This is a genomic window from Clostridioides sp. ZZV14-6153 (genome assembly GCF_020657855.1).
Lineage (GTDB): Bacteria > Bacillota > Clostridia > Peptostreptococcales > Peptostreptococcaceae > Clostridioides.
The window spans coordinates 57,672-115,342 of the sequence record NZ_JAGWCZ010000007.1 but is presented as its reverse complement, the minus strand read 5'-3'; the positions used below and the strand labels follow the sequence as shown (position 1 = coordinate 115,342).

Sequence of the window (57,671 nt, the reverse complement as noted above, 5' to 3'; positions counted from 1 at the left end):
TTCATCAACTGTATATTCTTTTCCAGATTTGGTATCCCATGTATCTCTATTATGACAGTATTTGCATCTAAGAGGACATCCTTGAAAGAATAGTATGTATCTTATTCCTGGGCCATCTACAGTACCAAATGTTTCTATAGAGTGTACTTTTCCTTTAATCATAGAGTTCACCTCACAATATATTTTGATAACTTTATTAATAGTTATAATATTTCTCTAAAAAAGGCCATCTTATACCAGAAATAATCCGAATATAAGATAGCCATTTATTTTTATTTTCTACACAGTAGTAATCTTAGCTAAAGTATAAAAATTTAAAGACTAAGCCATTTTACCGTGGAATGTTCTGTTTATAACATCTAATTGTTGTTCTTTAGTTAATTTTATGAAGTTAACTGCATATCCAGAAACTCTTATAGTTAATTGTGGATATTCTTCTGGATGTTCCATAGCATCTTCTAAAGTAGCTCTATCAAATACATTAACATTTAAGTGATGAGCATTTTGAGCGAAGTAACCATCCATCATTGCAGAAAGATTATTTATTCTTTCAGCCATATCTTTTCCTAAAGCACCAGGTACTATAGAGAAAGTATTAGATATACCATCTTGAGCATGCTCATATGGTAATTTAGCAACTGAAGATAATGAAGCTAAAGCACCATTAGTATCTCTACCATGCATTGGGTTTGCACCAGGAGCAAATGGAGCACCAGCTCTTCTACCATCTGGTGTATTACCAGTTTTCTTACCATAAACAACATTTGAAGTTATTGTAAGTATAGATTGAGTAGGATAAGAATTTCTATAAGTTTTATTTTTTCTTATCTTATTCATGAAGCTTTCAACTAGCTCTACAGATATACTATCAACTCTATCATCGTTGTTTCCGTATTTTGGATAATCTCCTTCTATTTCGAAATCAACAGCTATTCCTTGTTCATTTCTGATAGTCTTAACTTTAGCATGTTTTATAGCAGATAATGAATCCGCACAAACTGATAATCCAGCCATACCACAAGCCATAGTTCTAAATATATCTCTATCATGTAATGCCATTTCTAATGCTTCATAAGAGTATTTATCATGCATATAGTGTATTACATTTAAAGTATTTACATATAAGTTTGCTAACCAATCAGTAAATGGTTCAAATTTACTCATAACTTCATCAAAGTCTAAATACTCAGAAGTTATAGGCTCAAATCTTGGCCCAACTTGAGCACCAGATTTTTCATCAATACCACCATTTATAGCATATAATAAAGTTTTTGCTAAGTTAACTCTAGCTCCGAAGAACTGCATTTGTTTACCTATTTTCATTGCAGATACACAACAAGCTATACCGTAATCATCTCCCCAGTATGGTCTCATTAAATCATCATTTTCATATTGAACTGAACTTGTATCTATAGATACTTTAGAACAGAAATCTTTGAATCCTTGAGGTAATTTAGTTGACCATAAAACTGTTAAGTTTGGTTCTGGTGATGGTCCTAATGTATATAGAGTATTTAACATTCTAAATGAGTTTTTAGTAACTAATGTTCTACCATCTACTCCCATACCTCCTATACACTCAGTTACCCAAGTTGGGTCTCCAGAGAATAAGTTGTTGTAATCAGGAGTTCTTAAGAATTTAACCATTCTTAATTTCATAACAAAATGGTCCATATATTCTTGTAATTCTTCCTCTGTTACTGTTCCAGCTTTTAAATCTCTTTCAAAGTATATATCTAGGAAAGTAGATGTTCTACCTAAAGACATTGCAGCACCATTTTGGTCTTTAACAGCAGCTAAATAACCAAAGTATAACCATTGTACAGCTTCTTTTGAGTTAGTTGCTGGTTTTGATATATCAAATCCATAAGATTCAGCCATCTTTTTAAGTTCGTTTAAAGCTGATATTTGTTCAGTTATTTCTTCTCTTAGTCTTATAACTTCTTCATCCATACAAGAAACTTCTAATGATTTCTTTTGTTCGATTTTATCTTCTATTAAGGCATCAACACCATATAAAGCAACTCTTCTATAGTCACCTATTATTCTACCTCTACCATAAGCATCTGGAAGACCTGTTATTATACCAGATTTTCTAGCAGCTCTCATTTCTGGAGTATATGCGTCAAAAACTCCTTGGTTATGTGTTTTTCTATATTTAGTGAATATTTCTTTTATTTCAGGGTCTAATTCATATCCAAAAGCATCACATGAATTTTCAACCATTTTTATACCACCATATGGCATAACCGCTCTTTTTAAAGGGGCATCCGTTTGTAATCCAACTATTGTTTCTAATACTTTATCTAAATATCCTGGAGCATATGCAGCTATTCCAGAAATAGTTTTTGTATCTACATCTAAAGTACCACCATTTTCTCTTTCTTTTTTAAATAAGACCATTGCTTTGTCCCATAATTTTTTAGTGTTTTCAGTAGCACCAGCTAAGAAAGAGTCATTTCCTTCATATGGAGAATAGTTTAATTGTATAAACTCTCTGACATTTACTTCTTTAGTCCATCTTCCTGTTTTAAATCCTTGCCATGCATTCATTAAGTATTTCCTCCTTAGATTTAAATGATAAATAATGTTATTAAAATTAATTTTTATATACTTAATTTATTTTATATATTTTTTAAAAAATATATTTTCTAATATAATAATAACATATTATACGTATCCTGTATACATGAAAAATAAAAAAATGTCGTTTTAAAGTATAAAACAAATTATATGTTAGTAATGTGATGAAATTATACCCATATATTAATAAAATGAAACAAATAAATGTCTAAATTAATAAGGTAATATTTGAAAAAATTATAAATTAGAAATAAATAAATCTCAGTACAAAAAAGAAAAAGCATACATCTTTACAACTTGAATATTTATTTAATAGGGGGAGGTGATATATTGTTTATCACAGTGATATTATTTTTAGTAGGTTTCCTATTAATTACTAAAGGCGCAGATATCTTTATAAATTGTACTGTAGAGATAGGTAGAAAAACGAATATTTCAGAAATTATACTTGGAGCAACTATTGTTAGTTTTGCAACAACATTGCCTGAATTTACAGTGTCATTACTTGCTTCTATTGATGGTCACACTACAATGAGTTTAGGAAATGCAATTGGTTCTATAATATGTAATACAGGATTAGCATTAGGGTTAGTTGTTTTTATAAGTCCATTTAATGTAGATAAAAAAATGTTTTTTTCTAAGTCTTTACTATTAATAGTATCTGTTATAGTTTTAATTTTATTGGGGTTAGATGGAGTTATAACAAGAGGAGATTCATTATTACTTATAATAATATTGATTTTTTATATGGTTAATAACTATAAGAGTGTTGTAGGGAAATCGCATACTAAAAATAGAGGTGTTCAAAAAGATACTATTAAAGAAATACCTACAAAGAAGAGTAAACAGTACAGAGGTTTCTCTATAGCAGAAATCATAAAAATACTAATAATTTTTGCTACAGGCTTAATAATGATGATAATAGGTTCTCAAATTCTTATAGAGAGTGGTGTAAGAATAGCTAGTTTTCTTAATATACCTCAAGGTATAGTGAGTTTGACTATAATAGCACTTGGAACTTCTTTACCAGAGATAGTGTCTTCAATTACTGCCATAAGAAAAAATCATCATGAAATATCTGTAGGAAATATTTTAGGTGCAAATATATTGAATATAGTATCAGTAATAGCTGTATCAGCAATACCAAATAACATACCAATATTATCTCAAAATAGAAAACTTGATATACCATTTATGATATTATTATTGTTATTAGTAATAGTACCAACTCTTAAATCAAATAGACTTAGTAGATTACAAGGTATATTAATGTTATTTACATATTTTATATATATATCAATTTTGTATTTTATGTATATTATTTAATCATACTGTTAAAAATATTAATTGCAGAATATCCTAAAAAAGTATATAATGGATAGGTTAAGATTAATTGATAACGGAGAGGAATAATATATGAATATAACAAAGTTTGAAGATTTACCAATAAATGAGGGAATAAAAAAAGCTATAGCTGAAATGGGGTTTGAAGAGCCATCTCCTATACAAGCACAGTCTATACCTGCAATTTTGTCAGGTAAAGACGTTATAGGACAAGCACAAACTGGTACGGGGAAAACAGCAGCTTTTAGTATACCTATACTAGAAACAATAGACCCAAATAATAGAAGTTTACAAGCTGTAGTACTTTGCCCAACAAGAGAACTTGCAATACAAGTATCTACAGAAATAAGAAAACTAGCTAAATACTCGTACGGAATAAAGACATTACCTATATATGGTGGTCAACCAATAGATAGACAGATAAAATCTCTAAAGAGTGGTGTGCAAGTTGTAATAGGTACACCTGGACGTACAATAGACCATATTAATCGTAAAACATTAAAGATGGATAATGTAAAAATGATTATACTAGATGAAGCAGACGAAATGCTAGATATGGGATTTAGAGAAGATATAGAAATGATTTTAAGTAAGATTCCTGAGGAAAGACAAACAACTTTCTTTTCAGCAACTATGCCAAAAGGAATTTTAGATTTGACTAAGAGATATCAAAAAGACCCAGAACATATAAAAGTTGTTAGAAAAGAACTTACAGTTTCAAATACAAAACAATATTATATAGAAACTAGATCATCAAATAAATTGGAAGTATTATGTAGATTAGTTGATGTGTATGACCCTAAATTGTCAGTTGTTTTCTGCAATACTAAGAGAAAAGCAGATGAATTAGTGGGAGATTTACAAGCAAGAGGATATTTTGCAGATGCATTACATGGTGATTTAAAGCAAACACAAAGAGATATAGTAATGGATAAGTTTAGAAATGGTACAATAGATATACTTGTTGCTACTGATGTTGCAGCTAGAGGTATAGATGTTGATGATGTTGAATGTGTATTCAACTATGATTTACCACAAGATGAAGAATACTATGTTCATAGAATTGGTAGAACTGGTCGTGCTGGTAGAGAAGGTATGTCATTTACTTTTGTATTTGGAAAAGAAATGAGAAAGATGAAAGATATAGAAAGATATACTAAATCTAAATTAATCAAGCATAATATACCAACAATAACTGATGTTGAAGAGAAAAAAGTAGGTACTTTCTTTGCACAAGTTAAACAAACTATAGAAGAAGGTCATTTAACTAAACAATTACAATGGTTAGAAAGCTTCTGTAATGATGAAGATTATGCAATGGTTGATATTGCTGCTGCACTTGTTAAGTTATCTCTAGGTGAAGAAATGAAAGAAGAAATAATAGAAGAAAAACCTAGAAGAGAACGTGGAGATAGAAAAGGTGTTACTGGAGCTAAAGATGGTATGATTAGATTGTTTATCAATATTGGTAGAAATCAAAGAATACAAGCTAAAGATATCGTTGGTGCTATAGCTGGAGAAGTTGGAATACCAGGTAAAATGGTAGGGACTATAGATATATATGATAAGTATACTTTTGTTGAAATACCTAAAAAAGATGCAAAAACAGTAATTGAAAAAATGAAAGATATTAAGATAAAAGGTAACAAAATTAATATAGAAAAAGCCAACAAAAAGAAAAAATAATATATAGTATATAAAAATATAATCGAAAGATATATAAAATAGTATATTGAATATTTAAAAAGCCTAATGTGTTTTCAAAACAGATGATAAGTAATCTGTAAGAATCAACAACATAAGGCTTTTATTGTTTTATATAATAGTATTATTAAAGACATTTTAAATTTTGTTTGTACTTTATTTCTGTAAGTAGAAAAAATACATTAGAAAATAAATAATCAAATAAAAATTAATTAATCGCTTAGAATTCTTTGTAATCCATACGGTTAACAGAATTTTTATGTTTATACTGGCAAAGGGGAAAGCATTGAAAACTAGATTGAAATGTGTAAAGAGTATATTATAATATAATGTGTTTATAACTTTCAAATATAGCACTAATATAATCATATTATAAGTAGGTTATAGATAAAAATCAATTTAACTTATCAAGTTAACTTTTAATGTGATACAAAAGAGAAAATGAAAAATGTCTAAGGATTTAAAATTAATTTTTAAACTTAGTAAAACCTTTCAATTACTGTATCTTAAAGATAAAGTAATTGAAAGGTTTTTTATTAACTAAGAAATATAGTAAGTAAATCTATAAGGCAGTCTAACTGCTATTTTAATATTAAACAGTATGTGTGAATTTAATATTGTGCTTTCTTAATTCGATTTGTTGAAAGTAATTTTATATGAATATCATATTTATAAGGTATTTTTAAATTTATTTTGATAAAATATATTTATGTCTTCAGCAGGATATTTTCAGTATACAAATCTTAATAAAAATATAGTGAATAGGTAGCGTTTATAAGGAGAGAAAGATATTTTATGGATACAATGAAGAAATTAAGTCATGGATGTACACTAGATTGCCATGATTGTTGTAAATTTAATGTTTATACTAGTGGAAATAATGTGATAAAAATTGAAGGAGATAGGAATCATCCTTATACAAAAGGATTTATATGTAAAAAAGGGTTGGCTCATTTAGATAGATTAAATCATAAAGATAGGATAGAGACTCCAATGTTAAAGGTAGACGGTCTATGGAAAAAGATTTCTTTTGATGAAGCATTAGAGATAATGGCAGATAAACTCCTATATTATAAAGAACAGTATACATCAAAGTCTATTATGCACTATGACCAATATGGAAGTGGGTCTATATTAAAATATATAGGAGATGTGTTTTTTAATTTTTATGGAGGAGTTAGTAGACATAAGGGAGGGCCATGTTGGAGTGCAGGAATACATGCCCAAAAGTATGACTTTGGAGTAGCTAAGGGACATGCTATAGAAGATATGCTAAACAGCAAGAGTATCTTTATATGGGGAAAAAATCCAGCATATACTACCATTCATACTATGCAAATAATTAAAAAAGCTAAAGAAAAAGGGATAAAAATAGTAGTCATTGACCCTATATATACAAAGACTGCTCAAATGGCAGATAAGTACATACAAGTAAGCCCTGGAACAGATGGAGCATTAGCTATGGCTATGGCAAAAATTATAATAGAAGATAACTTGCAGGATGAAGAATATATAAATTCGTATGTTGTTGGTTTTGAGGAATATAAAAAATATTTGGATTCATTAGATTTAAACTTTTTAAGTGATGAATGTGGTGTTAAAGAAAAGGATATAAGAGAGTTAGTTAATTTATATGCTAATAAATATTCAAGTATAAACGTAGGTTATGGTCTTCAAAAGTATAAAAATGGAGGAAATACAATAAGAGCGATAGATGCCTTAGGAGCTATAACAGGTCAAATAGGATTTAGTGGTGGAGGAGTGAATTATGCTAATAAGGTTTATCCAAATGTGATAGATGCTGACCCTTATAATAGTCAATCATATGGAGAAGATAGGGAGTTTTATGTAAGTAATATTAGCAAGTTTATAGAAGAATCTTTAAAAGACAATACACCAAATGAAGCTAATAATATGTTAGAGAAAACAAATAATATACTGAGTGAATTTGATAATATGTCAAGTAAATCACTAAAAGGAAATATTCCTATAAAGATGGCAGTAATAACTAAAAGTAACATGTTAAATCAGTTGCCAGATTTAGTAGAACTAGAAAGAGTTTTTTCAAAGATTGAATTTAAAGTATGTTTTGATATGTTTATAACTGACACAGCTACTTTATGTGACTTATTTATACCTTGTACAAATACGCTTGAAAGTGAAGATATAATTTATAGCTCAATGACTAATCCATATATAACATACAATGAAAGAGCAGTAAAACCAAAGCATGAATTGATGGATGAGTATTATTTCTTTATGGAGTTAGCTAAAAAGATGGAGCTAAGAGACTATCCTTTTGTATCAAAAAAAGAATACTTAGAAAAAGTAATTGAACCACTTAAATGCTTTGATAAAAGCCTAGATATAGAAAAACTTAAAAATAGTTATTTTACTATACATAATCCTATTGCTTGGGAAGATAAGAAGTTTGAAACTCCATCTGGAAAGTATGAACTTTATTCAGAAAGGATAAGAGATTTAGGAATTAGTCCAATTCCAGTGTATATAAGTAACAAAACTAGAAACTTTGAATATGAAAATAGAAAAAATATTTTTAGACTGCTAACTAATCACCATGCAGATACTTTGTTTAGTCAACACTTTATGGATAAGACATCTATAGCTCAAGCATATATAAATCAAAGTATGGCTAAAAAAATAGGTGTTAAGAATAAAGAGATTGTAGATTTAAAGTCAAAAAAAACAAAGATAGATGTTCAGATAAATATAGATAACAGAGTAAGTGATTATATAGTAAAAATGTATGTTGGATGGTGGAAGAAACATGGCAATCCTAATAGTTTAACAGATACTGGTATATCAGATATTGGTGGTCAAGTAACATATAATGAAACGATGGTAGAAATAATACGACAAAACTAGTTAAATTTCATTGAAGGAATAGAAATAAGATTATAGAATTGATTAAAAGTTACTATTTTTACAAAACTATTGAAGGAGGGATTTTGATGGTAAAATATTCCTTAGAACATAAGAATCTATACATAGAATTTATGTGCTCAGAACTAGACCACCATGTAGCTAATGAAATAAGGGAAGAAATAGATAACTTATTAAGTGTTAATCAAGTAAAAAATGTTGTATTTGATTTTGGAAATATTAATTTTATGGATTCTTCAGGTATAGGTGTCATCATAGGTAGATATAAAAAAATTTCTAATGAAGGGGGACGAGTTTCAGTAATTAATATAGGTTCACGAGTTAAGAAAATTTTTGATTTATCTGGGTTAAATAAAATTATTGGCATTTATGATACGTATGAAGAAGCTCTAAGTTCTTTGTAGGGAGGAGTATGTGATGAATAATATTATGGAAGTTAAATTTTCGGCACTATCAGAAAATGAAAGTTTAGCAAGAGTTATAGTAGCATCATTTGCAGCAAAATTAGACCCAACAGTAGATGAATTAGTTGATATAAAAACTGCTGTCTCTGAGGCTGTTACAAATGCTATAATACATGGATATGAAGAAGACAGTTCTAAGTTTGTTTTTTTGAGATGTGAGATAGAAGGAAATACTATAAAAATTGTAGTTGAAGATGAAGGGTATGGAATAGAAAATGTGGAGAAGGCAATGGAACCACTTTATACATCAAAACCAGAACTTGATAGATCAGGAATGGGATTCACAGTTATGAAAAGCTTTATGGACGATGTAGAGGTAAGTTCTAGAAAAGATAATGGCACTAGAATTGAAATGACTAAAAAAATAAATTTGCCTAAATAAAGTCCAAAAGTGAGGTTTTATTATGGAAGTAACTGTTGCCAGAGAAGAAAAAAAACCTCTTCTTAGTCATGAAGAGACTCTAGAACTTATTGATAAAGTTCAAAATGGAGATGAAGAGGCAAAAGAAATATTAATATCAAGTAATTTAGGTCTAGTTAGGAGCGTTGTATCTAGATTTTTAAATATAGGGTATGATAGAGAAGATTTATTTCAGTTAGGTTCTATAGGTTTAATAAAATCAATATATAAATTTGACCCCAAGTTTAATGTTAAATTCTCTACTTATGCAGTACCAATGATTCTAGGTGAAATAAAGAGATACTTAAGAGATGATGGTATGATAAAAGTATCAAGGTCATTGAAGCAAATAGCTGTAAAGGCCAAGATGGAAAGTGAAGCTTTAACTAAAAAGCTAGGTAGAGAGCCAAGTATAGAAGAAATAGCTCAAGCATTAGATGTAGAAAAAGAAGATTTAGTAATGGCTATGGAAGCTAACTTTAATGTAGAGTATTTGCAAGGTGTTATTCATGAAGAAGAAGGTTCTCCAATCTGTCTTATTGATAAGATAAGCATGAAAGGAGAAAGTGAGGAAGAAAAAGTTGTAGATAATATATTATTAAAGGACATACTTGGAAGACTGGATAAGAGAGAACGTCAAATAATAGTTCTCAGATATTTTGAAGATATGACTCAAAGTGAAATAGGAGAAATGCTCAATATATCACAGGTTCAAGTATCAAGAATAGAGAAAAAAGTATTGTCTAAGTTAAAAGAATATATATCATGATAATATTTATAATATATTAAGTTTTTATATTAAGTTTTTAAGTTTCGATTAAAAAATTATAAGTTCAAATAAAAAATATTAAAAAACAAGGTGTCTTTATAATAGAAAATAAATTATTTTCTTTATTAGGCATCTTTTTTATTTTTTGACAAAACTTTAAGTGTCTAAAATAAATTATAGGTTTATTTTTTTAAAATTAACAAATAATACTTTAGAGAGGTGTTTAGTATGGATAAAAATTATAAAAAGTATGTAGACCAAATAAGCCCAAAACCTACATATTTAAAAAACTATACACTTGCATTTATTGTAGGTGGAATTATTTGTATGATAGGGCAAGCTATAAATGATTTATACATGAAAGTTGGAGGGCTTGATAAATTAGGTGCTAGTTCTGCTACATCAATAACACTAATATTTATAGGGGCATTTCTAACTGGATTAGGAGTTTATGACCTAATCGGAAAAAGAGCAGGAGCTGGTTCTATAATACCAATAACAGGTTTTGCTAACTCAATAGTATCTCCTGCAATGGAGTATAAAAGAGAAGGATATGTATTAGGTGTAGGTGCAAACCTATTTAAAATTGCAGGACCAGTTTTAGTTTATGGTATAGGTTCTTCTATTTTATGTGGAATTATTTATTATATTTTTAAAATGTTTTAGATGATTTTTATTTAATTTAAACTTTATTAATTAACTATTAGCTAGAAAAATTATCTATTAGAAAATAGCTATGAAAATTTCAATTAATATTAAAGGATTAAATAGTAAAATTCAAAATTAAAAAGGTGTGAAAATATGAAAAATAAAAGAATTGGAAAAAGAACAGTCAAGCTAGAAAATAAACCAACAATAATATCAGCTGGCACTATAGTCGGTTCTAAAGAAGGTGAAGGACCGCTAAAGGACTATTTTGATATGATTATGACCGATGATTTATATGGTGAAAAAACTTGGGAATTAGCTGAAAGTAAAATGGTAGAGACTGCATCACAGAAAGCCATACAAAAGGCAGGAAAAAAACTGTCAGATGTAAATTACATGTTAGGTGGAGATTTAATCAATCAAATAGTACCAGCATCTTTTGCTGCAAGAGAATTAGCAATTCCATTTTTGGGTATATATGGTGCTTGTTCTACAATGGCAGAAGGACTTTGCATAGGTTCTATGCTTGTAGATGGTGGTTTTGCAGATTTAGTGCTATCAGGTACATCAAGCCATTATTGTACAGCAGAAAGACAATTCAGATTTCCACTAGAGCTAGGAAATCAAAAGCCAATGACAGCTCAATGGACAGTTACAGGAGCAGGAAGTGTTTTACTAGCTCCTAATGGAGAAGGTCCTAAAGTAAAATATGTTACAGTTGGAAAAGTAATAGATAAAGGTATTGATGATGGTAATAATATGGGACCAGCCATGGCTCCAGCAGCAATAGATACTATATATTCTTATTTTGAAGACACTAATGATGACCCAAATAGCTTTGACATAATTGCCACTGGCGATTTAGGTACACTTGGAAAACAGATAACAGAAGACTTTTTAAAACAAAAAGGTGTAGATATTTCAAAGTGTTATACTGATTGTGGTATAGAAATGTTTAACCTTAAAGAGCAAGATGTTCACTGTGGTGGAAGTGGATGTGGATGTTCAGCTACAGTATTTGCAGGATATATATATGAAAAGTTAAGAAAAAAAGAATTTAACAAAGTAATGCTCGTATCAACAGGAGCACTATTATCACCAACAAGTACACTACAAAAGCAAACAATACCATGTGTTGCACATGCAGTAGTAATAGTAAATGAGTAGGATGTGATATATATGTTAATGGACTATGTAAGAGTATTTATTGTAGGTGGAATTATATGTTTAATAGCCCAAGTAATGATGGATTATTTTAAGATGCAAACTCCATATGTTATGGTAACATATGTAACATCTGGTGTAGTTTTAACTTTTCTAGGACTTTATGAGCCATTAGTTAAGTTTGCAGCAGCAGGTGCAACAGTTCCTATAATAGGATTTGGATATTCACTTGCAACAGGAGTGATAAAATCAATACAAAGTGATGGATTTTTAGGTATTTTTCTAGGTGGAACAACTGCTACAGCTGGTGGAATAGCCGCAGCTATATTTTTTGGATATATTATGTCAGTAGTATTTACACCAAAAGCAAAACCATAAAATCACTTAAATATATGATAAGTTTTTTTATTAAAATAGGTAGATATCTTTTTAGATTCTACCTATTTTTTTATAGTTACAAGCGTTTACATAATCAAGTTGACAATTATTTACAACATGGTGTAGTATTATATTAGCAAAAATAAAATGAAGTGAAGTAGGGGATAAAGATGGTAACTATTAAAGATATTGCAAAGAACCTAGGCATTAGCTATTCAACTGTCTCTAGGTGCTTAAACAATAATCCTAATGTATCTGAAAAAACAAAAAAGAAGGTAGTGGAAGAGGCTAACAGGCTAGGGTTTCATTTTAATGTAAATGCGAGAAATCTAGCAAAAAAAGAAACAAATAGAATAGGGGTAATCTTTTCAAATAATTTTAATCATCAAGACACTAGAAAATTTTTTAGTGATATAATGGACAGTTCTATAAATTCTATTGAGACTAATAAGTACGACTTTATAATACAGCCTAATAATAACATTAGTGGTGACAGTAATGTCTATAAAATGGTTAATGGACAAATGGTTGATGGATTAGTAATAGTGTCTCAATCAATAAAAAAAGAAGAGTATGAGTTTTTAAAAGACAATAATTTTCCACATGTATTCATATATTTTAAGCCATCTTTTGTAGGAGAAGTAGATAATTTCTTTTGGGATGATAACGTATATGGAGGTTATATAGCTACTAAGCATTTAATAGATCATGGTCATAAAAATATAATAACAATAACTTCAGAAGATAAGAGTTCAAAAATGCACGAAGATAGAACAAAAGGGTATTTAAATGCTATGGAAGAAGCTAATTTAAAGACTGATGTAATTGAATCTAGAATGGATTTTGAATCTCAAGTTGAGCTATTAAAAAAATATATTGATAAAATAAAAAAAGCTTCAGCTATATTTGTGCAACAAGATGTACCAGCTATTTCTATAATACAAGAATTAAAAACTACTTATGGTATAAATGTACCAGAAGACATATCTGTAATAGGATATAATAATATTGAATTGATATCTTACTTTAGGTCACACTTATCAACAATAGATGACCCAAGAGAACAAGTTATAAAAAATGGAGTAGATAGTTTAGTAAATACAATAAATAAAAAGAGTACAGAACATATCCCAAGAAAACTTTATCCAAGACTAATTATAAGAAACAGCGTTAATAGAATAAAAAACTAAAAGTAGTCCAGTTGATTATAAAATTTAATATGAATAAAAACCTGCATAAAAATAAAAATACTGGAATGAAAACTCATTCCAGTATAAAGTCCAACCTTTTGGGTCTCAGTGCAACATTGAGCTTTACTATTTATTAAGATAGTTTTTTATAAAATCAATAAACATCCTTGTTGACTTGTTTAAAAATTTATTATCTGTCCAATATAGCTCAATAAATTGCTCACATCTTATATCATTAATAGGCAATAGTTTAATAGAAGATTCATAATCTATACACCATGATTTTTCAGGAATAAATCCAACTCCATGACCTTCTTTTATCAAATTATAAACAGTTGAAGGAGAATCACATTCAAAACATACATTAGGTTCAAAGTCAGCATAGTTACAAAATCTATCTGTAATTTTTCTGAAATTTGTACCTTCTTCTAAACATATAAAATTCTCATCTTGTACATCTTTAAAATATATACTGTTAAGCTTTGATAGTGGATTGTTATAAGGGATACCTATAAATATTTCTTCACTAGTTAATACTTCATAATTTGATGATTTAAATTCAAAGCAATATGAAGTAATACATATATCAAAATCGTAGTCAAATGTTGATTTTGGAACATGTTGCATTAATTTGAATGAAATATTTGGATGTAATTTTTTAAATTCACTAAGTACATCTAAAATTAACCCTGATGCAGTAAGTACGATTAATTTGATTTGGTCAAACTCACTACAAGCTAAATCTTTTATTTCTTTAGTTGATGTATCTAATAAATTAAGTATTGAATCAACTCTTTTAAGAAAAATATTTCCGCAATAGTTTAATTTAATAGACCTTCCTTTCCTGTCAAATAATTTTACACCTAAATCCATTTCAAGTAGAGCTATACTTTTACTAAGTGCTGACTGTGTTACATGCAATTGCTTAGCAGCATTAGTCATATTTTCAGTACGAGCTATAACTTGAAAATATTTTAATTGTAATAAATCCATGATGTTTAATCCTCCTTTTGCTTTATGACTAAAAGCATATAAAAATAATGAAAAATTTATATTATACATTATCGATGAGAGAATATATAATTAAATCACTAACAATTATATTGTAAGAAAATTATAAAAATTGCAAGGAGGTACAGAAATGAAAGGAAAGACAGGAATTAGAAATGCTCTGATAGCAGCCTGTATAATTACAGTATTGGCTGAATTAATTGGGCCTATTTCATTTAAAGTTATGGGTATTAATATAACTTTACTTAGTATACTATGGGCTATCTTTATAGGTATGGCTGTTTCCCCTCATTTGTTAGGAAGGATTATACCAGCTTTAAAAAAGTTTATAGGAGATAATGAAATAAATGTATCTCCATATCTTTTATCCTTAACTCTATATCCATTGGGAATCATGTTTGGAATTAATGCAGGACCTAAAGTTGGTATATTACTTCAAGCAGGACCAGCACTTTTATTACAAGAGTTTGGTCATATGGGTACAATGTTAATAGCATTACCTGTTGGAGTAGCATTAGGTCTTGGAAGAAGTGCATTAGGAGGAACTTTTTCATTATGTCGTGACACAGCACTAGGAATTATTGGGGATAAGTATGGATTGAATTCACCAGAAGGTATAGGAACATTAGGAACTTATATAAGTGGTAGTATCTTTGGAACATTATTATTTTCATTTTTGGCACCACTGGGTGTTCTTATAGGCTTTCATCCATATGCTTTAGCAATGGCATCAGGAATGGGAAGTGGTTCTATGATGGGGGCTGCAACAGCATCATTGATGAATACTGTACCAAATATGTCTGAACAGATTTTAGCTTATTCAGCAACCAGCGGATTGATTACAGCTGTTACTGGAATATACATAGAATTATTTTTATCATTACCAGTTGCCAATTATTATTATAGTAAAGTGGCTCCAATTATTGAGAAGTTTAGAAGTAGAAAAAAAACAAAAACAAGAGATGTTTTATAATGGAGGGTGTATAGATGGAAAAAACTTTGAAGACTATTATGGAACAGATAAAAATAGTAATGTTCATATATATTATTATTTGCTTTGGACAGGCTATAGCACTTAAAACACAGGCTAAAGATTTATTGATTGGAAGTGTATTTGGTTTTATATTAGTAATAATTGCTATTGTAATAAAGAATTTTGTTAAGAGACCAAATTTACCAGGTTTTGCATGGGCTACTTTGGTTGCGTTTGTATTATCACTTCCAATATCACCAGTTGGAGATTTTATAGCAAGTAATATAGGAAAAATAAATTTTATGTCTACAGTAACACCATTATTAGCTTTTGCAGGAATTTCTGTAGGTAACCAATTGGATATATTAAAGACTTTGAGCTGGAAGCTAGTAGTTATATCATTTATAGTTATGACATCTACTTATTTTGGTTCTGCTTTTATATCTCAAACAGTTCTAAAAATAAATGGAATGCTTTAAGGAGGTAGTAAGTATGGAAGAATTAAAATTAAAAATCAAAGAAGATATAAAGTTGTTATCTGATGAGAAAAAAGCATCATTTGAAAAGGTATCTAAATCTTTATTTGAAAATCCAGAATTAGCATTTGAAGAATTTAAATCACAAAAAGCATTATGTGATTTATTAGAAGAAAATGGATTCAATGTGACAAAAGGTGTAGGAGGATTAGAAACATCTTTTGAGGCAGTCTACTCAAATGGAACTGGTGGAAAGACAGTGGCTTTTTTAGCTGAATATGATGCACTTCCAGGTATGGGACATGCTTGTGGACACAATATTATAGGCACAAGTTCTGTTGGAGCGGGTATTATTTTAAAAGAAGTTATAAAAAAATATGATATAGAAGGAACTGTAAAAGTGTTTGGAACACCTGCTGAAGAAAGAGTAGGTGGAAAGATAACTATGATTAGAGAAGGAGTATTTAAAGATGTAGATGCTGCATTAATTTTACATCCATGTGATGCTTCAATACCTGATGATATATCATTTGCTCAAGTTAATTTAAAATTTGATTTTAGTGGAAAAGCTTCTCATGCTGCTGCTTATCCTTGGGAAGGAAGAAGTGCATTAAGTGGAGTAATAGCATTGTTTAATAGTGTAAATAGCATGAGATTACATCTTAAAGATTATGCAAGAGTACATGGAATTATAACTGATGGAGGTAGTATACATAACATAATTCCCGAAAAATCTACAGCTATATTTAATGTAAGAGCATTAAGCATAGAATACCTAAATGAAATTTGTGATATGCTTAAAAATTGTGCTAAGGGAGCTGCAATTTCTACAGGAACTAGTGTAGAAGTAATTCAATTAGATGAGATATATAAAGAAATAAAAAATGATTCAAGATTAGTAAATATAGTTAGAGAAAATTTTGAAGTATTAGGTGAAGACTATATTGAAAGAGATTTAACTCAAGGTATTGGCTCAACTGATACTGGAAATTTAACTCATGAAATACCTGCAATACAAGCGTATATCAAATTAAAAGAAAATACTGCAACTCATACAGAAGAATTTGCTGTAGCTGCTGGTGGAGAAGAAGGAAAAATAGCACTTATAAAAGCAATTAAAGTACTAGCAATGTGTGGTGTAGATGTTTTGTACAGTAAATAATGTATTATTAAAAAAATACATAAAGAAAGGAGATTAAATATGGTATTAAAACAAGTATTAGAGGTTTATGATATTTTAGACAAATCAACTGCAAGTGGAGAAGAAGTAAAGACATACTTACAAAGCTATGGTGGAGAAAATATAATAGTAAAAAAGCTTTCATCAAGTAAAGGTTCTACAGATTTAGTTAAGCTTACAATTGCTGGCAAGAATGGTAAATTAAAAGGAGGAAGTGCTCCTACTCTTGGTATTTTAGGCAGACTTGGAGGTATTGGGGCAAGACCAGAGGTAATAGGTTTTGTTTCAGATGGTGATGGAGCATTGGTAGCAATTTCAGTAGCAGCGAAACTTTTAGATATGCAACGAAAAGGAGATGTATTAGAAGGAGATATTGTGATTTCGACTCATATTTGTCCAGATGCTCCAACTAAAGAGCACTATCCTACACCTTTTATGGATTCACCAATAGATATGATAACTATGAATGAAAATGAAGTTGACAGTAGTTGTGATGCAATACTTTCAATCGATACTACTAAAGGTAATAGAATAATCAATACTAGAGGATTTGCAATATCGCCAACTGTAAAAGAAGGGTATATATTGAAAACTAGTGATAATCTTTTAGATATTATACAGACTGTAACTGGAAAATCTCCATTTGTATTTCCTTTATCTATTCAAGATATAACACCATATGGAAATGACTTGTATCATTTGAATAGTATTTTACAGCCAGCAGTTGCTACAAATTCTCCAGTAGTTGGAGTAGCAATTACTACAGAAATGCCTGTTGCTGGATGTGCTACAGGTGCAACTCATTTTAGTGATTTAGAGTCAGCTGGTAGATTTGCAATTGAAGTTGCCAAATTATTTGGTGTAAATAAGTGTGATTTTTATGATAAGGAAGAATGGGATATACTTATCAAAAGATATGGTAAATTAAATACATTCCAGACTTTTGGTATACAATAAGCAAAAAATATAAAATTTATATAATTTGTAATACATAAATATTATAACAATTCCCACATTAATTATAATTACTAAAAAAGGAGTGTCTCATTGAGGATTTCTAAAAATCACTCTGAGGCAACTCCTTATATTTTTGTTTGAATTTTAAGTATTTATTAATATTTAAATATAATCTTTTATTAAACTAAGGTGTTGTATTTCCACCACCATCAGGAGGGGTGACAGTACCACCACTGTTTCCACCATCATCAGGAGGAGTAGTACCACCACTGTTTCCACCATTATCAGGAGGAGTAGTACCACCACTATTTCCACCATTATCAGGAGGAGTAGTAGTTCCACCACTATTTCCACCATTATCAGGAGGAGTAGAGCCACCACCATTGTTACCTGAATTATTGTTGTTATTATTATTCTCTTCTTCTTGTTGATTATTATCTGGTTTCTTTGTATCTTCAGGAGATGGTTGAGAACTTACTCTAGAAGGAGCAGTACCTTCAATAAATGCTGCTTTAGAGCCAGAAGATTGCTTTCCTCCATCTTCTAAATTAATTTTTGTAAAATATACATTTTTAGGAACTTCAAATTCAGTAACTGTTAAATTTGCATGTATTTTTGACATAATTTTTTGCCAAAGTTTTGCTGTACTAGTACTTCCATGTGGAACATCTCTACGTTTTATGGTGTTACCAGCATCATCTTTTCTACCAGCATCATCTCCAATGTATGTTGCTCCTACATAATAAGGTGTATAACCAACAAACCAAGCATCATATGCGCTATTTGTAGTACCTGTTTTACCTGCAACAGGCATTTCTTTTGGAAGTGATGCAATACCACCTGTACCTTCAGTAATTACACTTTCTAACATATCTGTAACAACATAAGCTACTTCTGGGTCTACAACTTTATGTTCCTCAGGAGCGTTTTTAACTAATAATTGGCCATCAAAAGTAGTTATAGTAGTGTAAATAGATGGTTCTACATAAACTCCTTGATTTGCTAATGTACCGTAAGCAGCAGCCATCTGAAGTGGGGTAATACCACTTGCCATACCACCAAGTGTTAATGCTGGAAACTGTCTATCAGTTGCTCCTGTTTGGCTATTTTTAACAGTTGTTATACCAAAGTTCTTTAAGTAGTCCATCATTATATCTATACATTCATCGTAAGAATCTCCAAGCATTTCAGCAGTTTTAACTGCTATTGTATTTGAAGATTTAGCAAGTGCTTTACGTAAACTCATAGAACCATGACCACTAGTAGTAGTTCTTGGATTCCACTTATTATTTTCTTCAAATTTATATCCTCCTCTAACATCATTTAGAGCAGTTGATTGTGTAATCTTTAAAGTATCAATAGCTGGCGTATAAATTGCTAGAGGTTTTATAGAAGAACCTGGTTGATGAGGGCTAGTAGCACGATTTAAAGTTTTTCTGCCACTTATGTTTCTACCTCCAGCTAGTGCTCTTATTTCACCATTCTTGTAATCTAAAATTACCATTGCAGCCTGTGGCTGGCTAACTCCATCAGGTCCAACCATATGGCCTGGGAAATTGCTATTTTTATCAAATTCTTCTTCTAAAGCATCTTGCATTTTAGGGTCTATAGTTGTATTTACAATTAGACCACCATTGTAGAATAAGTTTTGAGCTTCATCATTTGTATGACCTTGTTCCATTAGGGCATTTATAACTTCACTTTCAATAAGGTCTTCTACAGATGAAGAAACTTTATCTGCTGATTTAGGTAATTTTATTTCTATCTTAGCATTAATTGCTTCATCATATTCTTTTTGTTTTATATATCCTAGGTCTAACATTTTCTTTAGAACAATTTCTTGTCTTTTCTTAGCTTCAGGATTGTTTATAGCTTTTCTGACAACTAATGTACCTGCTTTTAGTTGTCTATAAGTATCACTAGATATAAGTTCCCAAGTCTTTAATTTCTCAATCATATCAAAGTCTACTTGAGTTGGGTCATCTAAATCATCATCAGTTGTATTAACAAAAAATAATAATTTATTCTCTAAGTCACTCTTAGCTTCACTTCCATCTAATTTAGAAGTTTTGTAAGCTGAGAACCTAGATGGGTTTTTAGTTGAACCAGCAAGAAGTGCTGACTCAGCTATAGTAAGGTCAGCTGCAGACTTATCAAAATAACCACGTGCACCAGCTTCAGCTCCTGCAAGACCTTTTCCAACGAAGAAGTTATTTAAATAAGTTTCTAATATTTTGTCTTTACTTACTGTCTTACTCATCTCATATGCATAATAAATATCTTTTATTTTACGAGGTAGAGTTTGTTGCTCAGTAGTCAACAGCATCTTAGATACCTGCATAGGAATAGTACTACCACCTTGCTTGGTACCTGTAAGAGTCTTTAATACTGATCTAAATAAACCTTTAATGTCAACACCCTTGTGTTCATAAAAACGTTCATCTTCTATTGCAATTACTGCATGTTGAAGATGAGTTGAAATTTTATCTAATGGAACGGGTGTCTTTTTATTTACACTTGGAGCAGTAGATAATGTTTTTCCATTAGCGTATTTAATTGTAGTTGTTTGGTTGGTTTGTTTGTCTAAAACAGCTTCTGTAACTGGAGAGACATCTCTTAATGATGCAAATACTAATCCAGCAGTACCTGCTGCACCAACAACTAATAAAACTAAAAATACTATACCAAATACTCTTAGTCTTTTAAATTTATCGCTTTTTTTAGGTTTATTCTTGTTTTTAGTTGAACGAGTTTTGTTAGCTGAATTTCTATTAACTGGTTTATTTGAGTTACTAGATGAGCTAACCTTTTTTCTTCTGATTTTATTTCCATTTTTATCATTATCGTTATTCATAAGATTTTAACCTCCTTACTTAATGCAATATTATAACACAAATAGGAGTAATTTTGTAATTAATAGAAAAAATGAATTTGCTATAATATTCTTTACATTGTAGATATGTATAAACAAAATGTATTAATAAGTCTATATTTTTATTTATTTATTTTTGACAAATATTATAAAAATTATGCCAAAGTTACATATAAATAAATAGGAGGGGATAAATTTGAATAGAATAGTAGATAGAAAAAAGAAAAATGAATTTAGAAAAATTGTAGCTATTTTCTTGTTAATTCTTTTCTTGTCTGTATTTATAGGCAGTTTTATATATATAGATAAAAGTTTAAGACCAACAATTACAGTTCTAGCAGAAACAAAAGCTCTTGAATTAGCAAACAGGTCTATAAATAAAGCTGTTGCTGAAATGGTAGAAGGAAAAATAAATTATGAAGATTTAATGGATATACAGCTTGATAATAATGGAAAAATAACTATGATACAAGCAAATACTATTATGATGAATGAAATTGCATCTGCAATAGCTTTAGAAATACAAGATGAATTAAAAAAAGGTAAAACAGCAGACTCTTACATACCTATAGGAACAGCATTAGGAAGTCCTATATTAGCTAAATACGGTCCTAAACTTGAAGTATCTATTGAACCTATAGGAACAGTATCAGTAAACTTTAAAACGGAATTTGAGTCTTCAGGCATAAATCAAACAAGACATAGGATATATTTAGAAGCTCAAACCCAAGTAAAAGTTGTAATCCCACTTATAACTTCAACAAAACAAATTAAAGCTCAGATACCTATTTGTGAGACTATAATAGTAGGTGATGTTCCAGAAAGTTATGTAAATATACCTGAAAAGAACCTTGGGAATGTTTTACCTAACACTGGAAAAAATGCTAACAAGTAATATAGTGATGTTTATTTTTTGATAAATTTGAAATAATAGTTTATAAATAAAAATTTTGTAAATAATAAGTAATAAATAATAATTAAAATGGTTGTAATAAAAATTAATATAATAGTTGTAATAAAAATTAGTATAATTGTAATAAAAATTTATGTTTTTAAATATGTAAAATATTTAATATATTTGGTCTGTAGAGTGAAGGAATATATCTTCAGACCAAATATATTAGTAACATTTATTGAATGATGATTTAAAGTTTACAAATTACTTATAATATTTATTATCTATAACATCCATTTAATAAATACAGCATAACCGACAGCTGGGTCATTTTCAATGGCATGAGAAACTGCTCCTATTATTTTATCATCTTGTACTATTGGAGTACCACTCATACCTTGTACAATACCACCAGTTTGAGCTAAAAGGTTTTTGTCAGTGATTTTAATTTTAAAACTTTTACTCTCAGGATGATTTTGGTTTTCTATATCTACAATTTCAATATTATATTTTTTACATTCATTAGAGTTGTTTTGTAAAATTATTTGAGCTTTTCCTAGTTTAACTTCATTTAATGAAGCTACTTTATATTTTTTTAAGCTAGAAATATCAAAATTATTAATTTGACCTCTTATTCCAAAATCAGTGTTTTCTGTAAAACTACCAATAATATTTTCTCTTTTTGCATTTATACATCCAACACTACCTCGATAAGATTTTTCTATATCAAGATGTTTAGTTGTAGAAATTGAACCTGATTTTATAGGTATTTTTCTTGAATTACCAACACTTATTGGGTGACCTACAGCACCGAATTCTGAGGTTTCTGGATTGATATAAGTCAAAGTAGCAAATCCAGAAAGTAAGTTATTAAAACTAATTTTTTCTAATATGTGTTTAGTTGTTTTCATTGTTAGAAGTTGACCACCTCTATTTAATAAAATAGAAACTGGTTTTTCTTCTGGTAAAGCATTTAGTGTATTAGCAAAATCACTATATCCATCAACTTCTATATTGTTTACTTTGATTATAGCATCACCTAATCTAAATGGAGATGCTTCACCAGGACTTCTAACAATGATATTTTTTAGTTCTGCATCAATTTGAAGAACATTTCCTATAGGTATTAAATATTGAGGTTCACTTTTTTGTAAATTTTGTGCATAAATTAAATTATTTGAGAAAAAATATAATAAAAATAAAAATGTTAAAACAATTGTAAATTTAGACTTAGCTAAGTTATTTCTTTTACTTAAAGCTTTATCTTTAAAATAAAAATTTTTAAATTGCATAGAATACCTCTTTCTTATTAAAATATTTTAATAATAAAATTGAAATTTTCTTGCTGCCTCAATATTATGTTGCTCAAGAATCAGTTTTTGATGCTTGGAAAACTGACTCAATAACACCTTAGTTTTCATAAAAATAAATAAATTAAACAAGGTATATGATAAAATAGATACATATTCATATAAATTTAAAATAGATAATAGCTGTCTATCATTGAAAGGAGCAAAAGATGAAAAAATATAGATTGTTAGTTACTTGTATAATTGCCATGGGAATTATAATTATAGGAACATCAAATCCAGTTACCAATTTTTACAAGACAACAAATTTAATTAATTCAGGTACTACTAAAAATGAAAAAACAGATAAAGATAAAGATAAAGATGAAAATAAAAATATAAAAGATAAAGATGAAAATAAATCAAATTCAAAAAGCAAAAATGATAATAAGTCAGAGGATAATAAATCAGATAGTAAAACAGAAACTCAAAAAAATAAAAAGTTTTTAATTTGTATAGACCCAGGGCATCAAGGAAAAGGAGATAGTAATTTAGAGCCAGTAGCTCCAGGTTCTTCATCTCAAAAAGCAAGAGTATCTTCAGGAACAGAAGGTATAGCCACAAAGAAAGCAGAGTATGTTTTAAATCTTGAAGCATCTGTAGTTTTAAAAAATATATTAGAATCTAAAGGTTACAATGTAATAATGACTAGAGAAACACATGATGTAAATATAAGTAACTCAGAAAGAGCGATACTTGCTAATGAGAAAAAAGCAGATATGGTTGTAAGAATACATGCAGATAGTTTAAATAATTCTTCAAAGACTGGTGCATCTATATTAGTTCCTGAGAAGGATGGAAAATATACAGCGCCTATATATGAAGATAGTAATAGATGTGCAGAATTTATCAAAACAAACATGGAACAAGCTGGAATACAAATAAATGGAATTGTTCAAAGAGGAGATTTGACTGGATTTAACTGGTCAAAAGTGCCAGCTGTATTAGTAGAGATGGGATTTATGAGCAATTACAATGAGGACCAAATGATGTCAAATCCAGAATATCAAAGAAAAATGATGCAATGTGTGGCAGATGGATTAGATGAGTATTTTAAATAAAACGTAAATAGAGAAAAAATTAGGTTGGTATTATTTTCCTGATTTTTATCTCTATTTTTTATTCAAAAAATAGTGAAAAAGCAAATTGCAAGGCTACATAACTGTTTGTATAAGAACCTACAAATCTACATTAAATGGACAGATAGACATTTACACATATGACCTATATTTTCACAATAAATCCCAACTATATGGTTTTGTAAAGTTAGATAAGATTTAGGAAGAATTTAAAGTTGATATACTTTATTAAGAAAAGACCAAAAAAAGAAGAAAACAACAAAAAAATTATGTGTATTATAGGAAGAAAACTAAATAAAGAAAACTTTTTACTATTACGAGTTTTGATTAATGAAATAATATCAGAAACCATTTTATAATTTCAAGATTAAACAGTCTACAAAGAAATTATAGCATGCATGTGCTTTTTTAGTCGATAAAGAAGTTCTATTATTGATGAAAGTATCTATTTTTTATTTTACATAATATAATGATGAAGTTTATTTTTGGTTAAATTGTTGTAAATATAACTAAAAATATTGGTAATACTTGATTTAACTTTCAAAAGAATATATTATAGTATAGAATGTGTAAAATTTTTTTGAGAGGTGTTAAAATGCTAGTAGTAGAAAACGTAAGCCACGGATTTGGAGCAAGAACAATATTAGAAAATGTATCCTTTAGACTTAGAAAAGGTGAACATATTGCACTAGTTGGCGCTAATGGAGAAGGAAAATCGAGTTTTTTAAATATAATAACGAAAAAGCTTATGCCTGATGCTGGAAATATAAAATGGTCTTCAAGAGCTACAGTAGGTTACTTAGACCAACATACAGTATTAAGTAAAGGTAAAAGTATAAGAGAAGTGCTTAGAGAAGCTTTTAAGCATATGTTTGATTTAGAGCAAGAAATGATTGCTATGTATGACAAAATGGGAGAAGCTAGTGATGATGAGATGAGTAAGCTTCTTGAAGAAACAGCAGAGATACAAACTATACTTGAAAATAGTGGTTTTTATATGATAGATGCAAAGATACAAGAAGTTGCAAATGGTCTTGGTCTTGGAGAAATTGGTCTTGATAAGGATGTAACTGATTTAAGTGGAGGTCAAAGAACAAAAGTACTTCTGACTAAACTTTTACTTGAAAATCCAACTATTCTTATACTGGACGAGCCTACAAACTATTTAGATGAGGAACATATAACATGGCTTACTAGGTATCTTCAGGAATATGAAAACAGTTTTGTTCTAGTATCACATGATATTGACTTTATAAATAATACTTGTAATGTAATATATCATATGGAAAATGGTGAGTTAAATAGATATAAAGGTAATTACGATGAATTTGTAAGACTGAATGATATAAAGAAACGTCAAGAAGAGCAAGCTTATGATAAACAAGTTGAAGAAAGAAAGAGATTAGAAGATTTTGTAGCCAGAAATAAAGCTAGAGTTGCAACAAGAGGAATGGCTAATAGTAGACAAAAACAACTAGATAAGATGGAAATACTGGAAAGACCAAAGGAAAAGATAAAACCTACTTTCTCTTTTAAAGATGCCAGAGCAGCAAGTAAAATAATTTTTGAAACGGAAGACTTAGTTTTAGGTTATGATGAAGCATTAACAAAGCCACTTAACTTCCATTTAGAAAGAGGAAAGAAGATTGCTTTAAAAGGGATGAATGGTATTGGAAAATCTACTTTATTAAAGACTTTACTTGGAATAATAAAACCATTTGAAGGAAGTGTTAAGCTAGGTGATTATTTGGAGCTTGGATATTTTGAACAAGAGAGTTCAAGAGAAAATAGTAATACACCTATGGATGAAATTTGGAGTGAATTCCCAGGGCTTACAAACTTTGAGGTTAGACAGTCTCTTGCAAAATGTGGACTTACAAATGAGCATATAACTAGTCAAATGAGAGTACTAAGTGGTGGAGAAGCTGCAAAGGTTAGACTTTGTAAAGTAATGCTAAAAAATATAAACTTCTTAGTACTAGACGAGCCTACAAATCACTTAGATGTTGAGGCAAAAGATGAATTGAAGAAAGCTATCAGAGAATTTAAGGGAACAGTTCTTTTGGTATGTCATGAACCAGAATTCTATTCAGATATTGTCGATGATGTATGGAATATAGAAGATTTTACAACTAAAATCGTGTAGTGATTTAATTTATTACTGGGGGGATTTCATGAAAAAGTTTCTAAATATAATTTTTTCAGTGTGTATCAGTATAGTTATAATAGTAAGTGCTATTAATTTTACTGTTGGATTTAAACAACTTTATTATTTTGATATTGATTATTTAAACATATCAGAGTTATCTGGTTTATCTAAAGATAATATAAAATTAAATTATGATTACTTAATAGATTACAACCTAAGTAAGGATGTATCTGAGTTTAAGTTACCAACATTAGAATCTTCTCCAGAAGGGAAAATACATTTTGAAGAAGTGAGAAATATATTTCAAAATATCAATAAATTATCTAAGTTATTAATGATAATTTCTTTGGTAGGAATTATATTAAGTGTAAAAAATAAAAATATAAAACTACTAAAAACTACATCAATGACATTGATAATCATGCCAGTAGTGTTGGCATTTCCTATTTTGTTGAATTTTGAAAAATCATTTATTATTTTTCATAAATTATTATTTAGAAATGATTATTGGATATTTAATCCTGATTTAGACCCAGTTATAAATATGCTTCCAGAAGAATTTTTCTTTCATGCTGGACTGATGATTTTGATATTGATTTTTGCAGTAAGTATGTTGCTTTTTGCAATGTATAAATTATGTAAATTATTTAAAAGTAGAAAGATATAAATTAAAACTTATACAATAAAAATAGCTATGTAATACTATTTAGACTAAAAGTAGTCAATAAATATTTATACATAGCTATTTTTAATAAAAAATTATTTTTTGCAAGTAATTTTAACTAAGTCTTGAAATTTTCCCATAATATAATTATAATTATCTTTTTTATGAGGTAGCATACAGCTACTGCAATCTTTAATTCCTTTCTCTGTGTACTTAAAGTTTCCTCCACAATTTTCTCCTAAAGCATATAAAGGACAATAGCAAAATAAACAGTTAAATTCTTCTGGTTTATTCGTTTTATGACAAGGGAAAAACTCACAATCTTTGTGATTAAAAAATTTATAATTTTCGCCCATATTTTCCTCCTAATTTAAATAAAATATCAAATCTTTTATAAGTATATAAGATTTTGGTGATAATATAATTATACTAAATATTCTTATTAATAGTTGATAATATAGTATTATTAATCATATTATTAATGGTATAATTAGTAAACAGATAAATAATGTAAGTGTTTAATACAATTATATTATGCTTTATAACAAAAAATGAGGTGATTAAGTGAAAGAAATTCAAGAAAGAGCACTTCTTGTAGGTCTAAATTTGACAACAATAATTAAAAAAAGTGATGATATAGACATTAATGAATCCATGGAAGAGCTAAAAGAATTAGCTAAAGCTGCTGGTGCAGAGGTTGTAGGTAGCTTAATTCAAAATAAGCAAGCTGTTGATGCAGCTTATTATATAGGAAAAGGTAAGGTAGAGGAAATAAGAGCATATAGTGAATCATTAGATGCTACTTTAGTAATTTTTAATGACGAATTATCTGGCGCTCAAATTAGGAATATTGAAAATGTTGTTGGAAAAAAAGTAATAGATAGAACTACCTTAATTTTAGATATATTTGCTCAAAGAGCACTTAGTAAAGAAGGTAAATTACAGGTTGAATTAGCACAATTAAAATACAGATTACCACGACTTTATGGAATGGGTGGTGAGATGAGTAGAACAGGTGCAGGAATTGGAACTAGAGGGCCTGGAGAACAAAAGTTAGAAGTAGATAAAAGACATATACTTAATAAAGCAGCAGATATAAGACGTGAACTTAAAGAGGTAAAAAAGAATAGAGAGACACAAAGAGTTAAGCGTTTAAAATCAAATATACCAATTGTCGCACTTGTTGGGTATACAAATGCAGGAAAATCGACCTTACTAAACGAATTAATAAAGACACACAAGGATTATGAACAAGAAAAAGAAGTTTTTGTAAAAGATATGCTTTTTGCAACTTTAGATGTAACTTTAAGAAAAGCTCTTTTGCCAAATAAAAAAGAATTTTTAGTAGTAGATACTGTTGGATTTGTCAGTAAACTTCCCCATGATTTAGTAGAGGCATTTAAGGCTACACTAGAAGAAGTACAGTATGCAGATTTAATTTTACATGTAATTGACACAACTAATACTAGTTATGAATTGCAAAAAAGTACAACTGAGGGTGTATTAAAAGAACTTGGTGCAAATGATAAAAAACATATACTTGTATATAATAAAGTAGATAAGTTAGAGTTAGATATATATCCTAAGAGTCAAGAAGATATTGTGTATATATCTGCAAAACAAGGCATAAATATGGATAAGCTATTAAATATGATAGAAATTGCTTTAATGGAAAATACTTATTCAGTAAGTTTGATGTTACCTTATGAAAGAGGTGATATATTTAGTAGAATAAAAGATAAATACAATGTGGAGAATTTTGAGTATGGGGAAAATGGTATAACATTAGATGTAAATTTAGATGAAGAAGATTTTAATATCTATAGAGAGTACATATTAGAAAAATAGGTTTGATATGGATATAAATTGGGAAAATATAGATAATCTTGAAGATTATTTTATAACCTATCTTCTTTACAAAGAATCCAAAACAGTATCTCAAATTAGTAAAATTAGAAATATTTCAAATGTTGAAGCAAGTGAGCAACTTATACAAGCAAAGTTGAAGATAAAAGAAATGCAAAAAGATGATTTTGAGGCATCTAAGGATATTTTAGATAAATTTTTAGAATTAGATAAAATTAAGAGACTTGATTTTATGGATAGCTTAGATGACGAAAAAATGGTATACTTTAAGAGAAAGGTTTTCAAAAGAATCCTTGTAGAAAAAAATGCTGAAGATTTGATTGTTTTAATTTGGGCAACAGGTGAGCTAAGAGATGATAGGTTTTTGAAGTTACTCCATCAGCTCACAAACCACAGACACTCAGATATTAGAAGAATAACTTATTCAGCAATAAGAAAGATTGAGTCACCAAGTAGTAGAGAAGTTTTGCAAAAAGGTCTCTACGATAAAAATGCACAAACTAGACAATATTGTGCAAAAGCTCTTTCAAAATTAGGAGATGAAAACAGTTTAAAGATTTTACAGCAGTTAAAAGATAAGAATAAGAATTTTGAAAAAGAGTACGTGCTTAGAGCTTATGATGAAGCCATTAAAGCATTATCAAATTTGAAAAAGTGATTTTTTATTAAAGTAATTTGTTTACTTAATGATTTATTTATGGAGTTTAACAAGGTAATTAATAAATTAATGGGAGGGGTTTCAAATGATAGTAAGACGTTGTGCAGGTGGAGTAGTGTTTTATGCTAATAAAGTACTTATTGTAAAAAATGATAGAGGTGAATGGACACTTCCAAAAGGAAAGATACTTGGAGGAGGACTTCCATATGAAAGTGCTGTTGAAAGAGTTAAAGTAGAAACTGGCATAGATGCTAAAATGATAGATGTAGCTGGCGATACTATGTATGAATTTTTCTCAAGAAGTAGACAACAAGAAGTTTGTAATGCGATAATGTGGTATGTTATGGAAGCTTGTAATACTGAATGTGTACTTGCTCCTGAATTTCAAGAAGGTGGATTTTACAAGATAAAAGATGCTTTAGAAATGTTGTCACATCATAAAGAGCAAGCTTTAGTTGAAGTATCTTATAAAAAGTTTAAAGAATTAAAGAAATTAGTTTCAGAGGGCGACGATGTTCCAGCAAACTAGTAGTGAATTTATAGAGTTTTGAGGAAGGGTTAGACCCTTCCTTTTTTAATTCCAAGTTTTAGAAGTGTATACTTTATAGTTTATCTGATTTGTATATTAATAAATTATATTGATTTATGTCTCAATAAATTATATTAAAAATAAAAATTAAAAATCTTGTGATTTTATTATATAATTGACTTATAATGCTAACAAAATGAATACTAAAAATTCTATTTACATTTTAAGTGGAGTAATTTTTATAAATAAAGATATATTTTAGCAAATGACAAAAATAGGAGGAGTTATAATGAGTAATTATAGGACATTACACGAATTTGGAACAGATGAGATAACAATTGAAAAATCTGTTTTTATTGGATATGCTAAGCCTATACAAAGTGAAGAAGAAGCAGTAGAATTTATAAATGAAATAAAGAAAAAACACAAAGATGCAAATCATAATGTGTGGGCTTATACAGTTGGACAAAATATGAATATACAAAGGTATAGTGATGATGGAGAGCCACAGGGAACAGCAGGGATACCAACATTAGAAGTCATAAAAAAAGAGGATTTGAGAGACGTGGTAGTTGTTGTTACTAGGTATTTTGGTGGTATAAAATTAGGTGCAGGTGGTCTGGTTAGAGCTTATACAAAAGGTGCTAAGTTAGGCTTAGAATCTGGAAAAATAATTAGTAAGGTAATGTACCAAGAAGTTAAAGTTAAGATAGATTATACTCAACTTGGAAAGGTACAAAATGAACTGATGAATTTAGGGTACTTTATAAAAGATACCATATATGAGGATAATGTTGAGATAATAGTATATTCAAAGTTAGAATATGTGGAAAAACTATCAGAGAAAATGATTGATATAACAAGTGGAACAGGGAAGATAGTTTTAGGAGAAGAATTTTATTTATCTGAACAGGATGGAGAAATTTTACTATAAAAATCTTACTGTAATTTAACCTAAAAGCATAAAAATAGAATAGTTATATAGAAAATAAAAGCCATTAATTTATATTAAAATAATTTAATGGCTTTTATCAGATTTTGCACAGAATCCTTTTTTAACTTCGAATAAACCAACTAAAAGTAAAAACACTCCAAATATTTTCTTCAATATATCAGAAGATAAATAATTAGCTAATAGTGAACCAAATATAGCTCCTAACACTCCAAATACAGCTATTGGGATAACTAATTTGAAAACTACATTTTTATTTTTTATATGTATAGCCAGTGCTATAAGTGTCATAGGTATGGATGAAAGTAAGTTGACACTCTGTGCTATTTTAGTATCTATACCAGCAAGTAAAACGAGAGCAGGAATAAGAATAGTTCCACCACCCATTCCCATTCCTCCAATAATTCCTGCAAAAAATCCAATTAAAGCAAATAACATTAAAACACCATCCTTAATGCTGCAATTATCATAATTAATCCAAAAGAAATTCTAAGAAACTTTCCAGTAACTTTATTTAGTAATTTAGCCCCTATAATGCCGCCAACAATACTTCCTGCTGCAACTTTTATTGTTAAGTTAATATCGTAAGTTCCTTTAGAAACATATAAAACAGAACTTGCTGTTGTCAAGAAAATTATTATAGAAAGAGCTGTTGCATGAGATTTATGTTCTTCTACCTTCACAATATCATTTAGTATTGGTACTAAAAGAGTACCTCCTCCAGAGCCAAATACCCCGTTTATAAATCCTGTAAATACTCCAATTATCGTATTTTTTATATTGAAATCAAAATATTTTTTCTTTAAGTTATTAGTATTTTTCATAAAAACCACCTTCTGAAATAGTTTTACCAAAATAGGCAAATTATATTTATATAAAATAATATTAAATATAATCCTTCATTTTTGCTTAAATTTGCATAAAAAAAAACATGTTAAAACAACATATTAATATATGGTATAATATATTAAAACAAAGTAGTAAATTGAGAGGAGATAATGATGTCAAATATAAAAATACAAATAGACAAAACTGTAGAATGGCTTAAAAATAAAGTTAATGAGGCAAATGCAAAAGGATTAATTGTTGGTGTATCTGGAGGAATTGATTCAGCAGTAGTTGCTAATTTAATTAAAAAAGCTTTTCCAGAAAACTCTATGGGAGTTATAATGAGCATAAAAAGTAATCCTCAAGATAGAGAAGATGCACTTAAGGTTATAGAAGGATGTGATATAGAATATCTTGATTTAGACCTTATAGAACCACAAAGTGCTATATTAGACATGGTAGTAGGAAATTTAAAAGAGAAACATTTATATAGAGAAGAATATTTAAAAATGACAGATGCAAACTTAAGAGCAAGAGTAAGAATGAGTACTATTTACACAATTGCTAACAATCTAGGATACTTAGTTGTTGGTACAGATAATGCTGCAGAAATACACACTGGATACTTTACTAAGTTTGGTGATGGTGGAGTTGATATTTTACCAATTGCAAATTTAACTAAAGCTGAAGTATATGAATGGGCAAAAGAACTTGGTGTTCATGAAGATTTAATAAATAAAGCTCCTTCAGCAGGTCTTTGGGAAGGACAAACAGATGAAAATGAAATGGGAACTACTTACAATATGATAGATGCTGTATTAGAAGGTAGATTAGATGAAGTTCCTCAAAGAGACCAAGAGATAATAGAAAGACTTCATAGAATAAGTGAACACAAGAGAAAAACGCCTGCACAACCTCCTAAGTTCTAATTTACTATTTTCAGGATTTGTGATAAAATTTACAAGTGATAAAAATTAGAATAATTAATTGTACGTATTAAGGAGTGGAAATATGGGACGTATAGGAAATATAATTAATAGAAAAGGTAAACAAGATGCTCAAAGAGCAAAAATATTTACTAAACATGCTAGAGCAATAGCCGTTGCAGCTAAAGAAGGTGGCGCAGACCCAGAATATAATGCAGCATTAAAAACAGCTATAGAAAAAGCTAAGGCAGATAATATGCCAAATGATAATATAGATAGAGCTGTTGCTAAAGGTGCAGGGGCAGGTGCTGGAGAAGACTATGAAACTATAGTTTATGAAGGATATGGACCTGGTGGGGTTGCTGTTATAGTAGAGACTTTAACTGACAATAAAAATAGAACTGCTGGTAATGTAAGATACTACTTTGATAAAAACGGAGGAAACCTAGGAACTACTGGATGTGTGTCTTTTATGTTTGATAACAAAGGACAAATATTAGTTGGTGCAGGAGATGGCGTTTCAGAGGAAGAATTAATGGATGTTGCATTAGAAGCAGGTGCTGAAGACTTTATAACAGAAGAAGATGGTTATGAAATAATAACTACACCAGAAGATTTTTCTAGTGTTCGTGATGAATTAAAAGCAAAAGGGTATGAATTTATATCTGCTGATGTAAAGATGATACCTCAAACTACAACTGTTTTAACAGAAGAATCTCATCTAAAAATGATGAATAAATTAGTTGATATGCTTGAAGAAGATGATGATGTTCAAGATATCTACCATAACTGGGAAGTAGAATAAATATTATATCACATTGAGATTTGTAATTATTACATTAATTTTACTATGTGATAAATTTTATAAAATAAGTAATTATTAAAATGAACATATACACCTCTAAACTATGTCTGCATAAATAATATGTGAACATGGGTTAGAGGTGTTTTTTTGTGTATGGAAGATAGCTGTAAAAAATGTATTTATAAGTTAAGAATTTTAAAGTAAGTTCTGAGCAGGACTTGATTGCCTATAAATAATTGATGGGTATATCACTTGTTGCTGAATACCGCTTATACGACCAGTTACTATATCAATAATCATCCTAAGACTACGTTCTGCTGTCTCTTCCATCTTCAAATCTATAACTGTCAAAGGAGGAATACTTCTTGCCATTAGTCGTGCAGGACCATTGCTTGCTGCAAATATTTGAACATCCTCTCCAATTACAATTCCCGATTCATTAAATGCATTCATCATACCAAGAGCTACCACGTCATGATTACAGAAAATTACTTTTTTTAGTGAATTTTTTGCAAGCATTTTTTGAGCAATATCGTATCCACTATCTATTTTATTAGAACAATAATATATAGAGTCTGATAACTGTACTCCATGTTCCTTACATGTTTTTAAAAAAGATTTACCTCGCAAGGTCATGCATGTGAAAGACGTTGGATTGAATACAGCTGCAATATCATTTTTACCATTTTGGATAGCATGTAAAGCTGCTATACGACCAGTTTCTTCATTGTCAATAGAGACACTTGAAAAACCAGGTATTTCACGATTTACAACAACTACAGGAATTTTAGGTTTATTTTTTAATAGATATTCTATGTCATCAGCATTGATACCTGTTAAAACAACTCCATCATAATAATTATTTGAAAAAAGATATTCATCATCACATAGATGGCCAACACTGTAAGGGCGTATTATGATATTTATATTTAAATGTTCTAAAGAAACTATGTGGTTTATTGCTTGAAATATATTAGTTGATGCCAACTCAAATCCTTCATCTTGCCAATAAAATGCTATTTGTATATTGTTGCGTTTAATAGGAGTAGAGCGTTTATATCCAAGCCTATCTGCTGAATTTAATACAAGTTCTTGTGTCTGTAGTGGAATTCTACGCTCATTTCCTTTACCACTTAAGACATACGAGACAGTTGCTGAAGAAAGGCCACAGTCCTTTGCAATATCTTTGATTGTTGCCATGATAAAATCCTCCTTGAGTAGTTGCTTAAATTTGCTTATATCAATAATCTTAACATATATTCAACTAAAGAACAATATTCTACAACGCGTATATTTTACATGTCTAGAATAAATAAATTTTAAAAAATTTATTATTATGTTGACAGATTATGTTGACAGAATTTAGTTTATAGGATTATAATATGCTTAAATAAGCTTATTAATTAAGTTAAATTAAGCGAAGTTAAGCAGGAACATACAATGCTAGCTTGTTATGTGACTGTAAAAAGGGGGAAAAGAAATGAGTAAGGTAAATATATTTGAAGTTGGTCCTAGAGATGGATTTCAAAATCTGAAGGAATTTTTAGATACTGATAAAAAACTTAAGATTATTGATGGTCTTATTGCATCTGGGATTAGACAACTTGAAATTAGTTCATTTGTAAGCCCAAAAGCAATACCTCAGATGAAAGATGCAAAGGAAGTAGCAACTTACTGTGTAAAAAATTATCCTGATGTGAAACTTTATGCATTAGTTCCAAATTTATATGGTGCTAAAGTTGCATGGGAGTGTGGTATAAGAGATATATCTTATGTTATTTCTTTGAGTGAAACTCATAACAAGAAAAATATAAATCGTACTCATGAAGAGTCTATTGATGAGCTTAAAAAAATAATGAGTACTTATCCAGATATGAATATATGTATTGGAATGGCTACTGTATTTGGATGTCCCTTTGAAGGTTTGCCAAAAATTGAAGATGCCATAGCATTTGCCAAACGTCTTTGGGAAAACGGTATCAGAGAGATAAACCTAGCAGATACAATAGGCATTGCCGACCCTAAACAAGTAAGAGATACTATTAGTGCACTAGTTGAAGCTTTGCCAGAGTGCAGATGGCAGGTACATATTCATGACACTAGAAATATGGGGATGGTTAATACTCTTGCTGCTATTGAATGCGGAATTACCACTGTGCAGTCTACACTTGGGGGATTAGGAGGGTGTCCTTTTGCTCCTGGAGCATCTGGAAATACTGCAACTGAAGATTTAGTATACATGCTCGAACGCATGGGGTATGATACAGGCGTTGATTTTGTTAAACTTCTTGAATTATCAAAGTATCAGATGAGTTCTGTAAATGGTGTATATAGTGGTCATCATGTAAATATAAAGTCTGAGAGTTCTAATTGTCAGTCCTATTGATTAACGAAACATATCTATTAATAAAGTATATTAGTTAATAAAATAAATAAAAGAATTGAGGGGATTAGTATGGATGTTATAGCTTTACTTTTATTCTTAGGAGTTATTATTCTTGCATTTGTACGTAAGAATAATGCAGGTATTTTAGCTTTAGCTATTGGTGTTATAGCTGTTAGAATTTTTGGTATGGATGATAAAGATCTTTATGGAGCTATAAGTAACTCAATGTTTACTACGCTTGTTGGTATAACATTACTTTTTGCAATAGTGAATTCAACAGGAGCATTGAAGCTTGTTGCAGAAAAAATTGTAGCTGCTTCAGGTAAACGTGTTTGGCTTATACCTATAGCAGTTTTTATAGCAGGGTTTGTTGTTGCTGGTGTTGGGCCTGGAGCAATCCCAGCACTTGCAATTATTCCTGCAATGGCTGTTCCTGTAGCAATAACTGTTGGTTATAATCCTGTGATGCTTGCACTTATAGGTGAATGTGGATTAATGGCAGGACGTATGACTCCTATTACTCCAGAAGGTCAAATCATAACAACTGTTGCAGAGGGAGTTGGAATTGAAAATGTTATGCCTGCTGTTTTAGCTTGTCAGACTCTTTCAACAATCGTATTTTCAATAGTATTGTTTATAATTTTTAAAGGATATAAACTTAAAAAGCCTATAAATGTTATAAATAGTAAGGAAATAGAAAAATTTAATGTAAAGCAGATAATTTCTCTGACAAGTATAGTGGTTATGATTGCTTTTATCATAATCTTTGATATGAATGTTGGACTTGCAGCTTTTTCAGTTTCAGCTGTACTTCTTCTTTTCAATATTGCTGAAGATGGAGAATGTATCAAAGCAATTCCATGGAGCACGATAGTAATGGTACTTGGAGTAGGTGCAATGATGACAATCGTAGACGCAGCAGGAGGAATTGATTTAATGAGTAATGCATTGTCATCATTGATGAATAGTAAAACAGCTACCCCAATTATGAGTATTTCAGCAGGGCTTATGTCTATGGTTAGTTCAGCATTAGCAGTAGTGTATCCAACCATGATGCCTATGTGTGTTGATATAGCTAAGTCAGTTGGAGGAGTAGACCCACTAGCACTTATTGCAGCAGTTGGTGTGGGAGGTTCTCTTGCTGGTGTAAGTCCACTTTCTACTGGTGGTGCATTGATTTTGGCAGCTATGGGGTCAAGTAAAAAAGACTTCAATAAAGAAGAACAAAATAAGGTGTTTGTTCAACTTTTCATTATGAGTGCAGTTGGACTATTGGTTATTGCAGTAGTATCAGTTCTATTTTTTAATGGAATAGCACATATAATGCATTAATTTCGATAATCGGAGAATTTGTTATTAAACTCAACTTTTAATATTGAGTAATATAATATAAATTGGGGGTATAGTTATGAAAAAGGGAGCATTAAGTAATATAAAAGTACTTGACCTTACTAGAGTTCTTGCAGGGCCATATTGCACAATGATGTTGGCTGATTTTGGGGCTGATGTTATAAAAATAGAAGTACCAAAAAAAGGTGATGATACAAGAGGTTTTGGACCTTTTGTAAATGGAGAGAGTCTATATTATGCAAATATAAATAGAAATAAGAAAGGTGTAACTTTAAATCTTAAGTCAGAAAAAGGCAAAAAGATATTTTTAGATATGGTAAAGCAAGCTGATGTTGTAGTAGAAAATTATAGACCAGGTGTTATGGAAAAGCTAGGATTGGGTTACGATGAGCTAGCTAAAGTGAACAATCAAATAATTTATGGAGCTGTATCAGGCTTTGGATGTTATGGGCCATATTCAGAGCGTCCAGGATATGATATTATTGCACAAGCAATGGGTGGTCTTATGAGTATAACAGGAACTGAAGGAGGAGAACCAACAAGAGTAGGTAATGCTATGGGAGATGTATTGGGTGGAATGAATTTAACTATTGGTATACTTGCAGCACTTAATGCTAGAGAGATAATAGGAAAAGGGCAAAGAGTAGATGTTTCCCTCGTTGATTCTGTTGTATCATCTCTTGAAACTGGTATACAGAGATATTTTGATTCAGGTCAACCTGAACTTATGGGAAATAGATATGCCTCAGCTTATCCTTATGATTCTTTTAAAGCAAGCGATGGTAATTTTGTAATAGGTTGTGGTAATGATAAACTTTTTGAAAATTTATGTAAGAAGGTTCTTTTTAGAGAAGACCTTTTAATAGATGAAAGGTTTAATACAAATCTTAACCGTTGTGAAAACCATGCATCTCTCAAACCAGAGATAGAAAAATGGTCTATCAACTATACAATAGAAGAAGCTGTTGATTTAATATCGAAAGCAGGAGTTCCTGCTGCTCCTATATATGACCTCGGTCATGTTACAACAAATGAACATATTGCAAAGGCAAGAGAAATGATTGTAGATATTAAACATCCTATTATAGGAGATATGAAAGTCAATGGAAATCCAGTTAAGTTGATGACAACAAAAGCTCAAATTAATGTACCAGCACCATCTTTAGGAGAAAATAATGAGGAGATTTATAATAGCTGGCTTGGGTTTGATGGTGGAAAAATAAATGAGTTAAAAGAGAGTGGAGTTATTTAATTTTAGAATAATATCAAATAAAAGATTAAATCAACATTATAAATCAAATCTAAAATTATCAGGAGTATTTAAGATAGGAAAAACTATTTAGACATTAAGTCTTTGTGGTTTTTCCTATTTTCGTTAAAAAATTTATACTATTGGAACATATACATAGATATACTAAACTAAAGTATTAACAATTTAAATTAATAGAAAATAAATTACCTAATATGTTAAATAAAGACTCTTTTACTAGAGTGCAAATAAACTTAGTGCAAATAAACTTATGGATATACAACTTAAACTATTTTAATGAAAATATCAAAAATGAGACTACATTCTCAAAAATGAGACTGTGTTTTTAAAGTATTTTCTCGAAAATGAGACAAAAATATGGTTTTATGGGTTTTGTTGGATAAAAATTCTTTAGTGAATTATAATTTAATCAATTCTAAAGTTAAAAATGATTAAAAATTAAGTGAAATTTATGTATATTTTGTTTATTTTATCAAAAAAAATAATTTTTTAACAAAAATAAAGGAATTTAATATAAGTTGGCGTAGAACTTGCTATTATATATTAACAAGAAATGTAGAAAAAATAACAATGCATAATGGGGGGAATATGATGGGATTTGTAATGGAAAATTTGAAAAATCTTAAGGTGGAAGTTAAGGATAAAGTCTGTGTTATTACTATAAATAGACCTAAAGCTTTAAATGCTCTTAACAATGACACTCTTAGAGAATTATCTCAAGTTATTGATGTAGTATCAGAAAAGGAGGAAATATTAGGAGTTATTATTACTGGAGAAGGTAAAGTTTTTGTAGCTGGAGCTGATATACGTCAGATGCAAAACTATAAAAGTGAAGAAGGCAGAAAATATGCAGGTTATGCCCAAGGAATTTTTGATAAAATTGAAGCTCTTGAGAAAACAGTAATAGCAGCAGTCAATGGATATGCATTAGGTGGTGGATGTGAACTTGCTATGAGTTGTGACATTAGAATTGCATCAGAAAAGGCTATATTTGGACAACCTGAAGTTAATTTAGGAGTCATTCCATGTTTTGGTGGAACTCAAAGATTATCAAGACTTGTTGGAACTGGGATAGCCAAGGAATTAATTTTTACAGGAAGACAAGTAAACGCAGAAGAAGCTAAATCTATTGGTCTTATTAATAAAGTGGTTCCAAGTGATGTGCTTTTAGAAGAGACAATTAAGATGATGAACCAAATAGTTGAAAAAGCACCAATAGCAATAAGATATGCAAAAGTTGCTATTAATAAAGGGATAGATATGGATTTAAAAAATGCTCTTGAACTAGAGAAAGATATTGCAGGCTTAACTTTTGCTACAAGAGATAAGCAAGAAGGCATGGATGCATTTATAGAAAAGAGAAAACCGATTTTTGAAAATAAGTAATTATTATAACTAAAATTAGAACAAATATAGAATATATTCAAAATCTAAATTTCGTGAAAAAATACATATAGTTTTATAGTTTAATTTTAAAAGGAGTTAATTTATGAATACGGGAGTAATTATAAGTTTAGTAGGGATTATCATGGCTCTATCCCTTCTAGTTGTAATGGTTATGAAGGGAGTAAATATTTTTATAATAGCAATTGTATGTTCATTATTAGTTGCTATAACAGGGAATTTAAATGTGTATGATGCACTTAAGGTGGATTATATGACAGGATTTGTTGAATTTCTTCAGGCAAATTTCTTTATTTTCCTAACAGGTACCTTAATGGGAAAAATAATGGAGATTACTGGTGGAGCAAAATCTATTGCTAAGATGATTGTAAGATGGATTGGTAAGGATAAAGCATTACTTTCTATTCCAATAGCTTGTGGAATATTAGCTTATGGAGGAGTAAGCGTTTTCGTTGTAAGCTTTGCAGTGTTTCCGATAGCTTTAGAAATTTTTAAAGAAGCTGATTTGCCACGACGATTTATACCAGCAGCCTTGACTTTTGGATGTTCAACTTTTGCTATGGTTGCACCAGGGGCACCTCAGATTCATAATATTATTCCAGCTTCAACATTAGGGACAGATATTATGGCTGGAGCAGTAAATGGATTTATATCATGTGCAGTAATGTTTATAGTTGGAAGCACCATTTTATACAAGATGGTTTCAAAAGAAAAAGCCAATGGTGGGCATTTTATAGCACATGAATCAGATACATTTGATGAAGTAGCAACAACTAATTCTAAGAGAGAAAATGGTCCTAATGGTCTAATTGCGTTAATTCCATTAATAGTATCAATCCTAATAATTAATGTGAAAATTAATGGACAAGCAATAGTACCAATTGAGGTAGGAGTATTTATTGGAGCTTTATTAGTATATTTATTGTTAAATAAATATCAAGATAATGCAAAAATAGTTGGCCATGTTGGTGATGCATGTAAAACTACAGTAGTAGCAATATGTAATACTTGTGCTGTAGTAGCATTTGGTTCAGTTGTAAAATCAGCAGTCGGTTTTGACTTCATAGTTAATGCTATGACTAATATTCCTGGACCTCCTATTGCAGGGGCTGCAGTTGGAACTACAGTTATTGCGGGTATCTGTGGGTCAGCTTCAGGTGGACTTGGAATTGCGGCTCCACTTCTTGGACCAGTATTTTTAGCTAAGGGTGTCTCTGCTGCAGCATTAACTAGAACTATGGCAATTTCGTCAGCAGCATTAGATTCACTTCCACACAATGGATATATCGTTACTGTAACAAATGGTCTATGTAATGAATCACATAAGGATGCTTATATGCCAATATTCTGGGTAACTGTTTTAACCCCGATTATTGGAACCGTAGTAGCAGTTCTTCTGTTTACAATGTTCCCAGGATTACCATAACAGAAAAGACAAAAAGTATAAATTATATTTTGATATTGTAGAATCAATTTTCAAAGTATATAAAGTATATACAATAAATTTTATGTTTTAATACCATAAATACCATATTTAAAATACCAAGTTGACAGTATAAGGAGGAATTGAAAGTGTTAAATAAACCATTAGAAGGAGTTAAGGTCATTGACTTAACATATTTTGTAGCAGGTCCAGGAACTTCCAAAATATTAGCTGACTGGGGTGCTGATGTTATTAAGGTAGAGCCAAGCTTTGGAGACCCAGGAAGAAAGACAGGGGCAACAATGACAATGCCAATAGATGATTATAATAATCCTTTCTACAGCACATATAATTCAAATAAAAGAGGTTTGTCTATAAATCTTAAGAGTGAAACTGGAATTGAAATTATGGATAAGCTTTTAAGTGAAGCAAACGTATTTGTTTCAAGCTATAGAACAGGAGCATTAAAAAGACTAGGTCTTGACTATGAATCATTAAGCAAAAAGCATCCACATCTTATCTGGGGACAAATAAATGGTTTTGGCGATTTTGGACCTGCTAAGGATAATGCAGGTTTTGATACAGTTGCCTTTTGGGCAAGAAGTGGAGCTATGCTTGATATCGCAGAGAAGGATACAAGCCCAATAAACCCACCTATAGCCTTTGGAGATGCCACAACTTCTTGTAGTTTATCTGGAGGTATATGTGCAGCTTTGTATCAACAAGCTAAGACTGGAAAAGGACAAAAAGTAATGGCATCTTTATTTGGACAAGCAATATGGAATGCATCATCTTTATTAGCATCTACACAGTTTAGCGATGAGTATCCAAAAACTAGAAAAAATGCTATTTCTCCAGTAATAAACTCTTATCGTTGTAAGGATGGAAAGTGGATATTCTTAAGTATCCTAGAGCATGAAAGATATTTTGAGGCACTTTGCAGATTATTTGGAAGAGAAGATTTAATAAAAGAAGAAAAATTTGCATCTTCAGTAGAAAGTAAGAAAAATGCTACAGAGCTTATTAATATTTTGGATGGTGAATTTGCAAAATTCACTCAAAATGAGATGGTTGAAAAGCTTACTACTGCGGATATAGCCCATGAAAGAATTCAACATGTTAATGATGTAGTAACTGATGAACAGGCTATTGCTAATAACTATATATATGAACATACAAGTAAAAATGGAAATAAGACAATGCTTGCATCCACTCCAGTTAAGTTTGGAAATATTGAAGTTAACATGACTTGTGATGCTCCACTTATAGGAGAACATTCAGATGAGATATTGAGAGAACTTGGATACAGTGATTCTGATATAGAAGTTCTAATTGAGTCTGGAATTGTAGCAATGAATAAAGAAACATGTGAAGTACGTTAATAAATAGGAGGAAATTTTATGGATTTTAGATTAACAGAAGCACAATTAATGCTTCAAAGAGTAGCAAAAGAATTTGCAGAGAAGGAAATAGCACCAATAGCTGCTGAAACTGATAGAACAGGTATTTTTCCAAGAGAGCTTTTTAGCAAAATGGCTAAAATAGGCTTTAATGGTATTGGAACACCTGTAGAGTATGGTGGTTCTGGTGGAGCAGATATAGAAAAGGTAATTGTTGTTACTGAGGTTGCCAAAAAATGTGCAGCATCTGCAGCAATATTATCAATACACACAATATATGCTCAAGCTATTTTAAAATTTGGTACTGAGGAGCAAAAGAAAAAATACCTTCCGATGATGGCTGAAGGTGGGTGTGTAGGTGCTTTTGCTTTAACTGAGCCTAATGCTGGTTCAGATGCCGCAAGAGCTGCAACAACTGCAATCATTGATGAAGCAACTGATGAATATGTCTTAAATGGGACTAAGTGCTTTATTTCTGGTGGAGGTCAAGCAGAATCATTAATAATATTTGCATTGACAGAGCCATCAAAGGGAATAAAGGGAATGTCTGCTATCATCGTTGACAAAGGGACTCCAGGTTTTTCAATAGGAAAAATTGAAGAAAAAATGGGTATCCATGGTTCAGAAACTGCAGAGTTAATATTTGATAACTGTAGAGTTCCAAAGTCTAATTTATTAGGAAAAGAAGGAAAAGGCTTTAACATAGCTATGACTTGCCTAGATGGAGCAAGAATTGGAGTTGGAGCTCAAGCTGTAGGAATTGCTGAAGGGGCTTTAGAAGAAAGTATCAAATATTCTAAAGAAAGAGTTCAGTTTGGCAAACCAATTTCAGCTTTGCAAGGTATTCAATGGTATATAGCAGATATGGCGACTATGGTGGAATCAGCAAAGTTGTTGGTATATTATGCTGCAGACTTAAAAGCTAGAGGAGAAAAACATACTAAAGAAGCTGCTATGGCAAAATACAATGCGTCACGTACTGCAAGAGAGGTTACAAACCTAGCTCTTCAAATCCATGGAGGATATGGATATATGAAGGATTATCCATTAGAGAGAATGTACAGAGATGCCAAGATAACAGAAATTTATGAAGGTACTTCAGAAATACACAAGGTTGTTATTTCAAGAGCAGTACTAGGATAGGAGGAAGAGCATGAATATAGTTGTTTGCTTAAAGCAAGTTCCAGATACTAATGAAGTTAAAATAAATAAAGAGACAGGTACCCTAATAAGAGATGGTGTACCAAGTATAATCAATCCAGATGATAGAAATGCTTTAGAAGAAGCTTTAAAAATAAAAGATGAACTGGGAGCAGTGATTAAGGTTATAAGCATGGGACCTCCTCAGGCTAAAAGTGCTTTAAAAGAAGCTTTGGCAATGGGCGCTGACGAAGCATACTTAATTTCAGATAGAGCTTTTGGTGGTTCAGATACCTGGGCCACATCTACAATTATTGCTGCTGCTATAGAGAAGGTTGGAAAGTATGATGTAATATTCTGTGGAAGACAAGCTATAGATGGAGATACAGCTCAGGTTGGACCAGAGGTTGCAGAATTCTTAGGGGTACCACAGGTTACCTATGCAAAAGAAGTAAAGGTTCAAGATGATAAATTACTAGTAACTCGTTATACAGAGACAGGAGATTATTTAATAGAAGCAAAGATGCCAGTTTTACTAACTGCTATAAAAGAGTTAAATAATCCAAGATATCCAAGTGTCAAAGGAATCTTAGGAGCTTATAATAATGGAGATGCAAAGATTACTGTGTTAACACTTGAAGACTTAGCTGTTGATACAACTCAAATTGGATTAAAGGGTTCACCTACAAATGTTTACAAGTCTTTTGTACCAGTTAAAGACAAGCATAATGAAATAATCGAAGGTATAAATAAAAAGGAAAAAGCTGAGAAATTAGTAGAAATACTATTCGATTTGAAACTAGTATAGGAGTGTTAAGATGATGAGAGCAAAAGTTAATCAAGGTATAAATTTAAATGATTATAATGGCGTTTGGGTAATAGGAGAGCAAAGGGAAGGCAAAATCAATCCTGTTACTATAGAACTTATTGGTGAGGGAAGAAAGCTTGCTGACCAATTAGGAAAAGAGCTTGCAGTTGTAATAGCTGGATATGAAGTAGAGAAAGAAGTAAAGGAGTTACTTCACTATAGTGTTGATAAAGCATATTATATCAACGACCCTCTTCTTAAAGATTTCACAACTGATGGATATGCAATTTCAATAGCAGGTTTAATTGAAGAGAAAAAGCCAGAGGTTGTACTAGTTGGAGCTACTTCTATAGGAAGAGATATCGCACCTAGAATTGCAGGTAAAGTTGGAACAGGTCTAACTGCTGACTGTACAAAACTTGAAATAGATTCAACGGATAATAAGTTATTACAAACAAGACCAGCCTTTGGTGGAAATTTAATGGCTACTATTGTTTGTCCAAAAAATAGACCACAGATGTCAACAGTTCGTCCAGGGGTTATGGCAAAAGCTGTAAGAAGTGAATCAGAGGCTGGAGTTTTAGAGGTTATTACTCCAGAACTTAATGAAAAAATGATTAGAACTAGATTAGTAGAAATGCTTCCACAAGAAAAGAAATCCATAAATCTAACTGATGCTAGAATAATAGTATCAGCAGGAAGAGGATTAAAGAAGGCAGAAGGATTTGAACTAATAAAAGAATTGGCGGATAAATTGGGGGCAGAGATTGGTGCTTCAAGAGCGGCAGTAGATTCAGGGTGGATAGAGCATTCTCATCAAGTGGGACAAACAGGAACTACTGTTAGACCAGAGTTATACATTGCATGTGGGATATCTGGAGCAATACAGCATTTAGCAGGTATGAGTGATTCTAAATATATAGTTGCTATAAATAAAGATTCCAAAGCCCCTATTTTCAGTATATGTGACTATGGAATTGTAGGAGATTTATATGAAATTCTACCTGAAATAATAGAATCATTAAATAGGTAACTTCTAGAAAACATTGAATACATAGAATGGTAAGTCTTATAATATTGTATTGTAAGACTTATTATTTTTGCTGAAGGTTATAGTGGAGGGATGAAACAATGAAAGAGCACTGGTATAAGGATATATTTGCAAGAGTGTTATCCATGACTGATGATGGTTTTATTGTTGTAAATAAAGATGGAGTAATCATAGATATTAACGATAAATATTGTGACTTCTTAGGGAAAGAAAGAGACGATATAATAGGACACAATATACAAAGTATTATACCAAATACAAAAATGCTAGACATTATGAGAGATAAGTATTGTGAAGAAGGAGCTATACATCATTACTCAGGTGGAAATACAAAAGAAAAAAGTGTAATAGTAAGTAGGTCTTATGTGGAAAATGACAATGGAGAAGTAGTTGCAGGAGTAGCTCAAGTTAAATTTAGATTGCAATCCTTTGATGTAGCTAAAAAGTTAATGTCAGAATATATGGAGCTCCAATATTATAAAGAACAGTTTAAGGATAACTGTGGTTTTGACAAGCTCATAGGTGAAAATAGAGATTTCATAGAACTTAAGAAAACAGGTGTGAAAGCTTCTAAAACGAACTTCTCAGTTCTTTTAACAGGTGAAACTGGCACAGGTAAAGAAGTTTTTGCTAGAGCAATTCACAATAATAGCAGTAGGTCAGACAAACCCATGGTTAGTATAAACTGTGCTGCAATACCAGAAGAATTATTAGAATCAGAGCTATTTGGGTATGACGAAGGAGCTTTTACAGGAGCAAAAAAAGGCGGCAAAAAAGGTAAATTTTTAGTTGCGAATAATGGTACAATCTTCTTAGATGAAATAGGTGACATGCCTTTGACCATGCAAGCAAAACTTTTAAGAGTTCTTCAGGAAAGTGAGATAGAACCAGTTGGAGGTCTTAAAACTATAAAGATAGATGTAAGAGTAATCTCTGCTACAAGAAAGAATTTAAGTAAAATGGTTGAAGAGGGATTATTTAGAGAAGACTTATACTATAGGTTAAATGTAATAAATATTCATATGATGGAATTAAAGGATAGACAAGATGATATTTTATTGCTAGCAAATTATATATTAAATAAATTAAATGTTGAATATAAGGAATTGAAGGTTTTAAGTGATAAGGTTAAAAATTGTTTTATTAACTATATTTGGCCAGGAAATATAAGAGAACTACAAAATGTAATAAAAAGCGCCTATGCTGTAAGTGATGATATGGTCATTATGATGTGTGACCTTCCATCTAAAATGGATAATATCAGCAGAGTGGCTCAATGTAATGTGGATAGTAATTGCTCAATTCATGAAATGGTTGAAAATTATGAGAAGAGTTTAATTATTGATGTGTTAAGGAAGTACAATTGGAAATGTTCTAAGGCAGCAGAGGTTATGGGAATACACAAAAGTCTTTTGTATAAGAAAATAAAAAAGTATGAAATTGAATTAAACAATTAAGATGACTTTAATTAAGATTAATTAATTTTGGACATAACAAAACCCTCCTAGTTTTAGACAGTTTTACATATTTTAACTGTCTCCTAAGAGGGGTATCGTTCAAAATTAGAGTGACTTTTATCTAACATTTATAAAAACTGTTTTGAATAGTTCTTTTGTTATTTAATCATAATTTTCTACTTCTTTATCAAGTTCTTTTCCACAAGAATCACATTTATATATAGCATTATATCCGTAATCATATTCATCAACTATTTTCTTTTGTCTAAATACACCACCACAATCACATAAGAAACCGTTTTTTATAAGAGTAACAATAAATTGTGATTTTATAAACTTTATATCATTACATTTATCATTAGTGTAAAAATTATAAATATAAGAGTTGTCACATTCATCTCTCAATTCAAATTTTTCAATATATGTGTTGTTTTTTAACTCCTCAAACTCTTCTTTAGTTAAGTATGACTTTTGTTGCAATTCGTGTAAGCGCTTAATTTGGTCCATAATTTATATCCTCCTAATAATTTTAGTATTTTAAGCTTAGATAAGGACTCTAAGTTTTATTAAATTTATCTCAAGGAATTATTTAAATTATATTTAGTTTTATTTAATTACAACATAAATAAATTAGCTATAAATAAAAACTAATTTTAAAAATAATTTCCTATGAAAATCTAAATTACTAACCCCTTACTAACCCGAAAAACTAAAAAAGAAAATAAAAAATATATCCAATCTAAATGATATATAAATAAAGATATTTTATATAAATTTAACTTTAAATATCTCAACTGTAATATATAAAAATATATTATAGTTAAAATATACCACATATTTTGGGTATTGTATACTGGAATTGAAGCAATTAATTTATTTTTTAACATACAAATGATTTTATAAAAAAAAACAAGACTGAAAAATTCTTATATTATTTGATAGAATAAAAATAAGAGTAAATTTATTGAATTTTATAAAATTTATAAGGAGTGAGTTCAAGATATGCAAGAGAATAAAAATGATATATTTGAATCAATAGATAACAATGACTTTGACAATAAAACAGAAGACGAATATTTAGAAATAGTAAAGCAAAATGGGTTAAATTTAATATACATAAAAAATCAAACAGAAAAGATATGTCTGGAGGCTGTTAAACAAAATTGTAATGCGATAAAATGTGTTGATAATCAAACAGAAAAAATTTGCATGGAAGCAGTCAAGCAAGATTGGAGAATGTTAGAATTTGTGGAAGAGCCAACAGAAGAAATATGTATGTTAGCACTTAGCCAAGATGGAACAGCATTAAAATATATAGAAAATCAGACAGAAGAATTATGTTTAAGAGCTGTTGAAAAAAATGGTACAGCCTTAGCATTTGTAAAAGAGCAAACAGAAGAAATATGTATAGAAGCGGTTAGAAATAGTGAGTTTGGATTAGCAAGAGTAAAAAATCAAACAGATAAGATATGTATGGAAGCAGTTAAACAATGTAGTTATAATTTAAAATGGGTGGAAAATCAGACTGAAGAAATATGCATGGAGGCAGTAAGACAAAATGGGCTTGATTTGAAGTTTGTAAAAAATCAGACAGAAACAATATGTTTAAGAGCAGTAAGACAAAATGGTATGGCTTTAGAATTTGTAAAGGAACAGACTGTTGGAATATGCTTGAAAGCAGTGAGACAATATGGAATGGCTCTAAAATTTGTGAAAGAACAAACAGAAGAAATTTGTACAGAGGCTGTTAAACAAGATAAAAGAGCACTTAGTTTTGTCAAAGGAGATAAAGAAAAATATAAAGATTTATGCGACGGGAATGAGCCATTTGCAAAAAGATATGTTAGAAATGTAATAGAAAAAGAAAATAGAGCTTTGATTAAAAAAGGAGAAGAAAATGCAAAAATCAAAATTGCAGGAAAACTTCATGATAGAGGCATGTCTTTTGAAGATATATCAGATATAGTTGAGATTGAAATAAACAAGTTAAAGGTGAGTTTGGGGATTTTTTAATATAAAATAGTTAATTAAAAAATAATTGGATAGTCCTTTGTAGGATAGTAAAATAAGTGCTATAATTTGACATATAATAAATTATTTTTATTACACATTAAGGAGGGATTGAAATTGAAAATTACAATATTATATCAAACAAGAAGTGGAAACACAGAAAGAGTAGCTAAGTTAATAGAAGATGGTGCTAAAAATGTAGAAGGAATAGAAGTTAGACTTATGAGATTTGATAGTATTGATACAGAGTATTTAAATGAAAGTAAAGCAGTAATATTTGGAACACCAACATATTTAGCTAATACAACTTGGGAAGTAAAAAAATGGTTTGATGAGGATTCAAAAAAGATAAATCTAGCTGGCAAGTTGGGAGCAGTTTTTGCTACATGTGACTATGTCTGTGGCGGTCCTGATGTTGCAATTCTTACTATAGTAGGGCATTTAATGGTTAAGGGAATGCTTGTGTACTCTGGAGGTGGTTCTTTAGGAAAACCATTTATACATTTAGGACATGTACATTCAACTGAAGGGCCAGAAATACAAGACGAAAAAGCTGTAATATTTGGAGAAAGAATTGCTACAAAAGCAAAAGAATTATTTGCTTAATTTCTATATACATAACAATGCTTGAGATAAGTTTAATGCTTTAATGAGGATTTAAGGTAAAAATTGTATACAAATAAAAATTTTCCATAAAATTACTCAATATGCTATCAATATGAATTATAATATGATTGTAAACATATTATATTAAATAAAATAGTGAAAATTAAACAATAATAGTGAGGTAAGTTTATGGTATGGCATATAGAATATGAAATTTTTTCTGCAATTATAGTTGTTTTTTTGATGGTATACTTTTTTAAAAGTAAATTTATACCTACTTTACAAAATAAAATATACTGTGCACTTTTAATTTGTTCATTTTTATTCATAATTTCAAATGTTTTAGGCTCACTTTGTCTAAATAATATAAATAAACTTCCAATTTTTTTGACTGGTTTATTGAATCAAATATATTTATTTTTATTGCCGATACCAGCGGCTCTTGTATTATTTTATGTCATGGCTATTATTTATCAGGATATTAGATATATGAAAAAAAAGCTTTTATTTTTATCTATACCACTTATAATTTGCATAATTTTATCTATAACTAATCCTTTTACACACATTTTATTTGGATTGTCAAAAGAAACAGGTTATGTTCGTGGCTATGGATATACTGCAACTTTTTTATCATTTTTCTTTTATGCAATATATTCGGCATTTTTATCTTTTAAATACAAAAAAGCAATGCATGAATCTAAAATATGGGCTATTAGAGGTTTTCTTATAGTTTCAGTTATAGCAATTATTTTACAAGCGATTTTTTTACAGTATCTTCTTACAGGAACAGCATGTGCATGTAGTTTACTTTTGACATATCTTTCTATGCAGAATCGAGGTCTTATCATTGATGACCTTACTGGTGTACTTAATAGACAATCCTTTATTCAAGAACTAGATTTAAATATAAATACTGAACAGTCAGGATTTATTATTACAATTGCTCTTGATGATTTCAAATTTATGAATGAAACTTTTGGGACTAAAAATGGAGATATTGCATTAAAAGAAGTTGGGAAATATTTGATTCATATTCATGATGTAAATCATGTATATAGAATAGGAGGAGATATATTTTCTATTGTTGTTAATAGTCAGTTAGGAATATCTCCAGAGACAATTATCAATGAGATAAAAGAAAGATTTAAAAAACCATGGCTAATAGAAGAAATAAGTTTTAATTTATCAACTAGTATTGCAGCTGTTTCTTTTCCAGAAAATGCTGAAACGACAGAAGATGTTATAGTTGCAATTGACTTCTCTATACATGAAGCAAAACGCTCTGAATCAAGACAAGTTATTTATGCAGATGCGTCTATAAGTGAAAAGATAAAGAAAAAACATATAATAAAAAATTGTTTGAAAGAAGCTCTAGAAAATGATGGTTTTGATGTATATTATCAGCCTATATTTTCTACTAGTAAAGATAGATTTGCTTTAGCTGAGGCTTTGATTAGGCTAGAACATAAAGAACTAGGGTTTATACCACCAGATGAATTTATACCAATTGCAGAGCAGACAGGTCTTATTAATTCAATTGGGTTAGTGGTTTTTGAGAAGGTATGTAAATTTATAGCTAGTGATGATTTTGAAGATTTAAAGCTAGACACCATAGCTGTTAATCTTTCTGTAGTACAATGTATGCAGAAGAATTTGGCTGATGATTTGTTTAATATTATGAAAAAATACAATGTGTCACCAACTAAATTTAAATTTGAAATTACAGAAACTGTGGCATCAGGTTCATTTAATACAATTAGAGAGACCATGGAAAAATTAATTGATTTAGGGGTTAAATTTGCACTTGACGATTTTGGAATTGGTTATTCTGGAGTTACGAATATGCTTTCCTTACCATTTTCAGTAATTAAGTTAGATAAGAGTCTGATTTGGTCTATGAATGAAGATAGTAAGCATAAGCTCACAGTTGAAACTATTATATCGCTTATAAATAAATTAAATATGAAACCTGTAGCAGAAGGTGTTGAAACCATTGAATACGCTAAAGATTTAAAGTCTATGAATTGTGAATATTTACAAGGGTATTATTTCTCTAAACCTGTTCCAGAGGAAATTTTAAGGGATTTGTTGAGAGAAAATGCTTTTACGGTTTAATACCCTTTATTTTTTTAATTACAATTTTGTTCATTGACACTATTAGTCAAATATTATAAAATTAACACAATAATAAATATTAAAATTATTATATATATTATTAATATTTATTCCTAGAGTAAAGATTTATTATATATTTTTATAGCTTAAAATATATATTTTACTTAATTATTCTAAAGTAAGAAAGGAAGATGTGACATGAATAAAAAGAAAATATTAGTACCAATTGATGGAACAGAAAGAAGTATGCATTCTTTGGAATTTATACAAGGAATATTCAAAAAAGATGAAGTCGAAGTGGAAATAATGAATGTAAAAGAACTAGTATTTATTGATGGCATATCCCTAGCTGAAGAGATAAAGAATTCTGAAAACTTAGGAAGACGAATCCTGGACAGAGCAGCAGAGATAATGGGAGAGTATGATGTTAAAGTTCATTTTACTTTTGGTTATCCAGGAGATGAAATAATTAGAAAAGCAAAAGAAGATAATGTAGATATTATAGTTATGACAAAATCTACTAAAAAAGGTCTAACAAGAATGATAGGTTCAGTAACAGCAAGTGTAGTTAAACAAGCAAAGTGTATAGTGATGATTGTACCGGAGTAGAATTAGTGAGGTATCTGAAATATGAATAAAAAGATAGTAGCAGTTTGTGAAAGTGAAAAAAGTTCAAATTCTCTTAAAGAAGCTGCAAATATTTTAGGGTTTGACTTAGTTTATGAAATTCAAAGTGATGGAAGTATAAAAAATGAACTTTCTATATATGATATAGAAGATGCATCTATAGTGTTATTTGTTACAAGTGATTCTATAGAGAGTATAGAAAAGATTGATAGATTTATAGATAGGGAGTTTTATGAGGTTGATCCAAAATATATAATAAGTGATGCAAAATCTATAGTAAATGAAATTTTAATAGATTTAAATTAATCTTAAAAATATAGAAAGGGAGTGTCTTAAAATGATTTTTGAAAATCATAAATGAGATACTCTCTTTTATGTAAATACAAGAAATTCGCTATTGCAAAAAAGTCAACTACAGCAACCTCATTTTTTTCTACATCCTTGTTAAATTGCTATTATTAAGTGCTTGTGCCATTTGTATATCCTCCATAATTTTTATTGTCTTGCTAAGATGTTTATATTTTATGATAATAAAAAAATATATCTGTGATAATATCACAAATATATTTTTAATTTAAACTTATACAAATAGATTCAATCCAGCATCTTCAGTAGCACCTAAATATGAAGCTACTCCTCCTAAATCAACACCATCTATAAACTCTTCTGACTTTATTCCCATTAAATCCATACTCATCGTACATGCCACAACTTTTACACCCATATCCATAGCATTTTTTATTAAAGTATCTAAGTCATCAACGTTGTGCTTTTTCATTATTTGGTTTATCATCTTAGGTCCCATTCCAGCCATGTTCATTTGAGATAATGGTAATTTACCTGTATGAGATGGTAACATAATATCGAACATTTTTTCCATAGTATCTTTTGATACATTCGGCTTATCTTTTCTCTTTAATATATTAAGTCCCCAGAATGTGAAGAACATAGTTACCTCTTTACCCATAGATGCAGCTCCAGTTGCAATTATAAATGACGCTATAGCCTTATCTAAATCTCCACTAAATACTACTAGTGTTGCTCCATTTTTATCACTTTGATTTATATTGCAAGATGGATTTACATTTAATACAGTTAGTCCTTTTCTAATATATGCTACAAATGCTTTCTTTGTCTTATCAAACTCAGCCTTCATTAATGTATTTCTTGTCTTTTCACACCAAGATTGTATATCCCTGCTAAATCCTGGATCGCTTGCTCTAACTTCTAATATTTGACCTTCTTGCATTTTGTTGATTTCTTCAAATACTCTTCTTATTGGTCCTGGGCATTGAAGTCCACATGCATCTAGTGTAACATTAGCATCTATTTTTGCTATATCTATGTTTTCCATATCCATATCAAAATCCTCACTATTTGTATTTATTTTCTCACTTTTATTCTGTTTATTTATGCTTTCTTCTGCTCTTTTTACTGCTAAATATGTTTTTACTCCACCATCTATGTTAATACACTTAAGCCCATGTTGTTCAAGTATTCTACAAGCAACATATCCTCTAAGTCCAATTTGGCAAGTAGCATATAACTTTTTATTTTTTGGTATTTCATTTAGTCTATCTCTTAGCTGACCTAATGGTATGTGCATAGAATTTGGAATTTTTCCAGTAGCTAATTCAAACTCTTCTCTTACATCTATTATTACACCACTATCAGCTATTATATTGTCAACTTCATTCCATTGTACTATCTCAACCAGATCCTCTATAATATTTGATGCATAATATCCTAACATATTAACTGGATCTTTAGCTGAGTTATATGGTGGAGCGTAGCAGGTTTCTATATCTGGTAAATCAAATACAGTAAGACCACCTTTTATTGCTGTAGCTAATACATCTATACGTTTTTCAACCCCTTCTATTCCAACTCCTTGAGCTCCAAAAATCTTTCCTGTCTTAGGGTCGAAAGTCATCTTAAGAGATATAGGAAATGCTCCTGGATAATATCCAGCATGAGATCCCGGATGTATATGAATAGCTTTATAATCTAGACCTATTCTTTTTAATGTTTTTTCATTATTTCCAGTAGTAGCAACTGTATAATCAAATACTTTTGCTACTGATGAACCTAATGTTCCTTGGTAAGTAATATCTCTTCCACATATATTATCAGCTACCAATCTTCCTTGCCTATTTGCTGGCCAAGCTAAGGGAATCATTGTAGGTTTTTTATTTATAAAATCAGTTATCTCTACCGCATCTCCAAGTGCATATATATTCTCATCAGAGGTTTTCATATAATTATCAACTATTATAGCTCCTCTTTCATTTAACTTAAGTCCTGCTTCTTTCGCTATAGTTGTTTCTGGCTTAACTCCAATAGATAGTATTATCATATCTGTTTTTATTTCTTTTCCACTGGATAATATTACTTTATTTCCATTTTCAGAAAAAAATTTAACTCCGTCTTTTAAAATCAACTCAATATCTTTACTTATTAAATGATCATGTATCACACTTACCATTTCTATATCTAATGGTGCCATAACTTGTTCACTTGCTTCTACTAAAGTAAGTTTTATACCTTTATCATGAAGATTTTCTGCCATTTCAAGACCAATAAACCCTCCACCTATAACCACTGCATGTTTTGGTTTATTATTATCTACATATGTTTTTATTTTATCTGTATCTGGTATATTTCTAAGTGTAAATAAGTTTTTGCATTCATTTATACCTGAAATAGGTGGTTTTATAGGCTTGGCTCCTGGAGAAAGTACTAATACATCATAACTTTCTTCATACGTTTCACCTGTTTTGTGGTTTTTTACACTTACACTTTTATTTTCTTTATCTATTTTTATAACTTCACTTAAGTTTCTTATATCTAAATTAAACTTTGAACTCATTGTTTCTACAGTTTGAACTATTAGCTTTTCTCTTTCATTTATGCTTCCTCCTATATAATATGGAAGACCACAATTTGCAAATGATATATATTCACCTTTTTCAAACATTATAATTTGAGCCTTTTCATCTAAACGTCTTAATCTAGCCGCAGTTGATGCTCCCCCTGCAACTCCACCTACTATAATAATCTTTTTATTCATAAAAGTATCTCCTTTTTATATATTGTAAAATTTATGATATTTTTTTAACACATCTTTATCATATTCTAAATCCATGTTTTAATCTGTAACTTAATCACATAACTTTTTGTTTTTTTAAACTATAATAAAAAATATCAACCGCAATCAAAACTTATAATTAGAAAGGAGAAATTAATATGAGCTTTTTTTTAGAACTTTTCAAAGGCAGTAAACATGAGAATATTGATGGTATGGAATTAAACATACTTTTAAAAAATAACAAAAAAACATTAATATTAGACGTTAGAACATCAGGAGAATACAGTACTTTCAATATTCCAAAGTCTAAAAATATACCTGTACATGAATTAAAATCTAAATTAAACACTTTAGATTTATATAAGAATTCTACTATAGTTGTTTATTGTGCATCAGGTGCAAGAAGTAATTCTGCTGCAAAAATATTATCTAGAAATGGATTTAATAGTGTTTATAACTTAAAAGGTGGAATATCGAGCTATATATCAAAGAAAAAGTAAAATAGTATTACAATATTTTAGGAGGTAATCATGAATAATCAAAAATGGTTAAAAGGAGCAATTATATTAGGGTTATCATTTTTTATATCAGTTTTATTAATTAAGCCAATAGGAGTATCTACCCAATTTTCAGTTCTATCAGGTATAGTTCATAGCTCTATGGACCAAGGGATAATACAAGAAGATAATGAAAGAGAAACTGGATATAAAAGTACAAATGAGTATTATGATAAATCAGATGGTAAACTAGCTAAATCAATAAAAAATCCTATTAATTATGATTTTATATTTGTACTAGCAATACCCTTAGGTAGTTTTATAGGTCATGCAACTAGGAATAAAAAAGAAAATAAGCTATATTCAGAGGATATCTGTAAGGTAAATACAAATAAAAACTTTATACAAAAATACTTGCCTAGCTTTATGGGTGGATTTTTACTATTATATGGAGCTAGATTAGCCGATGGATGTACTAGTGGCCATATGATGAGTGGTATGATGCAATCAAGTGTTAGTGGATATGTATTTGCAGGTGTTGTATTTGCTGTTGCTATACCAACTGCTATTTTAGTTAAGAAATTCAAATATTAATAAGAAGTTAGGAGAAAATAATATGAAAATATTACTTGCCATATTACTTGGAGCATTCTTCGGATACGCTTTATATAAAGTTGGAGCTATAAGCCCAAAAAAATTATTATCTATGTTAAGATTAGAAGATTTACATTTAGCTAAAGTTATATTATTTGCGATAGGTTTTTCAAGTGTACTCCTATATTTAGCAAACTTAATAGGAATATTTAACTTAGACCATTTAAGTATTAAAACTATGAACACTGGTGTTATACTTGGAGGGATTATATTTGGGTTAGGATTTGGAAGTGCTGGCACTTGTCCTGGTACTTGTGTTGGTGCAGCATCAGGAGATAACTTAAAAAAAGCAATTAGTACTATTTTAGGTGGACTTACTGGAGCATTTGCATTTTCGATGTCATATGCTTCTCTAAAATCAATTGGATTAATTTCAAGCTTAGATATGAGTAAATTAACCTTATTTAATTTATCACCAGAGTTTCCATCATTATTCAATTTAGGATTTACGGGATTACTTATAACTGGAGTCTTATTTATGGGTGGTTCTCTAATACTTCCAAATTCTATAATAAAAAAATAATTAATTAGGATGTGTTAATATGAGTCATATAAATATAGAATCGTATTTTAAAGATAAACTACCATTTTTCAATGATTTATCTGAAAGTGAAGTAAAAGATTTAATTTCAGCAAGTTATATTCAAAAATATAATAAAGGTGAA

The 57,671-nt window shown here is 29.8% G+C and carries 54 protein-coding genes (2 of these 54 cut by a window edge); 43 read left to right on the top strand and 11 right to left on the bottom strand.

Going from position 1 to position 57,671, the window contains the following annotated elements; translation table 11 throughout:
• Positions 1 to 162: the start of a pyruvate formate-lyase-activating protein gene (pflA, locus tag KGF46_RS10820; protein ID WP_227829686.1), read on the bottom strand. It extends 573 nt beyond the left edge of the window; only the first 162 of its 735 coding nucleotides appear in the window; it begins with the start codon at positions 160 to 162; the stop codon falls past the left edge of the window.
• Between the two features lie 159 nt (positions 163 to 321).
• Positions 322 to 2,553 (bottom strand): formate C-acetyltransferase, encoded by a 2,232-nt coding sequence (pflB, locus tag KGF46_RS10815; protein ID WP_227861970.1) that lies wholly within the window; start codon positions 2,551 to 2,553, stop codon positions 322 to 324.
• Between the two features lie 360 nt (positions 2,554 to 2,913).
• On the opposite strand from pflB, the gene KGF46_RS10810 reads away from it, so the two are divergent.
• The 10 genes from KGF46_RS10810 to KGF46_RS10765 all read left to right on the top strand — a co-directional run bounded on the left by KGF46_RS10810 (position 2,914) and on the right by KGF46_RS10765 (position 13,548).
• Positions 2,914 to 3,909: a calcium/sodium antiporter gene (locus KGF46_RS10810; RefSeq protein WP_227829684.1), complete on the top strand. Its 996-nt coding sequence runs from the start codon at positions 2,914 to 2,916 to the stop codon at positions 3,907 to 3,909.
• Between the two features lie 90 nt (positions 3,910 to 3,999).
• The gene (locus tag KGF46_RS10805; RefSeq protein ID WP_227829683.1) at positions 4,000 to 5,613 is read left to right on the top strand and encodes a DEAD/DEAH box helicase; all 1,614 of its coding nucleotides are present in this window, start codon (positions 4,000 to 4,002) and stop codon (positions 5,611 to 5,613) included.
• A gap of 813 nt (positions 5,614 to 6,426) precedes the next feature.
• The gene (locus tag KGF46_RS10800; protein WP_227854709.1) at positions 6,427 to 8,517 is read left to right on the top strand and encodes a molybdopterin-dependent oxidoreductase; all 2,091 of its coding nucleotides are present in this window, start codon (positions 6,427 to 6,429) and stop codon (positions 8,515 to 8,517) included.
• 86 nt (positions 8,518 to 8,603) lie between these two features.
• The gene (gene spoIIAA / locus KGF46_RS10795; RefSeq protein ID WP_227829681.1) at positions 8,604 to 8,939 is read left to right on the top strand and encodes an anti-sigma F factor antagonist; all 336 of its coding nucleotides are present in this window, start codon (positions 8,604 to 8,606) and stop codon (positions 8,937 to 8,939) included.
• Between the two features lie 13 nt (positions 8,940 to 8,952).
• On the top strand, positions 8,953 to 9,381 hold the full coding sequence (gene spoIIAB / locus KGF46_RS10790; RefSeq protein ID WP_227829680.1) for an anti-sigma F factor: 429 nt from the start codon (positions 8,953 to 8,955) through the stop codon (positions 9,379 to 9,381).
• Positions 9,382 to 9,403: 22 nt separating this feature from the next.
• Complete coding sequence (gene sigF / locus KGF46_RS10785; RefSeq protein WP_227433403.1) at positions 9,404 to 10,168, top strand: RNA polymerase sporulation sigma factor SigF; 765 nt, start codon at positions 9,404 to 9,406, stop codon at positions 10,166 to 10,168.
• A 228-nt stretch (positions 10,169 to 10,396) separates the two neighbouring features.
• Positions 10,397 to 10,834 carry a stage V sporulation protein AC gene (gene spoVAC / locus KGF46_RS10780; RefSeq protein ID WP_003418420.1) on the top strand — a complete coding sequence of 146 codons (438 nt, stop codon included), beginning with the start codon at positions 10,397 to 10,399 and terminating at the stop codon, positions 10,832 to 10,834.
• 135 nt (positions 10,835 to 10,969) lie between these two features.
• Positions 10,970 to 11,983 (top strand): stage V sporulation protein AD, encoded by a 1,014-nt coding sequence (gene spoVAD, locus KGF46_RS10775; RefSeq protein WP_227829679.1) that lies wholly within the window; start codon positions 10,970 to 10,972, stop codon positions 11,981 to 11,983.
• Between the two features lie 12 nt (positions 11,984 to 11,995).
• Positions 11,996 to 12,358 (top strand): stage V sporulation protein AE, encoded by a 363-nt coding sequence (gene spoVAE, locus KGF46_RS10770; protein ID WP_169468704.1) that lies wholly within the window; start codon positions 11,996 to 11,998, stop codon positions 12,356 to 12,358.
• A gap of 170 nt (positions 12,359 to 12,528) precedes the next feature.
• Positions 12,529 to 13,548, top strand: coding sequence for a LacI family DNA-binding transcriptional regulator (locus tag KGF46_RS10765; protein ID WP_227829678.1), 1,020 nt, complete (start codon positions 12,529 to 12,531; stop codon positions 13,546 to 13,548).
• 126 nt (positions 13,549 to 13,674) lie between these two features.
• Here KGF46_RS10765 and KGF46_RS10760 read toward each other — a convergent pair whose 3' ends face one another.
• The gene (locus KGF46_RS10760) at positions 13,675 to 14,541 is read right to left on the bottom strand and encodes a LysR family transcriptional regulator (RefSeq protein WP_227829677.1); all 867 of its coding nucleotides are present in this window, start codon (positions 14,539 to 14,541) and stop codon (positions 13,675 to 13,677) included.
• A gap of 148 nt (positions 14,542 to 14,689) precedes the next feature.
• Between KGF46_RS10760 and KGF46_RS10755 the strand changes: the two genes are divergently transcribed.
• The 4 genes from KGF46_RS10755 to KGF46_RS10740 are packed head-to-tail and all read left to right on the top strand — an operon-like array spanning position 14,690 to position 18,145.
• Positions 14,690 to 15,532, top strand: coding sequence for a DUF3100 domain-containing protein (locus KGF46_RS10755; RefSeq protein WP_227829676.1), 843 nt, complete (start codon positions 14,690 to 14,692; stop codon positions 15,530 to 15,532).
• Positions 15,533 to 15,546: 14 nt separating this feature from the next.
• Complete coding sequence (locus tag KGF46_RS10750) at positions 15,547 to 16,011, top strand: hypothetical protein (RefSeq protein WP_227829675.1); 465 nt, start codon at positions 15,547 to 15,549, stop codon at positions 16,009 to 16,011.
• Between the two features lie 13 nt (positions 16,012 to 16,024).
• On the top strand, positions 16,025 to 17,170 hold the full coding sequence (locus KGF46_RS10745) for a M20 family metallopeptidase (protein WP_227829674.1): 1,146 nt from the start codon (positions 16,025 to 16,027) through the stop codon (positions 17,168 to 17,170).
• A 39-nt stretch (positions 17,171 to 17,209) separates the two neighbouring features.
• Complete coding sequence (locus KGF46_RS10740) at positions 17,210 to 18,145, top strand: DUF1177 domain-containing protein (protein ID WP_227842789.1); 936 nt, start codon at positions 17,210 to 17,212, stop codon at positions 18,143 to 18,145.
• A gap of 184 nt (positions 18,146 to 18,329) precedes the next feature.
• Here KGF46_RS10740 and KGF46_RS10735 read toward each other — a convergent pair whose 3' ends face one another.
• Positions 18,330 to 20,999, bottom strand: coding sequence for a transglycosylase domain-containing protein (locus KGF46_RS10735; protein WP_227842790.1), 2,670 nt, complete (start codon positions 20,997 to 20,999; stop codon positions 18,330 to 18,332).
• A 214-nt stretch (positions 21,000 to 21,213) separates the two neighbouring features.
• Between KGF46_RS10735 and yunB the strand changes: the two genes are divergently transcribed.
• Positions 21,214 to 21,912, top strand: coding sequence for a sporulation protein YunB (yunB, locus tag KGF46_RS10730; RefSeq protein WP_227433393.1), 699 nt, complete (start codon positions 21,214 to 21,216; stop codon positions 21,910 to 21,912).
• Positions 21,913 to 22,196: 284 nt separating this feature from the next.
• Here yunB and KGF46_RS10725 read toward each other — a convergent pair whose 3' ends face one another.
• Entirely contained in the window at positions 22,197 to 23,204 is a 1,008-nt protein-coding gene (locus KGF46_RS10725) for a SpoIVB peptidase S55 domain-containing protein (RefSeq protein ID WP_227842791.1), read from the bottom strand.
• Between the two features lie 227 nt (positions 23,205 to 23,431).
• Here KGF46_RS10725 and KGF46_RS10720 point away from each other — a divergent pair, with 227 nt between their 5' ends.
• The 3 genes from KGF46_RS10720 to KGF46_RS10710 all read left to right on the top strand — a co-directional run bounded on the left by KGF46_RS10720 (position 23,432) and on the right by KGF46_RS10710 (position 27,156).
• Positions 23,432 to 24,322, top strand: a complete 891-nt coding sequence (locus tag KGF46_RS10720) for an N-acetylmuramoyl-L-alanine amidase (RefSeq protein ID WP_227861969.1) — start codon at positions 23,432 to 23,434, stop codon at positions 24,320 to 24,322.
• A 613-nt stretch (positions 24,323 to 24,935) separates the two neighbouring features.
• A complete protein-coding gene (locus KGF46_RS10715) occupies positions 24,936 to 26,486 on the top strand; it encodes an ABC-F family ATP-binding cassette domain-containing protein (RefSeq protein WP_227842792.1) in 1,551 nt (516 codons plus the stop codon).
• A 28-nt stretch (positions 26,487 to 26,514) separates the two neighbouring features.
• Positions 26,515 to 27,156 carry a TIGR01906 family membrane protein gene (locus tag KGF46_RS10710; RefSeq protein ID WP_227842793.1) on the top strand — a complete coding sequence of 214 codons (642 nt, stop codon included), beginning with the start codon at positions 26,515 to 26,517 and terminating at the stop codon, positions 27,154 to 27,156.
• A gap of 92 nt (positions 27,157 to 27,248) precedes the next feature.
• Here the strand turns inward: KGF46_RS10710 and KGF46_RS10705 are convergent, their stop codons facing one another.
• Positions 27,249 to 27,509: a cysteine-rich small domain-containing protein gene (locus KGF46_RS10705; RefSeq protein WP_227829667.1), complete on the bottom strand. Its 261-nt coding sequence runs from the start codon at positions 27,507 to 27,509 to the stop codon at positions 27,249 to 27,251.
• A 208-nt stretch (positions 27,510 to 27,717) separates the two neighbouring features.
• On the opposite strand from KGF46_RS10705, the gene hflX reads away from it, so the two are divergent.
• The 4 genes from hflX (at position 27,718) to KGF46_RS10685 (ending at position 31,140) form a co-directional block, all read left to right on the top strand.
• Complete coding sequence (hflX, locus tag KGF46_RS10700; RefSeq protein ID WP_227842794.1) at positions 27,718 to 29,001, top strand: GTPase HflX; 1,284 nt, start codon at positions 27,718 to 27,720, stop codon at positions 28,999 to 29,001.
• A 7-nt stretch (positions 29,002 to 29,008) separates the two neighbouring features.
• Positions 29,009 to 29,677, top strand: a complete 669-nt coding sequence (locus KGF46_RS10695) for a HEAT repeat domain-containing protein (protein ID WP_227829665.1) — start codon at positions 29,009 to 29,011, stop codon at positions 29,675 to 29,677.
• An 85-nt stretch (positions 29,678 to 29,762) separates the two neighbouring features.
• Positions 29,763 to 30,206 (top strand): NUDIX domain-containing protein, encoded by a 444-nt coding sequence (locus tag KGF46_RS10690; RefSeq protein ID WP_227433384.1) that lies wholly within the window; start codon positions 29,763 to 29,765, stop codon positions 30,204 to 30,206.
• A gap of 289 nt (positions 30,207 to 30,495) precedes the next feature.
• A complete protein-coding gene (locus KGF46_RS10685; protein WP_227829664.1) occupies positions 30,496 to 31,140 on the top strand; it encodes a YigZ family protein in 645 nt (214 codons plus the stop codon).
• Positions 31,141 to 31,224: 84 nt separating this feature from the next.
• On the opposite strand, the gene KGF46_RS10680 is transcribed toward KGF46_RS10685, so the two are convergent.
• Positions 31,225 to 31,596, bottom strand: coding sequence for a sulfite exporter TauE/SafE family protein (locus tag KGF46_RS10680; protein ID WP_227829663.1), 372 nt, complete (start codon positions 31,594 to 31,596; stop codon positions 31,225 to 31,227).
• Positions 31,596 to 31,982 (bottom strand): sulfite exporter TauE/SafE family protein, encoded by a 387-nt coding sequence (locus tag KGF46_RS10675; RefSeq protein WP_227829662.1) that lies wholly within the window; start codon positions 31,980 to 31,982, stop codon positions 31,596 to 31,598. The genes KGF46_RS10680 and KGF46_RS10675 overlap by 1 nt, the downstream gene beginning before the upstream one ends.
• A gap of 177 nt (positions 31,983 to 32,159) precedes the next feature.
• Here KGF46_RS10675 and nadE point away from each other — a divergent pair, with 177 nt between their 5' ends.
• Both nadE and KGF46_RS10665 read left to right on the top strand, forming a co-directional pair.
• A complete protein-coding gene (gene nadE / locus KGF46_RS10670; protein WP_227433380.1) occupies positions 32,160 to 32,915 on the top strand; it encodes an NAD(+) synthase in 756 nt (251 codons plus the stop codon).
• Positions 32,916 to 32,997: 82 nt separating this feature from the next.
• On the top strand, positions 32,998 to 33,717 hold the full coding sequence (locus tag KGF46_RS10665) for a YebC/PmpR family DNA-binding transcriptional regulator (protein WP_227829661.1): 720 nt from the start codon (positions 32,998 to 33,000) through the stop codon (positions 33,715 to 33,717).
• Positions 33,718 to 33,912: 195 nt separating this feature from the next.
• On the opposite strand, the gene KGF46_RS10660 is transcribed toward KGF46_RS10665, so the two are convergent.
• The gene (locus KGF46_RS10660; protein WP_227829660.1) at positions 33,913 to 34,917 is read right to left on the bottom strand and encodes a substrate-binding domain-containing protein; all 1,005 of its coding nucleotides are present in this window, start codon (positions 34,915 to 34,917) and stop codon (positions 33,913 to 33,915) included.
• 280 nt (positions 34,918 to 35,197) lie between these two features.
• Here KGF46_RS10660 and KGF46_RS10655 point away from each other — a divergent pair, with 280 nt between their 5' ends.
• From KGF46_RS10655 to KGF46_RS10610, 10 genes are all read left to right on the top strand, one after another.
• Complete coding sequence (locus tag KGF46_RS10655) at positions 35,198 to 36,103, top strand: hydroxymethylglutaryl-CoA lyase (protein WP_227829659.1); 906 nt, start codon at positions 35,198 to 35,200, stop codon at positions 36,101 to 36,103.
• 69 nt (positions 36,104 to 36,172) lie between these two features.
• Positions 36,173 to 37,435, top strand: coding sequence for an SLC13 family permease (locus tag KGF46_RS10650; protein ID WP_227842796.1), 1,263 nt, complete (start codon positions 36,173 to 36,175; stop codon positions 37,433 to 37,435).
• Positions 37,436 to 37,511: 76 nt separating this feature from the next.
• Positions 37,512 to 38,705, top strand: coding sequence for a CaiB/BaiF CoA transferase family protein (locus KGF46_RS10645; protein ID WP_227842797.1), 1,194 nt, complete (start codon positions 37,512 to 37,514; stop codon positions 38,703 to 38,705).
• Positions 38,706 to 39,314: 609 nt separating this feature from the next.
• Positions 39,315 to 40,109 (top strand): enoyl-CoA hydratase-related protein, encoded by a 795-nt coding sequence (locus tag KGF46_RS10640; protein WP_227842798.1) that lies wholly within the window; start codon positions 39,315 to 39,317, stop codon positions 40,107 to 40,109.
• Positions 40,110 to 40,212: 103 nt separating this feature from the next.
• A complete protein-coding gene (locus KGF46_RS10635; RefSeq protein ID WP_227829655.1) occupies positions 40,213 to 41,553 on the top strand; it encodes a GntP family permease in 1,341 nt (446 codons plus the stop codon).
• A 146-nt stretch (positions 41,554 to 41,699) separates the two neighbouring features.
• Positions 41,700 to 42,932 (top strand): CaiB/BaiF CoA transferase family protein, encoded by a 1,233-nt coding sequence (locus KGF46_RS10630; protein WP_227842799.1) that lies wholly within the window; start codon positions 41,700 to 41,702, stop codon positions 42,930 to 42,932.
• An 18-nt stretch (positions 42,933 to 42,950) separates the two neighbouring features.
• Entirely contained in the window at positions 42,951 to 44,093 is a 1,143-nt protein-coding gene (gene acrC, locus KGF46_RS10625; protein WP_227829653.1) for an acryloyl-CoA reductase, read from the top strand.
• A 10-nt stretch (positions 44,094 to 44,103) separates the two neighbouring features.
• On the top strand, positions 44,104 to 44,898 hold the full coding sequence (locus KGF46_RS10620) for an electron transfer flavoprotein subunit beta/FixA family protein (RefSeq protein ID WP_227829652.1): 795 nt from the start codon (positions 44,104 to 44,106) through the stop codon (positions 44,896 to 44,898).
• 13 nt (positions 44,899 to 44,911) lie between these two features.
• On the top strand, positions 44,912 to 45,931 hold the full coding sequence (locus KGF46_RS10615) for an electron transfer flavoprotein subunit alpha/FixB family protein (protein WP_413841237.1): 1,020 nt from the start codon (positions 44,912 to 44,914) through the stop codon (positions 45,929 to 45,931).
• A 98-nt stretch (positions 45,932 to 46,029) separates the two neighbouring features.
• Complete coding sequence (locus tag KGF46_RS10610) at positions 46,030 to 47,406, top strand: sigma-54 interaction domain-containing protein (RefSeq protein ID WP_227829650.1); 1,377 nt, start codon at positions 46,030 to 46,032, stop codon at positions 47,404 to 47,406.
• 162 nt (positions 47,407 to 47,568) lie between these two features.
• Here KGF46_RS10610 and KGF46_RS10605 read toward each other — a convergent pair whose 3' ends face one another.
• Complete coding sequence (locus tag KGF46_RS10605; protein WP_227433370.1) at positions 47,569 to 47,913, bottom strand: hypothetical protein; 345 nt, start codon at positions 47,911 to 47,913, stop codon at positions 47,569 to 47,571.
• 495 nt (positions 47,914 to 48,408) lie between these two features.
• Here KGF46_RS10605 and KGF46_RS10600 point away from each other — a divergent pair, with 495 nt between their 5' ends.
• The 5 genes from KGF46_RS10600 to KGF46_RS10580 all read left to right on the top strand — a co-directional run bounded on the left by KGF46_RS10600 (position 48,409) and on the right by KGF46_RS10580 (position 53,073).
• On the top strand, positions 48,409 to 49,419 hold the full coding sequence (locus KGF46_RS10600) for a DUF4116 domain-containing protein (RefSeq protein WP_227842800.1): 1,011 nt from the start codon (positions 48,409 to 48,411) through the stop codon (positions 49,417 to 49,419).
• A 114-nt stretch (positions 49,420 to 49,533) separates the two neighbouring features.
• Positions 49,534 to 50,022, top strand: a complete 489-nt coding sequence (locus KGF46_RS10595) for a flavodoxin family protein (RefSeq protein ID WP_227856661.1) — start codon at positions 49,534 to 49,536, stop codon at positions 50,020 to 50,022.
• Between the two features lie 189 nt (positions 50,023 to 50,211).
• A complete protein-coding gene (locus KGF46_RS10590) occupies positions 50,212 to 52,140 on the top strand; it encodes an EAL domain-containing protein (RefSeq protein ID WP_227829647.1) in 1,929 nt (642 codons plus the stop codon).
• A gap of 198 nt (positions 52,141 to 52,338) precedes the next feature.
• On the top strand, positions 52,339 to 52,749 hold the full coding sequence (locus tag KGF46_RS10585) for a universal stress protein (RefSeq protein ID WP_227433366.1): 411 nt from the start codon (positions 52,339 to 52,341) through the stop codon (positions 52,747 to 52,749).
• A gap of 21 nt (positions 52,750 to 52,770) precedes the next feature.
• Positions 52,771 to 53,073, top strand: a complete 303-nt coding sequence (locus tag KGF46_RS10580) for a PTS sugar transporter subunit IIBC (RefSeq protein WP_227829646.1) — start codon at positions 52,771 to 52,773, stop codon at positions 53,071 to 53,073.
• 274 nt (positions 53,074 to 53,347) lie between these two features.
• On the opposite strand, the gene cdr is transcribed toward KGF46_RS10580, so the two are convergent.
• Positions 53,348 to 55,837, bottom strand: coding sequence for a CoA-disulfide reductase (cdr, locus tag KGF46_RS10575; RefSeq protein ID WP_227829645.1), 2,490 nt, complete (start codon positions 55,835 to 55,837; stop codon positions 53,348 to 53,350).
• Between the two features lie 176 nt (positions 55,838 to 56,013).
• Between cdr and KGF46_RS10570 the strand changes: the two genes are divergently transcribed.
• The 4 genes in view from KGF46_RS10570 to KGF46_RS10555 are tightly spaced (at most 30 nt apart) and all read left to right on the top strand, a layout consistent with a single transcriptional unit that may run on beyond the window.
• Positions 56,014 to 56,355 carry a rhodanese-like domain-containing protein gene (locus KGF46_RS10570; RefSeq protein ID WP_227856660.1) on the top strand — a complete coding sequence of 114 codons (342 nt, stop codon included), beginning with the start codon at positions 56,014 to 56,016 and terminating at the stop codon, positions 56,353 to 56,355.
• 30 nt (positions 56,356 to 56,385) lie between these two features.
• On the top strand, positions 56,386 to 56,946 hold the full coding sequence (locus tag KGF46_RS10565) for a YeeE/YedE thiosulfate transporter family protein (protein ID WP_227829643.1): 561 nt from the start codon (positions 56,386 to 56,388) through the stop codon (positions 56,944 to 56,946).
• A gap of 22 nt (positions 56,947 to 56,968) precedes the next feature.
• The gene (locus KGF46_RS10560; RefSeq protein WP_227856659.1) at positions 56,969 to 57,529 is read left to right on the top strand and encodes a YeeE/YedE thiosulfate transporter family protein; all 561 of its coding nucleotides are present in this window, start codon (positions 56,969 to 56,971) and stop codon (positions 57,527 to 57,529) included.
• Between the two features lie 19 nt (positions 57,530 to 57,548).
• Positions 57,549 to 57,671 carry the beginning of a Crp/Fnr family transcriptional regulator gene (locus tag KGF46_RS10555; RefSeq protein WP_227829641.1) on the top strand. 558 nt of this gene lie beyond the right edge of the window, so 123 of the gene's 681 nt are visible here — the first part of the coding sequence; it begins with the start codon at positions 57,549 to 57,551; its stop codon lies off the right edge, out of view.

Excerpts from the sequence above, each read along its gene's own strand:
- pflB (WP_227861970.1), bottom strand. The coding sequence starts at position 2,553 with ATGAATGCATGGCAAGGATTTAAAACAGGAAGATGGACTAAAGAAGTA.
- KGF46_RS10805 (WP_227829683.1), top strand. The coding sequence starts at position 4,000 with ATGAATATAACAAAGTTTGAAGATTTACCAATAAATGAGGGAATAAAA.
- KGF46_RS10800 (WP_227854709.1), top strand. The coding sequence starts at position 6,427 with ATGGATACAATGAAGAAATTAAGTCATGGATGTACACTAGATTGCCAT.
- spoIIAA (WP_227829681.1), top strand. The coding sequence starts at position 8,604 with ATGGTAAAATATTCCTTAGAACATAAGAATCTATACATAGAATTTATG.
- spoIIAB (WP_227829680.1), top strand. The coding sequence starts at position 8,953 with ATGAATAATATTATGGAAGTTAAATTTTCGGCACTATCAGAAAATGAA.
- sigF (WP_227433403.1), top strand. The coding sequence starts at position 9,404 with ATGGAAGTAACTGTTGCCAGAGAAGAAAAAAAACCTCTTCTTAGTCAT.
- spoVAC (WP_003418420.1), top strand. The coding sequence starts at position 10,397 with ATGGATAAAAATTATAAAAAGTATGTAGACCAAATAAGCCCAAAACCT.
- spoVAD (WP_227829679.1), top strand. The coding sequence starts at position 10,970 with ATGAAAAATAAAAGAATTGGAAAAAGAACAGTCAAGCTAGAAAATAAA.
- spoVAE (WP_169468704.1), top strand. The coding sequence starts at position 11,996 with ATGTTAATGGACTATGTAAGAGTATTTATTGTAGGTGGAATTATATGT.
- KGF46_RS10765 (WP_227829678.1), top strand. The coding sequence starts at position 12,529 with ATGGTAACTATTAAAGATATTGCAAAGAACCTAGGCATTAGCTATTCA.
- KGF46_RS10760 (WP_227829677.1), bottom strand. The coding sequence starts at position 14,541 with ATGGATTTATTACAATTAAAATATTTTCAAGTTATAGCTCGTACTGAA.
- KGF46_RS10755 (WP_227829676.1), top strand. The coding sequence starts at position 14,690 with ATGAAAGGAAAGACAGGAATTAGAAATGCTCTGATAGCAGCCTGTATA.
- KGF46_RS10750 (WP_227829675.1), top strand. The coding sequence starts at position 15,547 with ATGGAAAAAACTTTGAAGACTATTATGGAACAGATAAAAATAGTAATG.
- KGF46_RS10745 (WP_227829674.1), top strand. The coding sequence starts at position 16,025 with ATGGAAGAATTAAAATTAAAAATCAAAGAAGATATAAAGTTGTTATCT.
- KGF46_RS10740 (WP_227842789.1), top strand. The coding sequence starts at position 17,210 with ATGGTATTAAAACAAGTATTAGAGGTTTATGATATTTTAGACAAATCA.
- KGF46_RS10735 (WP_227842790.1), bottom strand. The coding sequence starts at position 20,999 with ATGAATAACGATAATGATAAAAATGGAAATAAAATCAGAAGAAAAAAG.
- KGF46_RS10725 (WP_227842791.1), bottom strand. The coding sequence starts at position 23,204 with ATGCAATTTAAAAATTTTTATTTTAAAGATAAAGCTTTAAGTAAAAGA.
- KGF46_RS10720 (WP_227861969.1), top strand. The coding sequence starts at position 23,432 with ATGAAAAAATATAGATTGTTAGTTACTTGTATAATTGCCATGGGAATT.
- KGF46_RS10715 (WP_227842792.1), top strand. The coding sequence starts at position 24,936 with ATGCTAGTAGTAGAAAACGTAAGCCACGGATTTGGAGCAAGAACAATA.
- KGF46_RS10710 (WP_227842793.1), top strand. The coding sequence starts at position 26,515 with ATGAAAAAGTTTCTAAATATAATTTTTTCAGTGTGTATCAGTATAGTT.
- KGF46_RS10705 (WP_227829667.1), bottom strand. The coding sequence starts at position 27,509 with ATGGGCGAAAATTATAAATTTTTTAATCACAAAGATTGTGAGTTTTTC.
- KGF46_RS10695 (WP_227829665.1), top strand. The coding sequence starts at position 29,009 with ATGGATATAAATTGGGAAAATATAGATAATCTTGAAGATTATTTTATA.
- KGF46_RS10690 (WP_227433384.1), top strand. The coding sequence starts at position 29,763 with ATGATAGTAAGACGTTGTGCAGGTGGAGTAGTGTTTTATGCTAATAAA.
- KGF46_RS10685 (WP_227829664.1), top strand. The coding sequence starts at position 30,496 with ATGAGTAATTATAGGACATTACACGAATTTGGAACAGATGAGATAACA.
- KGF46_RS10680 (WP_227829663.1), bottom strand. The coding sequence starts at position 31,596 with ATGTTATTTGCTTTAATTGGATTTTTTGCAGGAATTATTGGAGGAATG.
- KGF46_RS10675 (WP_227829662.1), bottom strand. The coding sequence starts at position 31,982 with ATGAAAAATACTAATAACTTAAAGAAAAAATATTTTGATTTCAATATA.
- nadE (WP_227433380.1), top strand. The coding sequence starts at position 32,160 with ATGTCAAATATAAAAATACAAATAGACAAAACTGTAGAATGGCTTAAA.
- KGF46_RS10665 (WP_227829661.1), top strand. The coding sequence starts at position 32,998 with ATGGGACGTATAGGAAATATAATTAATAGAAAAGGTAAACAAGATGCT.
- KGF46_RS10660 (WP_227829660.1), bottom strand. The coding sequence starts at position 34,917 with ATGGCAACAATCAAAGATATTGCAAAGGACTGTGGCCTTTCTTCAGCA.
- KGF46_RS10655 (WP_227829659.1), top strand. The coding sequence starts at position 35,198 with ATGAGTAAGGTAAATATATTTGAAGTTGGTCCTAGAGATGGATTTCAA.
- KGF46_RS10650 (WP_227842796.1), top strand. The coding sequence starts at position 36,173 with ATGGATGTTATAGCTTTACTTTTATTCTTAGGAGTTATTATTCTTGCA.
- KGF46_RS10645 (WP_227842797.1), top strand. The coding sequence starts at position 37,512 with ATGAAAAAGGGAGCATTAAGTAATATAAAAGTACTTGACCTTACTAGA.
- KGF46_RS10640 (WP_227842798.1), top strand. The coding sequence starts at position 39,315 with ATGGGATTTGTAATGGAAAATTTGAAAAATCTTAAGGTGGAAGTTAAG.
- KGF46_RS10635 (WP_227829655.1), top strand. The coding sequence starts at position 40,213 with ATGAATACGGGAGTAATTATAAGTTTAGTAGGGATTATCATGGCTCTA.
- acrC (WP_227829653.1), top strand. The coding sequence starts at position 42,951 with ATGGATTTTAGATTAACAGAAGCACAATTAATGCTTCAAAGAGTAGCA.
- KGF46_RS10620 (WP_227829652.1), top strand. The coding sequence starts at position 44,104 with ATGAATATAGTTGTTTGCTTAAAGCAAGTTCCAGATACTAATGAAGTT.
- KGF46_RS10615 (WP_413841237.1), top strand. The coding sequence starts at position 44,912 with ATGAGAGCAAAAGTTAATCAAGGTATAAATTTAAATGATTATAATGGC.
- KGF46_RS10610 (WP_227829650.1), top strand. The coding sequence starts at position 46,030 with ATGAAAGAGCACTGGTATAAGGATATATTTGCAAGAGTGTTATCCATG.
- KGF46_RS10605 (WP_227433370.1), bottom strand. The coding sequence starts at position 47,913 with ATGGACCAAATTAAGCGCTTACACGAATTGCAACAAAAGTCATACTTA.
- KGF46_RS10600 (WP_227842800.1), top strand. The coding sequence starts at position 48,409 with ATGCAAGAGAATAAAAATGATATATTTGAATCAATAGATAACAATGAC.
- KGF46_RS10590 (WP_227829647.1), top strand. The coding sequence starts at position 50,212 with ATGGTATGGCATATAGAATATGAAATTTTTTCTGCAATTATAGTTGTT.
- KGF46_RS10585 (WP_227433366.1), top strand. The coding sequence starts at position 52,339 with ATGAATAAAAAGAAAATATTAGTACCAATTGATGGAACAGAAAGAAGT.
- KGF46_RS10580 (WP_227829646.1), top strand. The coding sequence starts at position 52,771 with ATGAATAAAAAGATAGTAGCAGTTTGTGAAAGTGAAAAAAGTTCAAAT.
- cdr (WP_227829645.1), bottom strand. The coding sequence starts at position 55,837 with ATGAATAAAAAGATTATTATAGTAGGTGGAGTTGCAGGGGGAGCATCA.
- KGF46_RS10570 (WP_227856660.1), top strand. The coding sequence starts at position 56,014 with ATGAGCTTTTTTTTAGAACTTTTCAAAGGCAGTAAACATGAGAATATT.
- KGF46_RS10565 (WP_227829643.1), top strand. The coding sequence starts at position 56,386 with ATGAATAATCAAAAATGGTTAAAAGGAGCAATTATATTAGGGTTATCA.
- KGF46_RS10560 (WP_227856659.1), top strand. The coding sequence starts at position 56,969 with ATGAAAATATTACTTGCCATATTACTTGGAGCATTCTTCGGATACGCT.